Source organism: Gammaproteobacteria bacterium (assembly GCA_028817225.1).
Classification (GTDB): Bacteria; Pseudomonadota; Gammaproteobacteria; order Poriferisulfidales; family Oxydemutatoraceae; genus Oxydemutator.
On the sequence record JAPPQC010000035.1, the window covers coordinates 1 to 47823 of the forward strand.

General features: G+C 65.1%; 49 protein-coding genes and 1 other RNA gene. 11 read left to right on the forward strand and 39 right to left on the reverse strand.

Annotated elements, in window-relative coordinates:
- From OXU50_04765 to OXU50_04810, 10 genes are all read right to left on the reverse strand, one after another.
- A partial coding sequence (locus OXU50_04765; GenBank protein MDD9869184.1) for a hypothetical protein occupies positions 1–300 on the reverse strand: 300 nt, incomplete at its 3' end.
- Positions 300–1289: a VWA domain-containing protein gene (locus tag OXU50_04770; GenBank protein ID MDD9869185.1), complete on the reverse strand. Its 990-nt coding sequence runs from the start codon at positions 1287–1289 to the stop codon at positions 300–302. The genes OXU50_04770 and OXU50_04765, both read right to left, overlap by 1 nt.
- A complete protein-coding gene (locus tag OXU50_04775; GenBank protein ID MDD9869186.1) occupies positions 1286–1867 on the reverse strand; it encodes a DUF4381 domain-containing protein in 582 nt (193 codons plus the stop codon). Before OXU50_04775 ends, OXU50_04770 begins: the two co-directional genes overlap by 4 nt.
- 72 nt (positions 1868–1939) lie before the next feature.
- Positions 1940–7417 (reverse strand): leucine-rich repeat protein, encoded by a 5478-nt coding sequence (locus OXU50_04780; protein ID MDD9869187.1) that lies wholly within the window; start codon positions 7415–7417, stop codon positions 1940–1942.
- A 199-nt stretch (positions 7418–7616) separates the two neighbouring features.
- Positions 7617–8696 (reverse strand): DUF58 domain-containing protein, encoded by a 1080-nt coding sequence (locus OXU50_04785; protein MDD9869188.1) that lies wholly within the window; start codon positions 8694–8696, stop codon positions 7617–7619.
- Positions 8697–8700: 4 nt separating this feature from the next.
- Positions 8701–9669 (reverse strand): MoxR family ATPase, encoded by a 969-nt coding sequence (locus OXU50_04790; GenBank protein ID MDD9869189.1) that lies wholly within the window; start codon positions 9667–9669, stop codon positions 8701–8703.
- A 71-nt stretch (positions 9670–9740) separates the two neighbouring features.
- Positions 9741–10733 carry a cupin-like domain-containing protein gene (locus OXU50_04795; GenBank protein ID MDD9869190.1) on the reverse strand — a complete coding sequence of 331 codons (993 nt, stop codon included), beginning with the start codon at positions 10731–10733 and terminating at the stop codon, positions 9741–9743.
- 140 nt (positions 10734–10873) lie between these two features.
- Positions 10874–12238, reverse strand: a complete 1365-nt coding sequence (locus OXU50_04800; protein ID MDD9869191.1) for an NAD(P)(+) transhydrogenase (Re/Si-specific) subunit beta — start codon at positions 12236–12238, stop codon at positions 10874–10876.
- Positions 12239–12252: 14 nt separating this feature from the next.
- A complete protein-coding gene (locus OXU50_04805) occupies positions 12253–12546 on the reverse strand; it encodes an NAD(P) transhydrogenase subunit alpha (protein MDD9869192.1) in 294 nt (97 codons plus the stop codon).
- Positions 12547–12710: 164 nt separating this feature from the next.
- Positions 12711–13832: an NAD(P) transhydrogenase subunit alpha gene (locus tag OXU50_04810; GenBank protein MDD9869193.1), complete on the reverse strand. Its 1122-nt coding sequence runs from the start codon at positions 13830–13832 to the stop codon at positions 12711–12713.
- Between the two features lie 243 nt (positions 13833–14075).
- Between OXU50_04810 and OXU50_04815 the strand changes: the two genes are divergently transcribed.
- The 7 genes from OXU50_04815 (at position 14076) to OXU50_04845 (ending at position 21049) form a co-directional block, all read left to right on the forward strand.
- Positions 14076–14423 carry a hypothetical protein gene (locus OXU50_04815; GenBank protein ID MDD9869194.1) on the forward strand — a complete coding sequence of 116 codons (348 nt, stop codon included), beginning with the start codon at positions 14076–14078 and terminating at the stop codon, positions 14421–14423.
- 6 nt (positions 14424–14429) lie between these two features.
- Positions 14430–15833, forward strand: coding sequence for a formylmethanofuran dehydrogenase subunit B (locus OXU50_04820; protein ID MDD9869195.1), 1404 nt, complete (start codon positions 14430–14432; stop codon positions 15831–15833).
- A gap of 119 nt (positions 15834–15952) precedes the next feature.
- Positions 15953–17608, forward strand: coding sequence for a formylmethanofuran dehydrogenase subunit A (locus OXU50_04825; GenBank protein MDD9869196.1), 1656 nt, complete (start codon positions 15953–15955; stop codon positions 17606–17608).
- Positions 17589–18494 (forward strand): formylmethanofuran--tetrahydromethanopterin N-formyltransferase, encoded by a 906-nt coding sequence (fhcD, locus tag OXU50_04830; GenBank protein MDD9869197.1) that lies wholly within the window; start codon positions 17589–17591, stop codon positions 18492–18494. Before OXU50_04825 ends, fhcD begins: the two co-directional genes overlap by 20 nt.
- Positions 18484–19293: a formylmethanofuran dehydrogenase subunit C gene (locus OXU50_04835; protein MDD9869198.1), complete on the forward strand. Its 810-nt coding sequence runs from the start codon at positions 18484–18486 to the stop codon at positions 19291–19293. Before fhcD ends, OXU50_04835 begins: the two co-directional genes overlap by 11 nt.
- A gap of 43 nt (positions 19294–19336) precedes the next feature.
- Positions 19337–19642: a ferredoxin family protein gene (locus tag OXU50_04840; GenBank protein ID MDD9869199.1), complete on the forward strand. Its 306-nt coding sequence runs from the start codon at positions 19337–19339 to the stop codon at positions 19640–19642.
- A 9-nt stretch (positions 19643–19651) separates the two neighbouring features.
- Complete coding sequence (locus tag OXU50_04845) at positions 19652–21049, forward strand: NADP oxidoreductase (protein ID MDD9869200.1); 1398 nt, start codon at positions 19652–19654, stop codon at positions 21047–21049.
- A 66-nt stretch (positions 21050–21115) separates the two neighbouring features.
- Here the strand turns inward: OXU50_04845 and OXU50_04850 are convergent, their stop codons facing one another.
- The 23 genes from OXU50_04850 to OXU50_04960 all read right to left on the reverse strand — a co-directional run bounded on the left by OXU50_04850 (position 21116) and on the right by OXU50_04960 (position 36075).
- Entirely contained in the window at positions 21116–21457 is a 342-nt protein-coding gene (locus OXU50_04850; GenBank protein MDD9869201.1) for a hypothetical protein, read from the reverse strand.
- A 29-nt stretch (positions 21458–21486) separates the two neighbouring features.
- Positions 21487–21873, reverse strand: coding sequence for a hypothetical protein (locus OXU50_04855; GenBank protein MDD9869202.1), 387 nt, complete (start codon positions 21871–21873; stop codon positions 21487–21489).
- A 1-nt stretch (position 21874) separates the two neighbouring features.
- Positions 21875–22276, reverse strand: a complete 402-nt coding sequence (locus OXU50_04860; GenBank protein ID MDD9869203.1) for a hypothetical protein — start codon at positions 22274–22276, stop codon at positions 21875–21877.
- Positions 22277–22315: 39 nt separating this feature from the next.
- The gene (locus tag OXU50_04865) at positions 22316–22678 is read right to left on the reverse strand and encodes a hypothetical protein (GenBank protein MDD9869204.1); all 363 of its coding nucleotides are present in this window, start codon (positions 22676–22678) and stop codon (positions 22316–22318) included.
- A 99-nt stretch (positions 22679–22777) separates the two neighbouring features.
- Entirely contained in the window at positions 22778–23149 is a 372-nt protein-coding gene (locus tag OXU50_04870; GenBank protein MDD9869205.1) for a hypothetical protein, read from the reverse strand.
- 56 nt (positions 23150–23205) lie between these two features.
- Positions 23206–23553 carry a hypothetical protein gene (locus OXU50_04875; GenBank protein ID MDD9869206.1) on the reverse strand — a complete coding sequence of 116 codons (348 nt, stop codon included), beginning with the start codon at positions 23551–23553 and terminating at the stop codon, positions 23206–23208.
- Positions 23554–23700: 147 nt separating this feature from the next.
- A complete protein-coding gene (locus OXU50_04880) occupies positions 23701–25095 on the reverse strand; it encodes a hypothetical protein (protein MDD9869207.1) in 1395 nt (464 codons plus the stop codon).
- Between the two features lie 220 nt (positions 25096–25315).
- Positions 25316–26500 carry a porin gene (locus OXU50_04885; protein MDD9869208.1) on the reverse strand — a complete coding sequence of 395 codons (1185 nt, stop codon included), beginning with the start codon at positions 26498–26500 and terminating at the stop codon, positions 25316–25318.
- A 156-nt stretch (positions 26501–26656) separates the two neighbouring features.
- On the reverse strand, positions 26657–27700 hold the full coding sequence (locus tag OXU50_04890; GenBank protein ID MDD9869209.1) for a thioredoxin fold domain-containing protein: 1044 nt from the start codon (positions 27698–27700) through the stop codon (positions 26657–26659).
- Complete coding sequence (locus OXU50_04895) at positions 27700–28194, reverse strand: heme-binding protein (GenBank protein ID MDD9869210.1); 495 nt, start codon at positions 28192–28194, stop codon at positions 27700–27702. Before OXU50_04895 ends, OXU50_04890 begins: the two co-directional genes overlap by 1 nt.
- A gap of 113 nt (positions 28195–28307) precedes the next feature.
- Complete coding sequence (soxB, locus tag OXU50_04900; GenBank protein MDD9869211.1) at positions 28308–30041, reverse strand: thiosulfohydrolase SoxB; 1734 nt, start codon at positions 30039–30041, stop codon at positions 28308–28310.
- A gap of 11 nt (positions 30042–30052) precedes the next feature.
- On the reverse strand, positions 30053–30439 hold the full coding sequence (locus tag OXU50_04905) for a SoxXA-binding protein (protein MDD9869212.1): 387 nt from the start codon (positions 30437–30439) through the stop codon (positions 30053–30055).
- A gap of 13 nt (positions 30440–30452) precedes the next feature.
- On the reverse strand, positions 30453–31292 hold the full coding sequence (soxA, locus tag OXU50_04910) for a sulfur oxidation c-type cytochrome SoxA (GenBank protein MDD9869213.1): 840 nt from the start codon (positions 31290–31292) through the stop codon (positions 30453–30455).
- Positions 31293–31309: 17 nt separating this feature from the next.
- On the reverse strand, positions 31310–31621 hold the full coding sequence (gene soxZ, locus OXU50_04915; protein MDD9869214.1) for a thiosulfate oxidation carrier complex protein SoxZ: 312 nt from the start codon (positions 31619–31621) through the stop codon (positions 31310–31312).
- A gap of 9 nt (positions 31622–31630) precedes the next feature.
- The gene (soxY, locus tag OXU50_04920) at positions 31631–32083 is read right to left on the reverse strand and encodes a thiosulfate oxidation carrier protein SoxY (protein MDD9869215.1); all 453 of its coding nucleotides are present in this window, start codon (positions 32081–32083) and stop codon (positions 31631–31633) included.
- A gap of 20 nt (positions 32084–32103) precedes the next feature.
- Positions 32104–32526 carry a sulfur oxidation c-type cytochrome SoxX gene (soxX, locus tag OXU50_04925; GenBank protein ID MDD9869216.1) on the reverse strand — a complete coding sequence of 141 codons (423 nt, stop codon included), beginning with the start codon at positions 32524–32526 and terminating at the stop codon, positions 32104–32106.
- Between the two features lie 248 nt (positions 32527–32774).
- Positions 32775–33122 carry a Nif11 family protein gene (locus OXU50_04930; protein MDD9869217.1) on the reverse strand — a complete coding sequence of 116 codons (348 nt, stop codon included), beginning with the start codon at positions 33120–33122 and terminating at the stop codon, positions 32775–32777.
- On the reverse strand, positions 33122–33451 hold the full coding sequence (locus tag OXU50_04935) for a Nif11-like leader peptide family natural product precursor (GenBank protein ID MDD9869218.1): 330 nt from the start codon (positions 33449–33451) through the stop codon (positions 33122–33124). Before OXU50_04935 ends, OXU50_04930 begins: the two co-directional genes overlap by 1 nt.
- Before the next feature lie 212 nt (positions 33452–33663).
- Complete coding sequence (locus tag OXU50_04940; protein MDD9869219.1) at positions 33664–33993, reverse strand: Nif11-like leader peptide family natural product precursor; 330 nt, start codon at positions 33991–33993, stop codon at positions 33664–33666.
- A 97-nt stretch (positions 33994–34090) separates the two neighbouring features.
- Complete coding sequence (locus OXU50_04945; GenBank protein MDD9869220.1) at positions 34091–34438, reverse strand: Nif11-like leader peptide family natural product precursor; 348 nt, start codon at positions 34436–34438, stop codon at positions 34091–34093.
- A 13-nt stretch (positions 34439–34451) separates the two neighbouring features.
- Positions 34452–34790 (reverse strand): hypothetical protein, encoded by a 339-nt coding sequence (locus OXU50_04950; protein MDD9869221.1) that lies wholly within the window; start codon positions 34788–34790, stop codon positions 34452–34454.
- A 5-nt stretch (positions 34791–34795) separates the two neighbouring features.
- Positions 34796–35101, reverse strand: a complete 306-nt coding sequence (locus tag OXU50_04955; GenBank protein ID MDD9869222.1) for a Nif11-like leader peptide family natural product precursor — start codon at positions 35099–35101, stop codon at positions 34796–34798.
- A gap of 167 nt (positions 35102–35268) precedes the next feature.
- A complete protein-coding gene (locus OXU50_04960) occupies positions 35269–36075 on the reverse strand; it encodes an outer membrane beta-barrel protein (protein ID MDD9869223.1) in 807 nt (268 codons plus the stop codon).
- Between the two features lie 88 nt (positions 36076–36163).
- Here OXU50_04960 and tpx point away from each other — a divergent pair, with 88 nt between their 5' ends.
- Entirely contained in the window at positions 36164–36670 is a 507-nt protein-coding gene (tpx, locus tag OXU50_04965) for a thiol peroxidase (GenBank protein ID MDD9869224.1), read from the forward strand.
- 12 nt (positions 36671–36682) lie between these two features.
- Here tpx and OXU50_04970 read toward each other — a convergent pair whose 3' ends face one another.
- The 3 genes from OXU50_04970 to OXU50_04980 are packed head-to-tail and all read right to left on the reverse strand — an operon-like array spanning position 36683 to position 40512.
- Positions 36683–37912: an FAD-dependent monooxygenase gene (locus tag OXU50_04970; GenBank protein MDD9869225.1), complete on the reverse strand. Its 1230-nt coding sequence runs from the start codon at positions 37910–37912 to the stop codon at positions 36683–36685.
- Positions 37866–39137, reverse strand: a complete 1272-nt coding sequence (locus OXU50_04975) for an FAD-dependent oxidoreductase (GenBank protein ID MDD9869226.1) — start codon at positions 39135–39137, stop codon at positions 37866–37868. Before OXU50_04975 ends, OXU50_04970 begins: the two co-directional genes overlap by 47 nt.
- 58 nt (positions 39138–39195) lie before the next feature.
- The gene (locus OXU50_04980; protein ID MDD9869227.1) at positions 39196–40512 is read right to left on the reverse strand and encodes an aminopeptidase P N-terminal domain-containing protein; all 1317 of its coding nucleotides are present in this window, start codon (positions 40510–40512) and stop codon (positions 39196–39198) included.
- A gap of 223 nt (positions 40513–40735) precedes the next feature.
- On the opposite strand from OXU50_04980, the gene OXU50_04985 reads away from it, so the two are divergent.
- The 3 genes from OXU50_04985 to ssrS all read left to right on the forward strand — a co-directional run bounded on the left by OXU50_04985 (position 40736) and on the right by ssrS (position 41474).
- Positions 40736–40981 carry a TIGR02449 family protein gene (locus tag OXU50_04985; protein ID MDD9869228.1) on the forward strand — a complete coding sequence of 82 codons (246 nt, stop codon included), beginning with the start codon at positions 40736–40738 and terminating at the stop codon, positions 40979–40981.
- Positions 40978–41301, forward strand: coding sequence for a cell division protein ZapA (locus tag OXU50_04990; protein ID MDD9869229.1), 324 nt, complete (start codon positions 40978–40980; stop codon positions 41299–41301). Before OXU50_04985 ends, OXU50_04990 begins: the two co-directional genes overlap by 4 nt.
- A non-coding RNA gene (gene ssrS, locus OXU50_04995) (6S RNA) lies at positions 41290–41474 on the forward strand. Before OXU50_04990 ends, ssrS begins: the two co-directional genes overlap by 12 nt.
- Positions 41475–41481: 7 nt before the next feature.
- Here ssrS and OXU50_05000 read toward each other — a convergent pair.
- The 3 genes from OXU50_05000 to OXU50_05010 form a co-directional block, all read right to left on the reverse strand.
- Positions 41482–41931 carry a hypothetical protein gene (locus OXU50_05000; GenBank protein MDD9869230.1) on the reverse strand — a complete coding sequence of 150 codons (450 nt, stop codon included), beginning with the start codon at positions 41929–41931 and terminating at the stop codon, positions 41482–41484.
- 145 nt (positions 41932–42076) lie between these two features.
- Positions 42077–42691, reverse strand: coding sequence for a rhombosortase (gene rrtA / locus OXU50_05005; protein ID MDD9869231.1), 615 nt, complete (start codon positions 42689–42691; stop codon positions 42077–42079).
- The coding region (locus OXU50_05010) for a hypothetical protein (GenBank protein ID MDD9869232.1) at positions 42684–47823 on the reverse strand (5140 nt) is incomplete at its 5' end. The genes rrtA and OXU50_05010, both read right to left, overlap by 8 nt.

The window sequence follows — 47823 nt, forward strand, 5'->3', positions numbered from 1 at the left end:
GTCAAGCGCGATGACAAACGCCGACTGGTCGCGGAACACCGGCTGCGGCAGGCGCTCCCACGCAGGCCCGGCCAGCGCCGTCAGCGCCAGCACGCCGGCGGCGGCAATCAGCGCCAGCGAGCGGCGGCGGCCCGCGACCGCGCGCCCCATCAGGATGAATGGCAGCAGGTGGCGGTCGCACACCGCCTCCCAGTTGCTGCGGGCGAGGCCGCCGCGCGCCAGCAGCACCAGCAGCAGCGCCAGCGGCAGCAGCGCGATGAACCACGCCGGGCGCAGGAAATGAAAGTCGGCGGGCAGCATCAGGCAACGCCCCGCGGGCGGAACACGCGCGCCATCGCCAGCAGCACAAAGCCCGCAATCAGCGCCGCCGCGGCCAGCGGCCACGGGTAAAGCACGCGGCGGGTGCGGAAGGTGGCGGCGTCCTGCTCAACCGCTTCAATGCGGTCGAGCAGGCGGTAGATTTCGGCCAACTCCGGCGTGTTGCGCGCGCGAAAGTAGCGCCCGCCGGTGGCGCCGGCGATGGCTTTCAGCGTTTCCTCGTCCAGTTCGGAGCCGCGCCGGAACATGTCAAACTGGGCGCGGTTGCCGATGTCGGCGCCGATGCCGATGGTGTAGATTTTCATGTTCTCGCGCGCCGCGAGGTCCGCCGCCACCTGCGGCGACAAACTGCCGGCGTTGTTGGCGCCGTCGGTCAGCAGAATCAGCACGCGGTCGCCTTCGCGGCGGCGCAGCCGTTTCAGCGCGAGGCCGATGGCGTCGCCGATGGCGGTTTCGCGCTCTTCGGCGAGGCCGATGAAGGTTTCGGCCAACATGCCGCTGACGGCCTTCAGGTCGAAACTCAGCGGCATTTGCAGATACGGGCGCCCGCCGAACACAATCAGGCCGATGCGGTCGCCTTCGCGGCGCACGATGAAGTCGGCGCCGACCGCCTTGGCGGCTTCAATGCGGCTGACGCGGCGCCCGCCGAGCGCGAAGTCGCTTTCCTTCATGCTGCCGGAGATGTCCACCGCGAGCATCAGGTCGCGCCCGCTGACCGGCGCCTGCGTGAGTTCGCCGAGCCACTGCGGGCGCGACAGCGCGGCAATCAGCAGCAGCCAGCCGAGCAGCGCCAGCAGCAGCGGCCAGCGCCTGAACGCCGCGCCGCCGCCGCGCCGCGGGCGTTCCAGGTCGGCCAGAAACGGCACGCGCAGCGCGGCCTGGTCGGCGCCGCGCGCGGGCTTCAGCAGGCGCCGCAGCAGCAGCGGCAGCGGCAGCAGCAGCCAGGCCCACCACCATTCAAAGTGCATCATCGGCGCGGCTCTTCATCTTGCGGCATTACATTGCGGCGGCGGGCGCGGCGCGGCGCAAGTGCGTTATCGGGCGGCTCTTCATCTTGCGACATCAGCGTCAGCCATTCCTCGCACGCGATCAGCACGGCGCGTGCGTCGGCGTCGGCGGAAGGGCGGTAGGGGGCGTTGGCGATGGCGCGCGCGGCGCCGCGGCTGAACAATTCGCGCCCGGCGCGCGCGTCAAGCCACGCAAGCCACGCATCGCCTGTCAGCGCCGCGGTTTCGGCGCGCGGCGACAAACTGATGGCGGTGCGCCGCAGCAGCACCGACAGGCCCGCCAGCAGGTCGCGGGCGTTTCCGCCGGCGAAAAACCGCCGCCGCAGCACGCCGAGTTCACGCAGCGCGAGGCGGCAGGCCGACAGCGTCGCGGCGCGTTCGCGCCGCCGCCGCAGCACGACGGCGGCGGCCACCGACAACGCCGCCGCAACCGCCAGCGCCGCCAGCGACCACCACCACAACGGCGCCGGCGGCCACCACGACACCGCGGCGGGCAGATGGATGTCGCGCAAACCGGCAAGCAATTCGCTGACTGGGTTCATCGGACATCGGATAGTAACACGGCGCCGCCGCGCACCCGTTCGCAGTCAGGGTGCGACGCGGGCCGGGGCCGGTCAGGGAATGACGGCGCCTTCGAGGAAGACGCGGATGCGCACCGGCACGCCGTCGTTGATTTCGATGGTCAGCGGCAGCGGGTTCGGCGTCATCGGCGTTCCGTCACCGCCCGTCCAGGTGGCGTGCACGAAAATGTCGAAACCTGCGGGCGCGAAGTTGATGGGCTCGCGCAGTGTGATAACGCCGGTCGCGCTGTTGATGTCAAACAAGCCGGCGTCACTGGGCAGACTCCACGCCGACGCGGTGCCAACCTGGTTGATGCCGTCAACCTGAAACACGATGTCGAGGCCGCGAACCCGGCCACCGGTGGTGTTGGACGCGATGTTTTCGGCGCTTGACTGATCCACGATTTGCAGGTCGTTGCGGATGTCCACGACGACGATGTCCACCCGGAGTTGAGCCGGAGCCAATTCCTCGTACAATGCCGTGATGAACAGCGTGTGCGAGGTTGAGGCCTCAAAGTCCAACTGGCCTTGAACGAAGATGTCGCCATTGCCACTGATGTGGAATTTTCCATCGCCGTCCGCAGTGTAAAACACTCCGCTGGTCAACAGGTTTCCGGCATCGTCCCTCGCCTGCACCCTGCCGACGACCGTACCCAGATTTGCGCCTTCGCCGATTTGGAACGGCGTCGGCCCGACCGCCTCAAGCGTCAGTCTTTCCACCGCGTTCAGCACCTGCACGGTGACTTGCGTCGTGGCGAATCCGCCCAGGTAATCCGCCTGCAGCGTCAGCGTGTGAACCGGCGTCGTCTCGTAGTCGAGAGCGCCCGTCAGTCGCAAAACCGCCACAGAACCGCTGATATCCGGCTCGAAAATATGCGAACCCGCGCCTGACAGCGACCAGACAACCCCGTCGGAGGACGACACGGGCACGCCGTCGTCCAGCAGCAACACGCCGATGCCGGACACCACCGTGCCCATGGCCGCCGTCTCCGAAATGGAGCCGGTGACGGTGCCGCTGAGCGACAATTCCGGCGCGTTGTCCACAAAGATGGTCGTTGCCAGGGGCCATTCGCCGCCGGAACCCTGCCCATGCACCCTGATTGTATGGGCGGTGGAGGTCTCGTAATCCAGTGTTCGCCCGGAAGCCAGCGACAGCGTGCCGCTGGTCGGATGAATCTGAAACAGGCCGCCGGCGTCCGACGACAGGCGGTAACGCACCTCTGTCTCGGTAACGCCGTCAACCACCAGTTGTGGTAACCAGCCCGACACCAAATCGCCCGGCGATGCCGCCTCGCTAATCCGGTTGTCGGCGGGGTCGGCGTCCACAAGCCCGCTGTCGTCGTTCACTATCACCAGCAGGCGCCGTGTCCGGATTTCGGTCGCCACAGACGACAGGTCGCCGGGAACCGCCCATGCCCATGACATCCAGGCGTGAGTGGTGCCTACCTCCTCGTCCACCGCCGCCGCCACCTCCACGACCGCCGTATCCGTATTGGAAAGCGGACTGAAGCGGACGGTCGTCGGCGTGACGGTGAACTGCCGGTCACCGTCCACCCGGAGAACCAGCGTTAATGTGCTGCGAACGCCGCCGGGCACCTCAAGCCGGACATTGCGGCTTTCCCCTTCCGGAAAACCCAACTGATTCCCCGGCGCCGAAGCGTATTGAAAGCCGCCGATGCGGAAATCGGGGATAACCGCGCGCTCAACCTCCAGATTGGCAAGGCCCAGTCCTTCCAGGTCGGCGGCGGCCTGCGCCGGCAATTTCAGATTGTCATTGAATTGCAAATCCAAAGTCTGCAAACGGCTTAAATCGCTGAAAATGTCCGGCGGCAACGACCCCAAATTATTCGCAGCCAACGACAACAAATTCACTGGCAAGTTGCTGAAAATGCCCGGCGGCAGCGATGTCAGACTGTTGTCGCTCAATGACAAACCGTCCAGAACGCGCAGGCCGCTGAAAATACCGGGCGGCAAACGCCGCAGGCCGAGAGAGCTCAGTTGCAAAACGATCAGCCCGGACAGCCCGGCGAAATCATGAGCCAGCAAGGTTTCCGCGGTCGTCGAGTATCGGGAAAAATCCAGCAGCCGGATGGACGCCATCCGGGTTGTCGGAACACTGCCGCAGCCATATTCAAGTCCCAGGCTCCGAACTGCGGCCTGGGTGTTGACGCGGTACAGAATCTCCCGCTGCACCACCGGCGTGCGGTCGCAGATATTAAAGTTGTCTTCAGCGTGAACGCTGATGGTCAGCGGCAATTCCGCCGGTGCGCCCCGGTATGTCGCCGTCAGCGTAACCGGATGAGCACCGGCGCCGCCCAGCGCGCCCGCCGAAGAAATCATCCCCGACGCCGTCGCGACCGTGAACAAACCGGAACCGGTCAGCGTGTAAAAAACGCCGTCCGCGACGGCGGCGCCGTCAACCAGCAGCACCGGCCGCACTCCCGACACCGGCGTGCCCTGCGGCGCCGTCGCGGCGATGACATTGAGCGCCGGGTCGGCGTCGTCAAGCGCGAGCGTGAAGACTTCAATGGTCGCCGCCAGCGACCCCGTCACGCCGGAATCCGTCACTTGCGCGATGACCGTGACCGGATAGGTGGGGGTTGTCGCGTGATTCAGCATCCGCCCCGGCGCCAGCGACAGCGCGCCGCTCGCGGTGTCAATCTGAAACAGGCCGCCGGCGTCCGACGACAGGCTGTAACGCACATTCGTCGCGACAACATTTCGCACCAGAACCCGCGGCGACCAGCCCGACACCGCCACACCCGCAGGCGCGGTTTCGCCAATCCGGTTGGGCGCGGGGTCGGCGTCGTCAAACCGGTGCGTGTCACGCACGGTTATCCGCAAATCCGGCGCCGGGAGTTCGGTCAGTCCCCTGCCGGAAAAACTCGCCCACACCCATGACACCGGGCCGCTTCTGTCGCCGGCGTTCAAATCCGGCGGCGCCGCCAGCGCCACAGCCGCCGTGCTGCGGGACGCGGTGAGCCGGATGACCGGCGGCGTGGCCGTGAAACGCGATTCGGCGCTTGTCCGGAACACCAGCGTCAAGGTGCTGCGAACGCCGCCGACGACCTCAACCTGAAGACTGCGGCTGTCTCCTTCATTCAGTGTCAGCGCCGTGGTTGTCACGCCGTCCAGGCGGTAGCGGATGCCGCCGATGCGGCGGCTGGTTTCGATGCCGTTGAAACGACGATTGGCTTCACTGTCAAGCCCGAGAAAGACGGGGGGGGAGATTTTCTCCAGATCGGCCAGCAGCGGCGCCGGCAGTTCCGTCAAGTCGTTGCTCAACGACAACTGCAGGTGTTGCAGCATGCCGAGATTCCTCAGGAGGCCCGGCGGCAGCGATGCCAATCTGCTTTCTAACATACTCAACCTGCGCAGATTCGGCAAACCGCTGAAAACAACCTCCGGCAGGCCGGTCGTGGCAAGGCCGGTCAGATTCAGTTCTGTCAGTTGGCCCAGATTCATGAAAATGCCCGGCGGCAACGATGCCAATCTGTTTTCCGCCAGATTCAGCACGCGCAAATTGGTTGTGTCCCTGAAAATGCCCTCCGGCAGGCCGGTCAAATCGAGACGCTCCAGACGCAGGTATTCCAGTGCCGGCATCCCGGAAAAATCATGCGCCAGCAGCGTCACAACGCGCTGACGCGGAATCGTCAGCGTGGCGATGGACGCCAGAACAGCCGGCGGCACGGCATCACAACCGTGCGCCGCGCCCGCGGAGCGGCTGTTGATGATGCGCAGGATTTCATCGCGCACCCCGGCGGTGCGGTCGCAGATGGAAACGCCGGAACGAACCTCAATGTCCAGCGGCAGACGCGCCATGCCCAAGGTGTGCGAAGCCGTCAGCGTAACCGGATATGCGCGGGCGCGGACATCGCTTTCCTCCAGTTGGCGCGCCGCGAAAATCACGCCCGACGCCGTGTTGACCGCGAACAAATCAGCAAGCCCGCCGTCCAGCGAATACATCACGCCATCCGTCTGAACAACGCCCCGAATACGCGCCACCGGCGTGATGCCCCCCACCGGCGTGCCCGTCACCGCGCTCGCGGCAATGATGTTGGTTGACGGGTCGGCGTCCTCAAGGCTGACCGGTTCAAACACATCCAGACGCAGGCTTTGTGTCCGGATTTCGACTGCGCCCCCGTCGAGAGACATCGTCCATGCCCACGACACCGAACCGGTGCTGCGGCCAAAATTATTGCGGTCCGCCCGGGCCGTCAACTCCACGACCGCCGTGTCGGTGCCGGGAGGCGGGCCGAACCGGATTGTCGCCGGCGTTACGGCGAGCGGCGGCGCGCCGTCTATCCGCGCAACCAGCGTCAATGTGCTGCCGATGCCGCCGTCCACCCTGACCTGAAGATTGCGGCTTTCCCCCTCATGCAGCGCCAACTGCGTGACGACCCCGCCATCCAGGCGGTATTGAATGCCGCCGATGCGAGCACTGCGGTCCATCTGCACTTCAATAAGGGGCTGCCTTGCCAGGTCGGCGACGACCCGCGCCGGCAATACCAGATTGTCGTTGCCCACCAACTCCAGAGCCTGCAGATTAATCAAACCGCTGAAAATATCCTGCGGCAGCGATGTCAGGCGGTTGCCGATTAATGACAAAGCACCCAAAAGGGGCTGATTCCCGAAAAGATTCGGCGGCAGCGATGCCAGATTATTGGTACTCAGATCCAAATCAAACAGAAGGGGCAAATCGCTGAAAATGCCCGGCGGCAAACTCCGCAGTCCGAGAGAATCCATGTACAAAAGGCTCAGCCTGGACAGCCCTCTGAAAAGATCCGGCGGCAGTGGTGCCAGATTATTGTTACTCAAAATCAGGCTTTGCAGATTGGCCAGACCGCCGAACACCGCCGGCGGCAAGCGCCGCAGCCCGAGAGAGTTCAGATTCAAGGAGGTCAACCCGGACAGCCCCTCGAAATCGTGAACCAGCAAGGTCTCCACGGTCGTCGAGTATCCGGAAAAATTCAGCGTTTGGACGGACGCCATATAGATTGCCGGAATGTTGGCACAGCGATACGGGGTTCCAAGGGCGCGAACTTCGTCCTGGGTATTGACCCGGTACAGGATTTCTTCCTGCACCACCGGCGTGCGGTCGCAAATATCAAAGCCGCCTGCAGGGTGGACGCCGATGACCAGCGGCAAACTGCTCTCGCCGCCCCTGTACGACGCCGTCAGCGTAACCGGATGCCGCCCGCGGTTGGCGTCCGTCAAAAGGCTTGTCGAGAAAATCGCACCCGATGTTGAATGAACCGCGAACAAGGCGCTGCCGGTCAGCGTGTAGGCCACGCCGGTTGTGACGACAACGGCGCCGACCCGCACCGTCGGCGCCACCCCCGCGACATTCGTGCCCGCCGTTGCGGTCGCGGCGATGGTGTTGGGTGCCGGGTCGGCGTCTTCAAGATAAAAGGACTGCGCCTGTGCACCCGCACCCGCACACACAAGCACCGCCGCCGCAACAAAATTGGCCGCGCCCGAAAACCGCCGCCACCTTTCCGCAATCGTTGTTCTGATGATGTTCATTTCCATAGCCTTCGCGCCGCCTTCCCGCAAAACCGGCGCCGGTTTGCCCCGAACTGTCCCGCGCCCTTCGGCGATGTCTGTATTATATCGCCGAAAGGCCGAGGCCCGGCCAAAAACCCCCGAAAAGCCCGCCTCACCGCGCCCGCCGCGCGCCGCGCGCCGCCGCCGGCCGCCGCCGCCGCCGCCCCGCATCCCCACTCCCGCCTCACCGCGCGCGCGTGCCGAAATGCCGCTGCAACACGGCCAGCGGGTCGTCGCTGGTGCGGCATTGCAGAAAGCCGACGCCCAACTTGCGCGCCAGCGCCCGCAGGCGCGCGGCGCGGCGTTTGAAGCGCGCCGCGTAGTCGGCGGCGAACTGCGCGTCGCCGGTGTCCAGATGAAAGTCGCGCGCGCCGTCGCCAACGCGGTAATGTCCGGGCGGCGGCAAACGCTCTTCCAGCGCGTCGCAGACAAACACCAGCACCGTCTCGCTGTGCGCGGCGAGTTGCGCCAGCCGGGTTTCGGCGCGCTCGTCAAAGTTGCGAAAATCGCTGATGAAAAAAATCAGACTGCCCGGACGCGCGATGTGCGACAGCCGCAGCAGCGCGCCTGCGGGGCCGCCGCTGGACACCGCGCCATTGCCGCCGTTGCCGCCAGCGCCGCCGTTGCCGCCGCCGCCGCCGTTGCCGCCATCACCGCCGTTGCCGCCACCGCCGCCAGGCATTGCACCACCGAACGCCGCGCCACCACTGCCACGCGCCGCACCGCCGCCGTGCGCCGCGCCATCATCGCCAACCGCCGCACCCCCAACACCCGCCAATTCCCGAAACAACCGCAGTGCGCCGGTCTTGCCGCGCTGCGGCTTGATTTCGCGGTGCGTGCCCTCGGTGAAGAGCACGCTGCCGATGCGGTCGCCGTCGTGCACCGCGCTCCACGCCAGCAGCGCCGCCAGTTGCGCCGCGGCGACCGACTTGTAGCGCCCGCGCGTCGCAAAGAACATCGGCGCGCGGCAGTCCACCCACAGAAACACCGGGCGTTCGCGCTCCTCGCGAAACAGTTTGGTGTGCGGTTTGCCGGTGCGCGCGGTAACGCGCCAGTCAAGGTGGCGCACATCGTCGCCGGGCTGGTAAAGGCGCGATTCGTCGTATTCCATGCCGCGCCCCTTGAACAGCGAACGCCGCACATCGCTGCGCCTTGCGCGCACATCGCCGCGGTGCAGCGACAGGCCCCGCGCCGCGTGCGCCAGCCCGATCAGCGACGCGACCGAAACCCGCACCGCCGCGGCGCCCGCCGCCTCCGCGCCCATCAACTCAGGGAACCGCGATGCGGGCGAGCAGTTCGGCCACGACCTTGTCCGGTGTCACGCCCTCGGCCTCGGCCTCGTAGTTCAGAATCAGGCGGTGGCGCAGCACATCGGCGGCCACGGCCTGCACATCGTCGGGCGTGACATAATCGCGCCCGTCCAGCCAGGCGTGGGCGCGCGCGCAGCGGTCGGTGGCGATGGTCGCGCGCGGGCTGCCGCCGTATTGCAGCCAGCCGGCCAGGTCGTCGCCGTAGGCGCCGGGGTTGCGCGTCGCCAGCACCAGTTGCAGCAGGTAGTCCTCCAGTTCCGGCGACATGTACAGGCCCAGTATCTCGTCGCGCGCCTCGAAAATCGCGCGCTGCGCGACCGCTTCGGCGTCGGCGCCGGGTGCGGTGGCGTCGCTGAACTGCTCGCCGCGCACCAGTTGCAGGATGGCCTGCTCGTGTTCGGCTTCGGGGTAGTCAATCCGCACATGCATCAGAAAGCGGTCGAGTTGCGCCTCGGGCAGGCCGTAGGTGCCTTCCTGCTCAATCGGGTTCTGCGTCGCCATCACCAGAAACAGCCGCGGCAGCGGGTAGGTGCGGTCGCCCACCGTCACCTGGCGCTCGGCCATCGCCTCAAGCAGCGCCGACTGCACCTTGGCCGGCGCGCGGTTGATTTCGTCGGCGAGTATCAGGTTGTGAAACAGCGGGCCGTGGCGAAACTTGAAGACGCCCTCCTGCGGGCGGTAAATCTCGGTGCCGGTGAGGTCGGCGGGCAGCAGGTCGGGGGTGAACTGGATGCGCTGAAAATCGCCCTCAACGGCGTCGCCCAGCACCTTGACGGCGCGCGTCTTGGCCAGCCCCGGCGCGCCTTCAACCAGCAGGTGGCCGTCGGCAAGCAGCGCAATCAGCAGGCGTTTGACGAGCGCCGCCTGGCCGATAATCTGGCGTTCAAGGCGGCCCTGAAGGCCGCCGATTTCGGAGCGGGCGGACACGGTGCGAAGGGGTAAGGCGGGCAATTTTAGCACGCCCGCAGCGTGTGCACGGGGGACGCGCGGCGGCGGTTTCAGACGTCGCGCTTCGGCTCTCTTTTGAACATCTGGTCGGGCGGAGTCTGCGACAGAAGTTCAAACGCCCGGCACAGGTTCGCCACCTCAATGCGCGACACCAGATTCTTGAAAAGATCAAGGCGCTCGGCCAGCAGCGATTCCAGTTCGTCCGACAGTTTGCCGTCCTTCACCTGCGCCGCGTCCATGCCGCCGATGCGCTCGACCAGCACCTGGAATTCGGGCGCCGGCAGGCTGTGCTGCACCACGGCAATCAGCATGTCAAACGCGCTGATTTGCGCCGCCGCCAGCGTCAGCCCCAGCGAGTAGTCTTCGGCGCGCGCCTGGTGCCAGGTCGCGGCGGGCATGTAGATGACATCGCCCGGCTCCAGCATCACCGACCAGAACTCGTCCGGGTCTTCCACATCGGGCTTTTGCAGCGTAATCCACGGCAGTTTCAGCACATCGCGGTCGGGCGGGAAGACGATGTTGAACTGCGGGTTTTTCAGCACCGGCTTGCGGCTGATGTACCAGTGCTTGCAGCCCTCAACCTGCATCAGCCACGCCGGGTAGGTGTCGAAGTGCAGGCAGTAGCCCTTGGTGTGCGGCGAGTAGTACGAACTGAAATGCACCGGCGCCATCGGAAACACCTCGGCGCGAAACGCCTCAAGAAACTTTTTGCGCGGCCCCGTCTCGGGCAGGTCGAGCGCGGCGATGGTCATGCCGGCCTCGTAGAATTTGGCGGCCTGGTCGGGGAGAATGTCCACTTCCGACGCCCAGCCGTTCGGGTCGTCGTAGTTGGCGCGGATGCGGTCGCAGTGGTGCACCTCTTCCTTGATGAACTGTTCCCTGTTGATCAGGTCCGAAAAACGGCCCGGGTCGTTGTGCTTCAGCACAAGGCTGCGCTTTTCCCAGTGCTCGTCAAAGAATTTGCCGCGGTCGAAATCGCCCAGCAGCAAATCAAGCGCCGACATCTCCGGCGGCTTTTGTATTTCAACTCCGAATACGGACATCGTTCACCTCCCCCCGGCAGCGCAAACTGCGGGGGCTTCATTATAGTAAAAACGGCGGGCGCCCGACAAGTTCAGACACTTGCGGCACTGCGGGCGGGCGCGCCGCCCGTGCGGCGGCGGCGCGGCGGCGCGGCGGGCATTCAGCCCAGTTGCTTGATGCCCTGCACCAGATTGGCGCAGACCTGCTGGCCGTCGCCGTAGAGCATCTTGGTGTTGTCGGCGAAAAACAGTTTGTTCTGAATGCCGGAAAAGCCCTTGCCCTGTCCGCGCTTGATGACGATGCAGGTGGCGGCACGGTCGGCGTCCAGTATCGGCATGCCGTAAATCGGGCTGGCCTTGTTGGTGCGGGCGTCGGGGTTGACAACATCGTTGGCGCCGATGACGAGCGCGACATCGCTTTGCGGGAAGTCTGAATTGACTTCCTCCAGGTCAAATATCTTGTCGTACGGAACGCCGGCCTCGGCCAGCAGCACATTCATGTGCCCCGGCATGCGCCCGGCCACCGGGTGGATTGCGAAGCGCACCTCCACGCCCCTTTCCTCCAGCAACTGCACAAACTCCCATATCTTGTGCTGCGCCTGCGCCACCGCCATGCCGTAGCCCGGCACGATGATGACCTTCTGCGAATACGCCATCATCACCGCCGCGTCGTTGGCCTCGATCGGCTTCATCTGCCCCTCGACATCGTCGCCCGTCTCCTGCTGCGCGCCGAAGCCGGAGAACAGCACATTGGCGAGCGAGCGGTTCATCGCCTTCGCCATCAACTGCGTCAGCATCGTGCCCGCCGCGCCGACCACGGTGCCGGCGATGATCATCGCCGCGTTGTTCAGCACAAAGCCCTCAAAGCCGACGGCGAGGCCGGTCAGCGCGTTGTACAGCGAGATGACAACCGGCATGTCGGCGCCGCCGATGGGCAGCGTCATCAGCACGCCGAGCAGCAGCACGATGACAAAAAACGCAATCAGCAGGTGGCCCGGCACATCGCCCCACGCGAACCACACGCCGAGAAACACCGCCACCCCCATCAGCGCGGCGTTGATGAAGTGCTGGCCGCTGTAAATAAACGACTTGTTGATCAGCCCCTGCAACTTGGCGAACGCTATCAGCGAGCCGGAAAAAGACACCGAGCCGATCAGCCCGCCGGCGGCGGCCAGCGCCAGCACCACATGGCCGTGCTGTTCGGCGTGCAGCAGTTCCAGCGCGCCGATGCAGGCCGCGGCGCCGCCGCCCATGCCGTTGTAGAGCGCGATCATCTGCGGCATGCCGGTCATCTGCACGCGCTTGCCGGTGAACCACGCGAGAATGCCGCCGATGAAGATGGCCGCCGTCATCAGCGTGTAGTTGCCGAGGTCCGGCCAGCCGAAGGTGACCAGCGTCGCCACCAGCATGCCGATGCCGGCCCAGACGATGCCGCGCCCGGCGGACACCGGCGAACTCATCTGGCGCAGGCCGATGATGAACAGAAACGCCGCCACAAAATAGGCGATCTGTATGGCGGGCTGGATGAGGTTGTCTGAAATCATTTGGCGTCGTTGCTCTGCTTGAACATGCCGAGCATGCGCTCGGTGACGACATAGCCGCCGACGGCGTTGCCGGCGGCCAGCACGACGCCGATGAAGCCGACGACGAGGCTGGTCAGGTCGTCCGGGTCGGCGCGCCCGAGCACGACCATCGCGCCCACCAGCACGATGCCGTGGACGAAGTTTGAACCCGACATCAGCGGCGTGTGCAAAATCGAGGGCACACGGCTGATGACCTCGTAGCCGGTGAAGGCCGACAGCATGAAGATATACAGTGCGATGATTCCGACAATTTCCGCTTCCGCGCTCATGGTGACTCCTGGTGTGGTTGGTGTTGGGTGTTGGGTGGTTGGTGTTTGCCTGGTTGGCGTTCGTCTGGTTGGCGTTCGTCTGGTTGGCGTTCGTTTGGTTGGTGCTTGTCCGGTTGCAATGGCTTGTTGGCGCGGGCCGCCGCGCGTCAGCCGCCCCGCTTGTTCGCGCCTTCGCCGGTCAGGCAGGCGCCTTGCAGGATGTCGTCGTCCCAGTCGAACGACAGGTTGCCGTCGTCATCAAGCATCAGTTTCAGCAGGTTGTGCAGGTTGCGCGAATACATCACGCTGGAATGGGTCGGCAGGCGGCTCGGCACATTCAGCGGCGCGTGCACCGTAACGCCGTGGTGGGTTTCGGTGGCGCCGGGGGTGCCGAGTTCGCAGTTGCCGCCGCCGTCCGCCGCCGCGTCCACGATGACCGAACCGGGCTTCATCGAGCGCACCATGTCGGCGCTGATGATCTTCGGCGCCGGGCGCCCCGGAATCAGCGCCGTGGTGACGACGATGTCGGCGTCGGCGATGCTTTTGGCCAGCAACTCGCGCTGCTTTTTCTTTTCATCGTCGGTCAGTTCGCGCGCGTAGCCGCCCTCGTCGTCGGCTTCAATGTCGGGAAACACAAAACGCGCGCCGAGCGACTCGACCTGCTCCTTCGCCACCGCGCGCACATCCGTCGCCATGACAATCGCGCCGAGGCGCTTTGCCGTCGCAATCGCCTGCAAGCCGGCGACGCCGGTGCCGATGACAAACGCGCTGGCCGGGCGGATGGTGCCCGCCGGCGTCGTCAGCATCGGGATAAAACGCGGCAGATGGCCGGCGCCCATCAGCACCGCCACATAGCCGATGACCGAGCGCTGCGACGACAGCGCGTCCATCGCCTGCGCCCGCGTCGTGCGCGGCAGCAGTTCCAGCGCGAAACTGGTGATGCCCTTGCGCTTGAAAACCTCCGCCGTCTGCGGCTGGCCGTGCGGGTCGAGAAAACCGGCGACGATGCAGCCGTCGGCCAGGCGGTCGGCGGCGTCGGGCGAAAACGGCGTGACGCACAGCACAATGCCGGCCTGTTTCAGCACCGCGTCGTTGTCCGACAGCGACGCGCCGGCCTCTGTGTAGAGTTCGTCGGCAAACCCCGCCGCCGCGCCGGCGCCGCGCGCCACCGCCACCGTGAGGCCCGCGTCCACCAGCGCGCGCGCCGTTTCCGGCGCCAGTGCGACGCGCTTCTCAAGTTCGGTCGTCTCCGACAAGACGCCAACGCACGGCTGGCTTGATTGGCTCACTGTGTTCTCCTGGATAAGGTCGGTTCAGGCGGCTCCGGGCGGTTTCCGCCCCCCGCAAGGCGGCGGAGTATAGCAGACAACCGGCCCGCCGGGGTCAATTCGGCGCATATTATAGGGGAATTTTATACTTGACGCCACCGCCTGCGGTGGAATAATTGCGGTATTCTTTGCACCCGCGCGCCGCAAGCGCGCCGGGCGGCGGGCCATTATTTTGCAAGTACTGCGAGGAACCCCTTGAAAACAATGACATTGATTCCCGGCAGGACCAGCAAGCAGGGCACTTCGCTGAACGCCGGCAAACTGAAGGCCGAATACCTTGAGGTCACCTCGACGGTGGAGATGAACGAAAACGACATGAAGAAAATGAAACTGAAAGACGGCGACCGCGTGCGCCTGCGTTCGCCGGAGGGCGAGGTGGTTGTTACCTGCCGGCCAAAGAAGGCGTCGGACTTGCCGTCTGGTATAATTTTCATGGCCTACGGCCCGTCATCGAGCGAGTTGATGGGCAGCGACACGGCGGGCAGCGGCATGCCGCTGTCGAAACAGATTGAAGTCCGGGTCGAGGCCGCCGGCGCCGGCAAAAGCGGCTGAATTGTGATGAGCGACAAAGACAACGGGGCGAACACCGAGGCAAACACCGGGCCGAACAGCGGGCCGGGAAGCGGTGACAACATCAAGATCGTCAAAAACGCGACCTGCACCTTCTGCGGCTGCGTCTGCGACGACATGGATTTGACCGTTGACCTGAAGGAAAAACGAATCACCAAGGCGAAAAACGCCTGCGTGCTGGGGCGCGCGTGGTTCGCCGAACACACCATTGAAGACCGCCCGGCGGCGCTGATAGACGGGCGCGAGGCGAGCGTTGAGGAGGCCGTCGAGGAGGCGGCGCGCATCCTGATTGAGGCGCGCTACCCGATCACCTACGGGCTTAGCGATTCCACCTGCGAGGCGCAGCGCGTCGCCGTCGCCATCAGCGACATTGTGAAGGGCAGCGTGGACACGACCACCTCGGTCTGCCACGGCCCTTCCGGCATCGCGTTTCAGGGCGTCGGCGAGACCACCTCGACGCTCGGCGAGGTGAAAAACCGCGCCGACCTCGTCATCTACTGGGGCGGCAACCCCGCCGAGTCGCACCCGCGCCACTTCACGCGCTACGCGGTGACGCCGAAGGGCATGCACATTCCGAACGGCAAGAAAGACCGCACCGTGGTGCTGGTGGATGTGCGAAGGACGCCGAGCGCGCCGGTGTCGGACATTTTCATCCAGGTCAAGCCCGGCAGGGACTTTGAACTGCTGTGGACGTTGCGCGCGCTGGTGAACGGCAAAAAAATCACCGCCGATGTCGAGAAACTCACCGGGGTTTCGCGCGAGACGCTGGACGATCTCGTCGCGCGCATGAAGAGTTGCAGTTACGGCGTGCTGTTCTTCGGCATGGGGCTGACGATGACGCGCGGGCGGCATTTCAACTCGGGTGCGGTGCTGGCGCTGGCGGCGGATTTGAACCAGTACGCGCCATTCGTCGCCAAGCCGGTGCGCGGCCACGGCAATGTGACCGGCGCCGACAATGTCGTGTCGTGGCAGACGGGCTACCCGTTCGGCGTTAATTTCAACCGCGGCTTTCCGCGCTTCAACCCCGGCGAATTCACGACGGTGGATGTGCTCGCGCGCGGCGAGGCCGACGCGGCGCTGGTCATCGCCACCGACCCCGCCTCCAACTTCCCGAAAAAGGCCATTGAGACGCTGCGCCGCATCCCGGTCATCTCGCTCGACACCAAGCCGACCGAGACCAGCCGCCTCGCCAGGGTCGCCTTCACCGTCGCCACCTACGGCATCAACACCGGCGGCACCGTGTACCGCATGGACGATGTGCCCATCACACTGCGCCCGGCGTTTGAGTCGCCGTACCCCGGCGACGAGGAAATCCTGACCGCCATCCGCGACAAAATCCTCGCCCTGCGCCCGCGCCGCGACGCCGCCGCGGCGCAACGCGCGGCGCCGTAACCGCGCGCCCCGCCGAACACGACACCGCGACGCCACAAGGCCAAACCGCCGCAAGGCAAAACAAGACCACCCACCCGAACGCCGCAGGCGCCCGCAGCAAGCCCGGATGACCACCAGCCGTGTCTGAATTACGCATTATCAACGGACGTGTTTATGATCCGGCGAACGGCGTGGACGGCGAGGTCGCGACGATTTGCATTCGCGACAGGAAGATTGTCGAGTCGGTTTCGGATTCGGCGCGGACGATAGACGCGCACGGCATGGTGGTGATGCCGGGCGGCGTGGACATTCACTGCCACATCGCCGGGCCGAAGGTCAATCTGGCGCGCAAGTTGCAGCCCGAAGACCACCGCCTGGATGTGCAGCCCGGCACCGATGTCATGCGCTCGGGCACCGGCGGCGTCGTGCCCTCGACCTTCACCACCGGCTACCGCTACGCGACGATGGGCTACACCACGGCGATGGAGGCCGCGGTGCCGCCGATTTTCGCGCGCCATGTGATTGAGGAACTGGCCGACACGCCGGTCATAGACAAGGGCTTTTATGTGCTGCTCGGCAACAATGTGCTGCTCTACCGGCTGCTGAAAGAGGGCAGAAAGCGCGACTTCAGGGAGGCCATCGCCTGGTGGATCAACGCGGCCAAGGGCTACACGGTGAAACTGGTGAACCCGGGCAGCGACGAAGTGTGGAAGAAGCGGCGCGAAAACATCAGCGACATTGAGCAGAAGGTGGATTATTTCGACCTGACGCCGTTGCAGGTCATCCACTCGTTCATCGAGGCGGTGAACGAACTGGGGTTCCCGCACCCGCCGCACATTCACTGCAACAACCTCGGCCACAGCGGCAACTTCAACACCACGCTGCAAACGATGAAGGCGGCGGAAGGGCGGCGCGTGCACATCGCGCACATCCAGTTCCACAGTTACGGCGGCGAGCCGGGCGCCAACCCGCGGTCGGCGGCGCAGCAGATTATTGACTACATCAACGCCAACCCGAATGTCACCGCCGATGTCGGCCAGGTCATGTTCGGCAACGCCATCACGATGACCGCCGACGCGCCGCTGGCGTGGATGCTGCGCGGCTTCAAGAAGGGCAAGTGGGTCAACGCCGACACCGAGTGCGAAAGCGGCTGCGGCATCATCCCGTTCGCCTACCAGGAGCATGTCTTCACGCACGCGCTGCAATGGGCCATCGGCCTGGAGTTGTTCCTGCTGTCGGAGGATCCGTGGCGCCTCGTGCTGTCCACCGACCACCCCAACGGCGGCTCTTTCATGCAGTACCCGCGCCTGATCAAACTGCTGATGGACAGCGGCTTCCGGCGCGAGGAAATCAAGCGCCTCAACCAGAAGGCGATTGCGACGACCAGCCTGGCGAGCATTGAGCGGGAATACACGATGCGCGAAATCGCCATCATCACCCGCGCCGGGCCGGCGCGTGCGCTCGGGCTGGCCAACAAGGGGCAGTTGGGCGTCGGCGCCGACGCCGATGTGACGATTTACACCGAAGACGCCGACCGGGAGAAAATGTTCAACTCGCCGCGCTATGTCATCAAGGACGGCGTCGCCGTCGTTGACGACCACGAATTCAGGGTCTCGCACGACGGGCGCCTGCTGCACATCGCGCCCGGCCACGACAACGCGATTGAAGACGCCATCCGCCCGTTCTTCGACGACTACTACACCGTCCGCTTTGATAACTACGCCATCCGCGACGACTTCCTGCACTTGCACGAGGTCATCCCGACCCGCACCGACGGTGAAGATAAAAAAGACTGAAATCGTCCCGACCTACGCCGAGGCGTTTGCGATGTGGGGCGGGCGCGCCATCATCACCGCCGACGGCAGGCGCTGGGCGCTGACCGCGGCGCGCTCGATGACCGGGTTTGCGACCTCGGTCATCGGCTGTCCGTGCGAGGCCGCCATCGAGCGCGAAGTGCCCGCCGCGCAAACGCCCGACGGCAGGCCCGGCGTCAGCGTGCTGCTGTTCACGGTGCGCGAGAAAGACATCAGAAAACGCCTGATGGAGCGCATCGGGCAGTGCGTGATGACCTGCCCGACGACCGCCTGTTTCAACGGCCTTGAATCGGAACAGACCGTCTCCGTCGGCGGCGCGCTGCGCTATTTCGGCGACGGCCACCAGGTCTCGAAGGTGCTGAACGGGCGGCGCCTGTGGCGCATTCCGGTGCTCGACGGCGAATTCCTCGTGGACGACCTGTTCGGCGTGCGCGAAACCGTCGGCGGCGGCAACCTCTTCATCATGGGCGCCTCGGCGGCGGCGACGCTGCGCGCGGCGCTGGCGGCGTGCGATGCGATGGCCGAAGTCGGCGATGTGTTTCTGCCGTTTCCCGGCGGCACCCGCTCGGGCAGCAAGATCGGCTCAAAATACAAGGGGCTGGTGGCCTCGACCAACGACGCCTACTGCCCGAGTCTGCGCGGCGCCGGCGTTGAGACGCAACTGCCGGAGAGCATCAACGCCGTCTATGAAATCGTCATCAACGGGCTGACCGAGGCGGCGGTGCGCGAGGCGATGCGCGTCGGCATGGTGGCGGCGGCGGAGAAAGGCGCGCTGATCATCTCGGCGGGAAACTACGGCGGCAATCTGGGCCGCTACAAACTGGACCTCGAGGACATCCTCGGCGGCGCGGGCGAAGATGGCGCTTGAACTGACGCTGCACACGCAGCCCGAAGTGCCGCTGGAGGCGGAATGCATCACGCCGCACCGCGTCGCCGGGCTGGCGGCGGACAAGGTCGAGCGCCTTGACGCGATGCACGGCAACCGCCGCGTCAAATTAGGCGACTTTTTCAGCGCCGCGGGCAAGGGCGCGGATGACATCGTGGTGGGCGGCGACTTGTCGCTGGTCAAACTAATCGGCGCGCAGATGGCGCAGGGCAGCATTGTCGTTGAAGGCGCCGTCGGCATGCATGTCGGCTGGGGCATGAGCGGCGGCGTCATCACCGTGCGCGGCGACGCCCACGACTGGGTCGGACCGGAAATGAGCGGCGGGCGCATCATCGTGCACGGCGACGCCGGGCACATGGTCGGCAGCGCCTACCGCGGCCAGGCCGCCGGCATCCGCGGCGGCGAAATCCTCGTCCACGGCAGCGTCCGCAACGAGGCCGGCGGCGCGATGCGGCGCGGCCTGATTGCGGTCGGCGGCGACGCCGGCGACTTCACCGGCGTCAACATGATTGCCGGCACCATCGTCGTGCTGGGCAGCCTCGGCATCCGTTCCGGCGCCGGCATGAAGCGCGGCAGCATCGTCTCGATGAACCCGGCGCCGCTGCTGCCGACCTACGAATACGCATGCAGTTACCGCCCGCTGTTCCTGAAACTCTGCCTTGAACACCTGCGCGGCCTCGGCTTTGCCGTCGAGGAGCGCCACATCAACGGGCGCTGGCGGCGCTGGAGCGGCGACAGCCTGGAACTGAACCGGGGCGAAATTTTGTTGTTCCACCGTTAGACTGCTACAATTCACCGCTTATTTTTCTACGGAGGACAACGCCATGACCACCATTGTTACCGACAACTGCAAGGGCTGCCGCTTCACCGACTGCGTGTCGGTCTGCCCCGTCGCCTGCTTTCACTTCGACGACGACATGCTCTACATTGACCCCGATGTCTGCATTGATTGCAGCGCCTGCATACCGGAATGCCCGGTCGAGGCGATTTACGAGGAAGACGACCTGCCCGAAGACAAGAAGGAGTGGATCGCCATCAACGCCGAGCGCGCCCCCGGCCTGCCGGTGATTGAGGAGAAGATGGATCCGCTGCCGGGCGCGGAGGAGCGCAAGCAGGACCTCGGCTTCTGACGCGCCGCCGTGGCTGAACCCGAAACCGCAAAAAACCCGCTGCAAGTGGCGGTCGTCGGCGCCGGCCCGAGCGGCTTCTACGCGACCGAGGCGCTGATCAAGTCGGGCCGCGCCGTGCGCATTGACATGATCGAGCGCCTGCCGGCGCCGTTCGGGCTGGTGCGAAACGGCGTCGCCCCCGACCACCCGAAGTTGAAGCAGGCCATCGGCGTCTATCAGAAGATCGCGCAAAACCCGGAATTCAACTTCATCGGCAATGTCACCGTCGGGCGCGATGTGACGGCGGCGGAACTGCGCGGCACGCACGACGCCGTGATTTACACCTGCGGCTCGGAGACCGACAGAAAACTCGGCGTTGCCGGCGAGGACCTGCCCGGCAGCCACACCGCGACCGAACTGGTCGGGTGGTACAACGGCCACCCCGACTACCGCGACCGCTCGTTTGATTTCTCGCACGAGACCGCCGTCATCATCGGCCAGGGCAATGTCGCCGCCGACGCCGCGCGCATCCTGGCCAAGTCGCCGGACGAGTTGAAAAACACCGACATCGCCGCGCACGCGCTTGAGGCGCTGGCCGAAAGCCGCATCCGCGAGATTCATGTCGTCGGGCGGCGCGGGCCGGCGCAGGCCAAATTCACATCCAAGGAACTGCGCGAATTCCTGTCCATCGGCAACTGCGACGCCGTCGTGGATGCCGCCGAACTCGAACTCAACCCGCAAAGCGAGCGCGAAATCGCCGACAAGGCCGGCGCCATGGGCAAAAAGAACCTGGAACTGTTCCGGCAGATGACCGCCGGCGGCGGCAAGCCGCGCGTGTGCCGCTTCACCTTCCTGAAAAGCCCGCTGCATCTGGAGGGCGCGGCGCGGCTTGAGCGCGTCGTGTTCGCCGAAAACAGCCTGTCAGGCGATGCGTTTGAACAGGCCGCGCGCCCGACGGGCGAGACCTTCGCGCTGGAATGCGGGCTGCTGTTTCGCAGCATCGGCTACCGCGGCGTCGCGATAGAGGGCGTGCCCTTTGATGAAAAGCGCGGCGTGTTTCCGAACGACGCCGGCAGGATGATTGAAAACGCCGGAAGCGCTGAAAAGGGCGGCGTGGTGCGCGGCGTCTATACCGCCGGCTGGATCAAGCGCGGCCCTTCCGGCATCATCGGCACCAACCGCGCGTGCGCGGTCGAAACCGTCGGCGCGCTGCTGGACGATTGGCCGGATTTGCGGGCGCCGGACGCCGCACCGAAGCCGGGCGCGGCAAAACTCTACGAGATGCTCGACGGGCGCGGCGTGCGCCACATCAACTACGCCCAGTGGCAGGCGATAGACGCCGCTGAAATCAAGCGCGGCGAACCGAAGCAGAAGCCGCGCGAAAAGTTCACGCGCGTTGAGGAAATGCTGGCCGCCGCCGGCGCCTGAAACCGGCGGCGGTATGGTAGCGCCGCGCCAGGCTTTTCATCTCGCGGATGATTTCGCGGTGGCCCTTCACGGGCGGGATCGCTCAAACGACACGGTGCTGATGGCGCAGCCGCCGCTGGCGTACATCGAGCACGCGCCGCCGGCGATGCCGCCCAGGCCCTGGTCGTTCAGGCGGACGGCGCCGGCGTCCTTCGGAAACACGATGTGCATCGTGCTTTCATCATCCACATGCAGGCGCACCGAGGCGCTCTGCGGCGCCTGCGCCACATCCGGCAGCACCTTGTCAAAGCCTTCGCGCTGAAGAACGGCGAGCGGATCGCTGTCCATCTCGGCCTTGAAACCGGCGTCGGAATGATACCGGCGCACCAGTTGCTGCACATGGTCTATCAGGTTGCGTACTGCCGTCATTTCAGTCTCTTCCATCGGGCCAAGCCGGTTTACGGCCTTGGCCTCGGTTTGACCGACGGCCAGCTCCAATCCAGGCGGTAACTGGTGCTGACGCGCCAGGCGCCGGCGTTGGGCGAACTGCCGGAGTAGCCGCCGCCGTAGTCGCCGCCGGAAATCTGCGCCAGCGCCTCGTCATCCGCCGGTTGCAGGCACGAGACGGGCGGAAGCACGACATGCATCGTGTTCTCGTCGTCAATGTGAAGGCGCACCGAGGCGCCCGCCGGAATCAGCGCCGTGTCCGGCAGCGTGTCGCCGAAACCCTCGCGCTTCAGCACGCCAATCGGGTCGCCGTCCATCTCGGCCTTGAAACCGGCGTCGGCATGATACCGGCGAACCAGTGCGTGCACATTGTCCCTCCATTCTCTTACTGCTGTCATTTCAACCTCCTCCGAAGTATCTGTTAAGGAACGCGCGACTCGCGGGACTCATCTGGTCCATCTGCGAGTGGCTCAAAGTGTAAGGCTGCGCGCGGTCGTTTGCGTTGTGCGAATAGTAGCCGTGGCCGCTTTGGTAGTATTGGCAAGACCCTCCGGCCATCGCCTCCAGTTCCTCGTCGTCCGCGGCCTCGAAACGCACCATCGGCGGAAACACGACATGCATCGTCTTTTCATCGTCGAGATGAAGACTCACCGAAGCGCCTTCCGGCAGCAGGCCGCCGCAGCCTTCGCTGCGAAACGCAGCGACGGGGTCGGCGTCCACTTTCGCCCGGAACTCGCTGTCCGAGCGGTAGCGGCGCGCCAGACCCTTCAATTTCTCAATGACTTCATTGGAAACTTCCATTGGTTTTAACCCTCCGGTTTCGGCTCATCCTGCCGGCAATTACGCCGTCGAGCAGGTGGAGTTGCCTCTGCACCCCTGCGGGTACCAGTGGCTGGGGGGACGGTACGAGTGCTGGGAATGCCGTCCGCAGATGCCACCGGCCACCTCGTCCAGCGCCTCGTCGCCCATCGCGCCCTTGAAAACACTCGGAGCGGGCGGAAACACGACATGCAGGGTTTTGGCGTCGTTCAGGTGAAGATTCACCTCAAAGCCTTTCGGCACAATGCCGGCGCAGCCTTCGCTGCGAAGCGCGGCGGCGGGGTCGGCGTCCACTTTGGCCCTGAACGCGCTGTCCGAACGGTAGCGCTTCGCAAGGCTTTTGATGCCCTTGTTGATCTCATTGTGATCATAGGTGGTTTTCATGGTTTTCACTCCTTATGTTTGGATTTTGGGTTCATTCCCTCTGGTTTGGCAAATGCCTGATTCTGTCTCCGGTTTTGGCCTGGTTCACAAACGACGGGCTTACCCCATGCAACTGCCGGGGCCGCCGATTTTCGGGCCGCCTGCCGGAACGGGTCCGTTTCCGCCTTTTCGGGCGTAGTAATCCGGCCCGTATTCTATATAGCCTCCCCATCTGCCGCCGGCAACCGTGTTCAAATCCTCGTCACTCGTGGACTTTATCGCGCCCGGAAACACGATGTGCATCGTCTTTTCATCGTTGAGATGAAGCTTCACCGAATAGCCTTCCGGCGCCAAATCGCCGCAGCCTTCGCTGCGAAGCGCGGCGGCGGGGTCGGCGTCCACTTTGGCCTTGAACGCGCTGTCCGAACGGTAGCGCTTCGCAAGGCTTTTGATGCTTTTGTTGATTTCATTGTAATCACAGGTGGTTTTCATGGTTTTCACTCCTTATGTCTGGGTTGCGTGTTTTGGCCTGGTTCACCCTGCGGCAACTACGCCGTCGAGCAGGTGGAGTTGCCTCTGCATCCTTGCGGGTACCAGTGGCTGGGGGGACGGTACGAGTAGCGGTCATGGCGTCCGCAGATGCCTCCGGCAACCTCGTTCAGCGCCTCGTCTTTTGCAAACCGCATGCCCGAAGCGGGCGGAAACACGACATGCAGCGTCTTTGCATCGTTGAGGTGAAGATTCACCGAAACGCCTTCCGGCACGATGGCGGCGCAGCCTTCGCTGCGAAGCGCGGCGGCGGGGTCGGCGTCCACTTTGGCCTTGAACGCGCTGTCCGAACGGTAGCGCTTCGCAAGGCTTTTGATGCTTTTGTTAATCTGGTTGTGGTCGTACATGGTCTTCACTCCATCATGTTGTATGCGCCCGTCCGCCACCGGCGGACAGCGCGGGTTCTTTTCCCCCCGCCCCAAAGGGGGAGCTGTCCCAGTGCAAAGATACCAGATTTCAGCCGGGGTGGCCGTTCAGATACCTTTGGCACCCTCTCATCTGGCGAGATTTTCGGCCTCGCGCAGAATCAGGCGTTTGCGGGCGGAAACGGCCCTGCGAAGGGCTTTCAGGCGCTTTGCGGACGCCACCTGGCGCCAAATCTGGCGCTGCCCGGCGCCGGAGAAGGCGCCGCCGCCGAGCGCCTTGCCGCCAGCCGCCGAGGCGCCGAAATCGGCCAGTTCCGCGAGGTCGCGGGCGCTGAGGCCCTGGCGGCGGTAAAGCGCGACAACCCGGTTTTTCAGCGCCGGCCAGCGAAAGTGCTCGGCAACCCACCGCCGGCAGACATCGCGGTACAGGTCCGGGTGGCCGGCGCCGCCCAAAACGCGGTTTTGCACATAATCAAGCGCGTAGCGGTTGAACGCCGCCTCCATGTCCAGCGCGATGAAGAGTTGCCGCGCGGCGGCTTCGTAGTCGCCGCCGGCGGTGCTGCGGGTGTGGCGGGCGCTGTCCGCAGCGGCGTTGCTGTCGGCGTGGCGCTGTGCGTCATCGGCGCCGTGACGCCGTGTGTCGCTGTCGGCGTGGCGGCGCGCGCCATTGTCGGCGTACGACGGCTGGCGGCCTGCGCGGTCGCCGCCGGGCGGCATGAATTCAACGCCGACCAACTCAACCTCGATGGCGTCGCCGTCGTCCTCTTCATGCGGCGGCGCCACGCTGGCGCGCGCGGCCAGGCCGGCGTCGGCCAGCGCCTGCGCCGTGTTGGCCGCGAGCAGTTGCCGCGTCATCGCGCGCAGCGCGCGGCGCGCCGGCGGCGGCAGTTTGTTCAGCCCGGCGCTCCAGAATTTGCGCTCCACCGTCGTGTGCGCGGCGACCCTGGCCTGCGCCTTTATCTCCAGCGTGCGCGTATCCACCGCGAGCACCCTGAAAAAGGCGTAGAGATAACTGCGGTCGAGGATGAAGTCGTGCCGGTACAGCCCGTAGCCGCCGAGTTCGGTGGAAGACTCCTCAATGGGGTCGGTGACGCGGTCGGCGAGCACCAGTATCAGCGTGTCGGCGCCGTGCCTTGAACGCAGCGCGCGGACGGCGCCGCGGATTTTTTTCAGGTCGTAGTTGCTGTCATCAAACAGGCGGAATTCGTCGGTGTACACCTGCATCCACGCCTTGCGGTCGGGGCGGAAATCCACCGGGCGCAGGCGGCCCTCGCGGCGGATAACCGCGGTGACGACATCGCGGACATGGTCGTCAAGACGCCACGGCGCGACCCGCGTCCGGTGGCGTTTCTTCGACATCGCCGTCGAGCCGAGATAAATGGACGGGAAAACATCCCCCAGCAGCGAAACCACGGCAACCCGCGCCGCGCCGCGCTCGGCGGCGGGCGCCGCCGACACCGCCAGCGCCGCGGCCAGCACCGCAACGGCGGCGCGTCTGAAAAAGCGCCTGGTCAAGGTGGTCATGGCGGCCATCATACCAGCATAAAAGAACGGCGGGCGGCGCCTTGAAACGGACGGCGGGAAACCGGGCGGCGGGCCATCATACCAGCACAAAAAAACGGCAGGCGGCGCCCTTTGCAGCGGGGCCGGCCTGCCGTTTCCGCGGGTGCGGGTTCAGCAGTGCGGCGGCGGCAAAACGCTGCGCGAATGCCGCCGCACGCACGGCTTTGCCGTCGGTGCGGGGTCAGAAGTACAGTTGCAACTGGCCAAGAACGGCGTCAAAGCGGTTGTCGCTGCCGCCGGCCTCGCCGACATAGTCTTCCTCGTCACCGCCGACGCTGACATAGTTCAACTGAAGGCGGCCCGTGCGCTCGGTGGGGCCGAGGAAGAAGTTCAGGCCCGCCTCAAAACGGTCGAGGTCCTGGTCGTGGTTCGGAACGCCGTCGCAGTTGTCGCATTCCGCGTCCTGGTAGCGCACCACGCCCTCGACGATGTCGTTGAAGCGGTAGGCGGCCATCACATACCACGATTGCTCGTCGTATTCGTCCCTGCCGTCCACATTCTCGCCGTCAATATACTCGGCGCGCAGGTGAATCGGCCCGTTCTTGTAGATCATGCCGACATCCCAGACTTCGTAGTCTTCGCTGTCGAGCACCTGAGCCGCCGCCGTGCAGCCGACCTGCGACGGCTGAAAACCGGTGGTCATGTCGTCGGCATCCGCGCAGGTCTCTCCAGCCAGCCCTCCGGCACTTTCAATCTCGCCGTAAGACCCCTGCAGATGAAACATCTTGCCGTGGTCGTACATCACGCGAAAGGCGTAGCTGTGGTCCTCGCCTTTCTGATTCCGGTCAATCATGCCCGCCGGCGAACGGTCGGCGCTGTTGAAGACGCCGATGTCATAGCCGAAACCGCCGGTTTCCTTGCTGCCGCCGATGTGGCGCCCGCTCATCATCGCGCCGATGGTGCGGTCGAGCACCAGGCGGCTCGCCATTGTCCGCTTGACCAACGGCAGTCTGGTGCCGCTGATGTTGAAGCCCATGCCAATTGGCGTCTTGTACTGGCCGACCTTGATTTGCGCGGCATCGCTGAATTTGTAGCGAATAAACGCATCGCGTATCTTGCGGTCGAGCGAAGTCCTGCCGCTGGTGTCGGAACGGTTTGTGTTGCCGTCGAAATGCAGGGCGCCGTCCCATGCGCCCCACTTCGCCTTGGTGCCGAAACGAACGCGGTCGGTGTCAAACTCAAGGTTGTCGCGCGAACTGTTCGGTCTGTCGTACTGCTCAAAGCCGAGTTGGGCGAAGCCGAAAATATCAAGCGTCGGCCCGTCCTTGACCTTGAACTTGGCGGCGGACGCCGTCATCGGTGCAACCGACAGGCACAGCGGCAAAAACACCGCCGCGGCAAGCCGGGTTCTGGAAATCAACATCATCAGTTCTCCTTTCTAATGGTTTGCAAGTAAATAATGGACGGTTCACGGGGCGGGCGGCCCGCCTGTGGCATTGAAACACCGGCCACGATGCCGCCATTATGCCAGAATTGTGGCAATGCGGCCACCGCCGGGCCTGCCCCGCAATCCGCTCAACCCCTAATTCAGGATATCCACCTCAATGCCCCGCGCCTTGAAGCGCGCCGTGCGCTCGCGCAGAAACGCCTGAAAGTCCGGCTGCGCGGCGTGCGCGCCGAGGGCGACATATTCCATCGCCGACTGGATATGAAACGATTTCACATAGCCCTCCAGCCGGAACGCCTCGTTCGCGCCGGTGTCGAAAAACAGCAGTGTCGGCACATAACGGATGTTCAGCGACTCCAGCCACGCCGGCACCTCGAGCGTGGCGCCTTCGGGCGTCACCACCTCGCCGCCGCCGCGAATATCCACCTGGGCGGTGCGGAAAAGGCGCAGCAATTCGGCGCTCTCCTCGCGGCGCAGGATGTCGCCGTGCAGTTCGTCGCAGGTCAGGCACTGTTTCTGCTCAAACAGCACCAGCAGCGGCTTGCCGCTGTCGTCAATCAGTCGCCGCACATCAAAGGGCGGCTTTGCGGCGCCTTCCAGGCTGTGCAGCACGCCGCTCGCCTCGCGCGCCGGGCGCTGTTTCAGGTAGTCTATGTACTTCATCTCGTAGTACTGCTTTTCGGCGACATATTGCAGCACATCGAAAAACTTGCCGGGCGGGTAATAGCCGTTCATCCGGAAGGCGATGTTGCCCTTCATGTCGAAGAAGATCATCGTCGGCGTCGCCTGCACCCGGTGGCGCTTCAGAAACGCCTTCTCGCTGATGACGGCGCCGTCCAGGCCGGTGACCTCGCGCGAGCCGAACATGTCCAGCGCGACCAGGTCGAAATGGCGCTGCGTGTAGTCGGCAATCTCAAACTGGCCGAAGTTGTCCTCAATCAGTTTCTTGCAGTACGGGCAGCCGTCCTGGTAGAAATACAGCACATAGTGCTTGCCGGCGTCGCGCGCCTCGGCGATGTCTTCGGCGATGTCGAGAAACGACACCTTGAACCACGCCGGATGCTCGATGTGCCCCGGGTTCTCCATGCCGCCGCCGCGGTTGGCGTCGTCGGCGGCCAGCGCGGGCGCAGCGGCCCACGCCAGGCACAGGCACAAGACAACCGCGTTGCGAAACGCCATTACTCGCCGAACTCCAGTTCCTCGGCGACCGCCTCAACGCCGGCCTGCGCGCAGACCTCGTCGTCTTCGCTGGTCGCGCCCGACACGCCGATGCCGCCGTAGAAATAACCGCCGACCGAAATCGGCACGCCGCCGCGCATCGTCGTCATGCGCCGCATGAAATTGAGTTGTTCAATATCGGCGACGCTGTGCGTCGGCACGCGCGCGACCGCCGCCGTGTAGGCCTTTTTGCGGCTGATGGTGATGGTGTGCGGGCCGGCCAGCGGGTGGCGCGCGAAATGCGACAGATGGCCCTCGCGCGACACCACGGCGACGGCCACCTGCCAGCCTTTTTCAGTGCACGCGGCCAGCGCCTGGTTGGCCGCGCGCGCCGACAGTTCCGCCGACAGCATGCGCGTTTCCAGGTACGGCCTTGCCTTGTCGTCCGCCGCGAACGCGGCGCCGCACAACAGCGCGAACACCGCGGCAGCGGCGGGCAAGCGCCCTGTCGTCATGGCGCTTGTCCGGCGACAGAGCGCCGCGAATACCGCGACGGCGGCGGACAGATGCCGCGCCGTCCGGCGTTGGTCAGTTGGATGATTCCTCATTGCAGCCTCCCGGCGAACATTCAGGCTCCGGCGCCCTGGTTGCCCGCCACATTCAGTAATTTCGGGCGGCGTCCGGACGGCGCCACCGTCTTGCGGTCGCGCAAATACGCCGCCACCACATCCCACACCGGCTCGCCGGCGGAGCGCGAGCGAACCGTCGCCCAGCCCGCCACCTTGTAGCGTTTGCCCGGATCAATCAGCGCGCCGTCGTCCAGGCGCATGCCGGAAATGCGCCGCCCGGCGCCGGCCAGCGGGTCGCAGGTGTAGTGCAGTCCGCCGGCGCGCACCATGTCGCCGCCCTGCTGCCGGTACGGGTCCGGGTTGAACAGATTGTCGCACACATCCTCAAACACGAGTTTCAACTGCTCGCCGGTCATCTCGGTTACATAAGTCTCCGGATAGGTCATGCAGGTCTGGTCGAGCACATTCTCCATGCGAATCATCTCGCCCGGCAGGATGCTCGTTCCCCACCGGAACCCCGGCGACAGCGCAATCTGCGCGTCCAGCCTTTCGCGCAGCGCGTCGCAAATCAGGCGGTCGAAGGTGCCCTCAAAATTGTCGCGCCGGTAAAGCAGCGTCTCGCTGCGCGCGAGCGGCTCGTCCAGGCGCTTGCGGTACGGCTTTCTGACTTCGGCGATGTAGTCGCTCATCGCCGCGTCCGCCTTGATCAGGTTGGAGAACACCGGCAGCAGGCGGTAGCGGTAGCCGGCCACGCGGCGGCGGCGGATGTCCAGGTCCATCACGCCGAGGAACTTGCCGTTGCAGCCGGCGTTGGTCACCAGCGTCATGCCGCCGGCGTTGGAGACTTCAATGGCGCCGGGCACGCCGTCGTGCGTGTGGCCGCCGAGTATCGCGTCAAGGCCGGCGACCCGCGCCGCCAGTTTCAGGTCCACATCCATGCCGTTGTGCGACAGCAGCACGACGGCGTCGGGTTTTTCCTTGTCGCGCACGCGCCGCACCAGTTTTTGCAGCGCCGCCTCGCGGATGCCGAAAGTCCAGTACGGAATAAAGCGCGACGGGTTTGCTATCGGCGTGTACGGAAACGCCTGGCCGATGACGGCGACGCGGGCATCGCCGGCGCGCTTGACCGTGTAGGGTTTGAAAACATGGCCGCCGGCGGCGTCGTGGGCGGGCTGGTCTTCAAACAGGCCCTCTTCGGTCAGGCTGACATTGTGGGCGATGAAATCGCCGTTGAAGCGCCCGATGTTGTCGAGCACCTCGCGGTCGTGGTAGGTGAATTCCCAGTGGCCGGTCATCACATCAACGCCGAGCAGGTTGGCGGCGCCGATCATGTCGCGGCCCCGCGTCCAGTAGGCGGTGCCCGAACCCTGCCAGGTGTCGCCGCCGTCAAGCAGCAGACTGGCGCCGCCGGCGTCGGCGCGCAGGCGCTTGACCAGCGTCGCCAGGTGGGCGAAGCCGCCGACCTTGCCGTATTTGCGCGCGGCGCGCTCGAAGTCAAGGTGGGTCAGCGCGTGGGCGAAGCGCGCGTCGGTGATGTCAAAACGGCGCAGCAGATTGCCGCCGACCAGGTGCGGCGCGCGGTTGGCGGCGCCGCCGACGCCGAGATTGACGCCCGGCTCGCGAAACCACGACGGCAGCAGTTGCGCGTGGCAGTCGGTGAAATGCAGCAGCCGCAGGTTGCCGTAGCGGGAAAGGCCGGCGGCGTCCGCCGACAGCGCCGGCGCGCGCCCGACGACGCCGGCGATGACGCCGTTTCCGAGTACCGTCAGGAACTGGCGCCGGGAAAGATGCAAAGCCCCCTCCGCTACTTCAAGTAGGAAGGAACCTGCACGTTGCCTTTCTGTGAACTCGCCTGGCGGTAGCCCAACTCGCCTTCTTCCTTCGCCTTGCGCGCCAGTTTCATCGCGTCGCCGAGTTTGCCGGCGTCGGCGGCGGCCTTGGCCTGCTTCAGGAATTTGGCGGTGTCGCGCCATTCGCCGCCGATGGAGTCGGCCTTCTGCCGCGCCTTCTCGGCCTCGCCGTGCAGGCGGTCAAACGCCGCCCGGTCGCCCTTGCCGGCGCCCGTCAACACCACCACCGAAAACAGCGCCACCCCCACAAGAAGGCTCGCCGTGAGCCGCCGCGACCAGGCGGCGGCGGGCTGCCGCTCTGTGAGCCGCCGCGATTGAGCGGCGTCGGATTGTCTTGTCATGCCGAACCTCGCCTCACTTGCGCGCCGACGGGCCGTTCAGCGCCAGGCCGTTGCTCATGTGCGTATGGAAGTACTCGAGATTGCGGTACTGCTCGGACTCGCGCTTGAACGGCTTGGCGCGCACCTGCTTGTTGCACCCGGTGTAGCGGCGGTGCAAGGTGCCCGCGGTGCCCCACTTTGAGCGGTACACCGGCCACCCGGTGGTCTGGCCGACGGCGGTGCTGAGGATGTCGGTGCGCAGCGACATGCCCGAGTTCTTGAAATGGCAGTGCGCGCACGAGAAATTCAACTGGCCGCGCCGCGTGAAATAAAAATCCTTGCCCTTCTGATAGGCCGCGAGCGCGCGCGGGTCGTCTTTCGGCACCACGACATTGATCTTCTTGCCGCGGCTCTGGTAGGCGACATACGACAGCAAATCCACCAGCGGGCTGCCCTTGTATTTCATCTTCTTCTCGCCGTGCGTCTCGCGGCACTGGTTCAGCGCCAGCGACAGCGTGACGACCTGGCCCTGCTCCTTGTCCCAGCGCGGGAACTTGTGCTGCATCGCCGGCCCTTCGGGGAAGCAGTCGCGGTAACCCTTGCCGTTCGCAAACGGCGTGCCCCACAGTTTTTCGCCGCTGTCAACGAAAGGCCCGTACGGCGGGAATTCCTCGATGGCCTCCCAGTTCTGGCGCATCTGCTCGTTCAGCGCGTAGGCGCCGTCGGCAAACTGCATGAACGGGATGTCGGGGTATTTCTGCTTGAAGAAGCGCTGGTAGATTTCCAGGTCGCTTTGCGGGTCGGCGTGCAGCATCGCCGGCGCCAGCGCAAAACACGCCGCGCCGAGCACGCCCGCGAGTATTTTTCCGGTCATTTTTCGGCCTCTCGTCGTCATTTGATTTTCACCGTGGTGGTGTCGGATTCGCCGGTGTTGTCCACCCACGCGATTTCAAGGTCGTCGCCGGCGCCGGCGCCCTTGAAGCGGAACGACAAATACGGGTTCCTGGCGATGCCGGTGCCCCAGTGCGCCCGGAACACCACCTTGCCGCCGGCCTTGAACACCACTTCCTTGATGAAATGCGCCGGCACCAGTTTGCCGTCCGAGCCTTTGCGAAGGCCGGTCTCCATCGGGTGCGTAATCAGCGTCTTGACGACGGTGTAGCCGCCTTCCTGCTTGGTCCGCACTTTCAGTTTCTTTGCCATGATTGCCCCTCAGCCGCCGCAGCCGCCGATGGTCACCTTGACATTCTTGCTGGCGCTGTAGTATTTGCCGTCGGCCTTGACCAGCGCGATGACATCGGATGTCTTCAGCATCTTGATGCGGGTCGAGACTTCCGGCGAAGACGCGCCCTGCAATTCATAACTGGATGTCAGCGGCAGCGGGTTGTTGTCCACCAGAATCGCGATGGTCTGCACATTGTCCATGTCGGCGCTGACGCCGACCGGAACCACCGCGCCGTTCTCGGCGATTTCCGGCGCCTTGATGGCGATGCGCCCGTCCTCGCTGACGGCGGCGCCGCCGGTCAGACTGCTGATGGTGTCGGCGATTTTCTTCGACTCGAAGGCCTTCTGCGGCCACACCGCGGCCCACAGCGATTGCGGCAGCAGCGCCGCGGCTGCGGCGGCGAGGCCGCCGCGAATAATTTGTCTGCGTTTGAGATTCATGTCACACCTTCCTCACTTTGCTACAAAGTGTAAATGTATTCGGTTATTTTGGTGATTTCGTCTTCGGACAGGATTTTGTGCCTGCCGAAGGGCGGCATCATGGCCTCGGGGGCGAACTCCGTCACATCCCAGATGCGGGCGCGCAGGTCCTCCTTCTTCGGATAACGCGCCTTCATGCCGGCCAGCGCCGGCCCGATGTTGCCGGGCGACACCGCGCCGGCGATGTAGTGGCAGGCCAGGCAGTTGCCTTTCTTGCGGTCGAAGGTCAGCGCCTTGCCTTCCTCGACGGCGCCGTGGCCGTCGGCCAGCGATGCGGTCGCGGCCAGCAGCAGCGCCGCAAACGCCGCCGCAAGCAGTTGGCCGTTGGTGCCGCCTGTGGTTTGGCCCGTTGTCCGGCCCGTTGTTTGGCTCGTTGTCTGGCTCGTTGTTTTTCTCAGTATCAAGATTTGCCCCCCTGTCTATGAATTATGGGCTATGATGGCAGGATTGTGGTATAACTGCAAAGAGCCTGTCAAGGGGGGCGCAAGGGACGGGCAAAAAAAACGCCCGGCGGCCAAAACCGCCAGGCGTCCTGAAAAAAGCGGAAAACGGCCCCATTCAAGGCCGTTTCCCGCAGGCTACCGAGGAACTGCGTCGGGACAAACCAGCCCTCAGTAATCGTTAAACCCCGGGATTGCGCCTTGCCGCCGGCTTATCCGCCGCGGCCCCGGCCCCGGGGGCGCTCGCCTTCGTCCGGGTAACCCCTCCAGTAGTCGTCCCACTGCGAGGTGCCCCAGTAGCGCATCGGATCCACGGTGTAGTCCACCCCGGCGCCGCCGGAAATGCCGCTCATCGCGGTATCGTCCAGCGCGCCTTCGTCGTCTCCGCCGCGCTTGCTTCTGGCGGCGTCGGCGATGTCGGAAAGGCCGAAGTCGTAGCCATACTGCTTTGCGACTTCAATCACACCGCTGCCGTCTCCCGCATCCGCCAAAGCGGCGCGCAAATCGGCGTTGGTTTTGGCTTCCTCAAAGAAGTTGAGAACGGTTTCCTGCTTGCTCATCAGCCCCGTCCCCGTCCGCTGTATCGGTCGCCTTCGTCCGGGTAGCCCCTCCAGTAGTCGTCCCACCGCGAGGTTCCCCAGTAGCGCATCGGATCCACGGTGTAGTCCACCCCGGCGCCGCCGGCAATGCCGCTCATCGCGGTGTCGTCCACCGCGCCGTATTTTTCCTCTTTGGCTGCGGTGACATCGGCGCTGGTGAAGTCGTATCCGAATTTCTTCGCCACTTCAATGACATCGTCTTCGCTTCCCGTCTCCATCAGGGCCGCGCGCAGGTACGCGTTGGTCCTGGTTTCATCGAAAAACTTCGAAACTGCTTCATATTTGCTCATCGTGTACCTCCGTTTTTGGTTCGGTATTGAACGGTTGTCATTATAGCCACTTCCGCCGCGCCGGTGCGCTCAGAAACTTGTGGCAGTGCCGCAGGCCTTGTGGCAGCGCCGCAGGCGGCGGCGGGCGGCGGATAAAAAAACGCCCGGCGACAAGCGCCGGGCGTCTGGCACGGGAGGAGACGGCGCGGGGCCGCCTCCCGGTGCGGCGCTCCTCAGAGACCGCCGCCCGTCTTGCCCGTGGTCGGACGATGCCAGTACTGGTGGTACCGGTCCGTCCCCCAGTAGCGCAGCGGGTCCGCGGTGTAGTCTATCTCACCGCAGTCAACGATACCGCCGGCGACACCGCCCATGGCGGCGTCATCCACCGCGCCGTACTTCTGCGCCTTGGCGGCGGCGACATCCGAACGGGTAAAGTCATAACCGAACTTCTTCGCCACCTCAATCACATCATCTTCGTTTTTCGTCTTCGTCAAAGCCGCACGCAAACTTTCGTTCGTCTTTGTTTCCTCGAAAAACTTTGTCACTGCTTCATATTTGCTCATTGGAACCTCCTTTGCTTCAGGTTGTTGTCCTTGCAAACGACCGGCATGTTACTCTGTTTTGCCGGCCCTGTGCGCTCAGAAACCTCTGACAGCGCGCTCAGCCGCCGGGCCGTTTGACTTCAACGACGGTCACATTCGACGAGCCGGTGAAGTCTTCCTCGTAGGCGCCGCCGGCATAGCCGCGCCAGAAGCCCGCCCACTCGGGCGTGCCGATGCCCATGCCCAGCGGCAGGGCATCCACCGGACGGGCAAGCCCGCCGGAGACGCCGTGCGTCGAGGCGTCTTCAAGCGCCTCGAGGCTGCGGCTCCAGCCGGCCTGGATGTCGCCGACATCCAGTTCGTAGCCGTGCTGCTTCGCCACCTCGGCGACATCGCTTTCGCTGTTGGCCTTCGCCAGCGCCGCGCTCAGGTGCGCGTCGGTTCTGGCGTCCTCAAAGAACTTCACTGCTGCTTGCTGGTTACTCTTCATAGTCTCCTCCGAAGTCACCCCCGCCGTGGCCTGCGGAGTATCCGTTCCAGAAACTCCTCCAGCCGGCCGAGCCGACGCGCAAAGTCGGCAGCGGGTCTATGTCACTGACGCCGCCGGCGACTTGCGCCGCCGCGGTGTCGTCTATTGCCTCAGGGCTGCCGTTCCAGCACGCCTTGATGTCGGCGGCGCTCAGCTCGTAGCCGTGCCGCTTCGCCACCCCGGCGATGTCGCTTTCGCTGCCCGCTTCCGCCAGCGCCGCGCTCAAACGCGCATTGGCCCTGGCATCCTCAAAAAACTTGAGGACTGAACTGCGATGAACTCCGGCCACTGCCATCAACCTCCGCCATCGGGGTAGTTGGCCCAATAGCGCCGGTAATCCGGCGTGCCCCAATAGGCCATCGGATCCTTGGTGTAGTCAATCTGCGTTCCGCCGACGATGTCCTCGATCATCGCATCGTCCATCGCGTAGATTTCCACATCCATCGTTGCCAGGATGTCCTCGCCGGTGAAGTGGTAACCGAAACGCCTGGCCACTTCGGCGGCCTCGTCTTCGTTCCGGGTCTCTTTCAGGGCGACGAGAATCTGTTCGTCGTTCTTCGCGGCCTCGAAAAACCGGATAACTTCGGTTTGCTTGTCCATTTTTTTACCTCCTTGCGGTTGCATGAAATCGGGTAGTTTTCAGATAGTAGCAGACATTTCCGGCGGTATCCGTTCAGAAACATGTTGCAGTGCGGAAAAGCCCGCCACACAAGGCTTTCAGCCCGCTCACCGGGCCGGAAACCGCCGTTTTCGCGCCCCCGGCGCCGTCACAGGCCGAAGGGCCTGACATAGCGCAGATAAACGCCCCATTCCTCGACATCCACATCGTGGTCGGTGCGCGGGTCGCCGGCGGCGCCGGTGCCGGAGCCGCTCCATGAAAAGTCGTATTCGGTGCGCCGCACCTCAAGGCCGGCGCGCCCGGCGGCGATGTCCGACTCAACGCCGACGCCGACGCTCCACGGCTGCACATCCTTGCCGTAGCGGGAAACGCCGACCACCTCGGGGGTGCCCGGCGGCGGCGGGCGGTTGTCAAAGCCCGCCTGCGCCGTCAGGTCGAGCCAGCCGACGCCGGCCAGCAGGTAGAGGGCGGTGTTGGTTCCGTAGGACACGCCGACGGCATCGGCGCGGATTCCGAAGCGGGCCGTCAGCGACGCGCTGCGGTTTTTCTCCAGCGTCCAGTCGCCCGGAAAGACATTGTTGGTGGCGCGGCTGGTGCCGGTGCCCGCCAGACGGCCGCTGACGCGCGTGTTGGAATAAACGCCGGCATCCACCTCGCCGTCCACAAAGCAGAACGAATCAAACCAGTGGCGGTAGCCGAACAGCGCGCGGGCGGCGTGGAGGGCGTCGGTCTCGCTGTCGTCGTCGGCCTCGTAGGAGGGCGGGCTGTTCAGGCCGACGCCCTTCTCGTAGTCGGTGTCGGCGAATTCCGCGCCGATGGAAAAGCCGCCGTAAAAGCCGCCTGCGGGCCGCTCCTGCGCCGCCGCCGGGGCCAGCGCCGCGAGCAGCACCGCCGCCGACAGGCGCCGCAGCAGCGCTGTGGCGGCGCCAAAAAAGGGGGGAATGCCGTTGTTCATTGTTTGTTTCATCCTCCTCGTTGGTTTGAATGCGGTTTCAGTATAATACGGCCCCCTTTCCCACGACACAACTTTATGGAGCAACCAGATGGCGACTATCACCCTGCAGGGCAACCCGATTCACACCAGCGGCGACCTGCCCGCGGTCGGCGCGGACGCGCCCGATTTCAAACTGGCCAACAAGGACCTTCAGGACATGATGCTGAAAGACTTCGCGGGCAGAAAGAAACTGATCAGCATTGTGCCGAGCCTCGACACGCCGGTGTGCGCGACCTCCACCAGAAAATTCAACGAGGCGGCGGCGAAACTCGACAATGTCGCGGTCATCGTCGTCTCCGCCGACCTGCCCTTCGCGATGGACCGCTTCTGCAGCACCGAGGGGCTTGGCAACATCGTCGTGCTGTCCATGATGCGCTCGCGCGAGTTCGCGCGCGACTACGGCGTGCTGATTGAGGAAGGCCCGCTGGCCGGCATCACGGCGCGCGCGATTGTGCTGCTGGACGAGGAAAACAAGGTGCTGCACAACGAACTGGTCGGCGAAATCAGCGACGAGCCGGATTACGACGCGGCGCTGGCCGCGCTGCAACCGGCGTAGGCGGCCCGCACGCTAACGCGCGACGACGCCGGCGCGGCGCATAAAGAAATTCTTCAGCGGCGCAATGCGCCCGACACCGCTCAAACCGGCGCTGCGAACCGACACCAGCGCCGGCTGCGAACGCGAAAACAGCCATAGCAGCGCCTCCAGCCCGCCCTTCATCCATTGGTTGCGCGCCTTGACGGCGCGCTGGTAGCGGCGCAGCACCGGCCACGAGAAACCGCCGCCGCGGCTTTGCTCCAGCGCCGCGAACAGCGCGGCCAGGTCGGCGAAACCCAGATTGGCCCCCTGCCCGGCGAGCGGGTGGACGCTGTGCGCGGCGTCGCCGACCAGCGCAAAGCCCGGCTTTACATAGTCGTCCACGATGCCGCCGTGCAGCGGAAACGACGCGATGCCGGACAACAACTCAATCGCGCCGAGGCGTGCGCCGAACGCGCGCTCAAGTTGCGGCTCGAAAAAGGCGGCGCCGCTTTGCAGCAATTCCTGCGCGCGCTCGCGCGAACACGACCACACCACCGCGCAAACCCGCCCGGCCAGCGGCAGAAAAGCCACCACGCCGTCGTCCGAAAAACACTGCCAGCAGGTTGATTGGTGCGGCTGCGCGGTGCGCACGACCGCCGCAAGCGCCGTCTGCCGGTAATCGCGGCGCCGCCAGGCAACGCCCATCCAGTCGCGCACGCGCGAGTGAGCGCCGTCGGCGCCGATGACAAAGCCCGCCTCGCGTTCGCCGTCGCCGGTGAAGATGCGCCGCCGCCCGGTTTCCGGGTTGTTCTCGACCGCAAGCGGCGGCGCTTCCACGCGCTCGACCTGCGCCAGCGTGTCGAGGCGCGCAAACAGCGCCTGCACCAGCAGGCTGTGTTCAACAACAATGCCGAGATGCGAAACGCCGAACCCGGCGGCGCTGAAATGAATGTGGCCGCCGCCTTCGGCGTCCCACACTTCCAGCGCGCGAAAGCGGCAGTGGCGCGGCGGCGGCGCGCCGATGTCGTTGAGAAAAGCGCACGAGGCGGCGCTCAGGGCGTAGGTGCGCGGTTCATAGACATCGGCGGCGGCATTGTCCGGCGCACGCGGCGGGCGCGCGGCGAACAGCAGCACGCGGCGCCCGTCCAGCGCGAGGCGCGCGGCGCAGGCCAGACCGATGACGCCGCCGCCGACGACGGCGACCGGCGGTTGATGCTGCACGCCGCGCCGCATGTCACACCGGAAAGTCGCCGGCGAAGCGTTCGTCAGCCAGCGGTTCATCCGCCAGTGGTTCGCCCGCCAGCCGCGGCCACGGCGGCACCAGGCCCAGGCCGCGGCGTACGAGGCCGCGGCGTAGCGGCGGCAGCAAATCCAGCGCGGCGAGGCCCGCGCCGCGCGCGCATGCGGCGGGCTTGCCGGGCATCACGAACAACCGCGCAAGGGCGTCGGTGAAGCGCACGACACGCCGCACATCCGCGGTGCGGCGGCGGCGCCAGGCATTGAGCACGGCGGCGGCGCCGGGATCGCACGGGTCGCGCGGCGCGTCAAACACGCACTCGGACAAAAACGCGACATCGCGCAACGCCAGGTTGAAACCCTGCCCCGCCACCGGATGTACCCGGTGCGCGGCATCGCCCAGCAGCGCGACGCGCCCGCGCACCATGTCAAGCGAGCGGCTCAGCCCCAGCGGATAGACAAAGCGCGGCCCCGGGTTTTGCAGTTTGCCGAGACGCCAGCCCAGGTCGCGCTGCAAACGCGCGGTGAATTCATCGTCGGCCAGCGCGGCGACGGCGGCGGCGTCATCGCGGGCGTGCACCCACGCGACCACGCGCCGCCGGCCTCCGGCGGGCAGCACCGCCAGCGGGCCGTGCGCGGTGAAACGCTCAAAGGCGACATCGCCGTCGCCGTCGCCGCCGTCAATCGCGGCGACCACCGCCGACTGGCGGTAATCCGTCGTCCGGAAACGAAAGCCGAGGCGTTCGGAAAAACCCGACGCGCCGCCGTCGGCCAGCACCAGCAACTTCGCGCGCAGTTGTAACACGCCGCCTTCGCCGTCAACGCGGACGGTGACATCGTCGGAATGGCGCGCGACTTCCGCGGCGCGCGCGGGCGACAACAGCGACACCTGCGGCGACGCGCGCAGCAGGCGGTGCAGCGCCTGCGCCAGATCCGACGCGAGCACAACCTGCCCGAGCGCATCCAGCCCCTCTTCTTCGGCGCGAATGCGGGTTACGCCGAAAACGCCCTGCTCGGACACATGTATCCTGCGAACCGGCCAGGCGCGCCCGCGCAGCGCGTCCCACGCGCCGAGGTGCTGCAAGATGCGTTTGCTGACATCGGACAGCGCAATCGCGCGCAGCGGCCCACGACAGGCAAGCGTTGCGGGCGCCGCCAAATCGTGTGTCTCAATAACGGTGATGCGCGCGCCGCTGCCGCGCAGCGCCAGCGCCAGCGCCGACCCGGCCAGACCGGCGCCGAGGATTGCAATGTCGCAGTCGGCGTTCATTGCACCGGCGCAAAACCGGCCAGGCCAACGCCGGGGATTGCAATGTCGCAGCCGGCGTTCATTGCGCCATTGCCGCTTCAATGTCGGCGGCTTCTTTCGGCAGCGCCGCGGTCAGCACGCGCGGCGCGCGCGATGTAACCAGCACATCGTCTTCAATGCGGATGCCGGTGTTCCACCAGCGCCGCGGCACATCGCGCGCGGCGCGCACATACAGCCCCGGCTCAATCGTCAGCACCATGCCCGGCTCAAAACGGCGCGCGCGGCCATCCTTCATGTAGGCGCCGGCGTCGTGCACATTCATGCCGAGCCAGTGGCCGGTGCCGTGCATGTAAAACCGCGAATAGGCGCGCTTGCGTATCAGCGACGGCACGCGCCCGCGCAGCAGCCCCGCCGCGACCAGCCCGCGTGTCAGCGCGGCGACCGCGGCGGCGTGGACATCCTCCCAGGTGTGGCCCGGAACAACCGCGGCAATGGCCTTTTCCTGCGCCTCCAGCACAATCTCGTAGAGTTCGCGCTGCGCCGGGCGGAAACGCCCGTTGACCGGTATCGTGCGCGTCACATCGCCGGCGTACAGGCACACCTCGGCGCCGGCGTCAATCAGCAGCAGGTCGCCGTCTTTCAGCGCGGAGCGGTTGTCGGTGTAATGCAGCACGCAGGCGTTGGCGCCGCCGCCGACAATCGGCGGGTAGGCCGACGCCGCGCCGTGGCGGTGAAACTCGTGCAGCAACTCGGCGGCGATTTCATGTTCGTGCAAACCCGGGCGGCACACGCGCCACGCGCGCCGGTGCGCGGCCACCGAGATTTCGGCGGCGCGGCGCATCAGCCGCAATTCCGACGGCGACTTTTTGATGCGCATCTCGTGCAGCACCAGGCCCATGTCGGCCAGTTCGCGCGGCGCCGCCGCGCCGCGCGCGGCGCGGCGCGCCTGCGCGCACGCCGCCGCCAGTTCGGCCAGGTGGGCGGTGTCGTCCAGATCGCAGTACAGCCGGCGGCGTCCGCCGAGCAGGCGCGGCAGCCATTCGGCGAAGTCTGCAACCGGCAGCGCCAGATCGGCGCCGTGTTCGCGGGCGGCGGCGCGCACGCCGACGCGGCGCCCTTCCCACAATGTTCTCGTGTCGTCGTTCGGCGTGCAGAACAGAATGTAGTTTCCGTGTTCGCAGCCGGGCGCGAAGACCGCGACCATCGCGTCTTCGTTCAGGCCGGTGAGGTACGCAAAATCGCTGCTCTGGCGGTAGGGATAATCCACATCCCCGGCGTAAATCCGGCGCGGCGCGGCGCGCACGCACAGCAGCGAATCGCGCCCGATTTCGCGCAAAACGCGGCGCCGGCGTTTTGCAAATTCCTGCGGCGAATGACCGGTGTTTTTGTTTTTCATGCCCATATTCGTCCACCTGCGCGTTCATGATAACCGCTTCTGCGGTGTTCAATATTTCTTTTTATTTCATACATTTAGAGACGGCTCCGATGGCGCGTTTCGCGGTGTTTTGCGGCGCCGGAAAGCGTCCGCGAATTTCTTCGCTCAAGTGTAGCGGATTTGGCCGAAAATTTTCTTGTTTTTTTTACTTGACCAATGAAAAAAATATCATACTATTCAGCACATGAGTCAGTCGGAAACTCTTATTGAAGGACTTCATCCGATTGAAGAGCTGGAGCGGCAAATTGAAAAACTGCTCGGCAGCCACGGCCGTCTCGCCGAAGAGAACAGAGTCCTGCGCGATGAACAACACAATCTTCTTTCGGAAAACAAAATGCTGATTGAAAGAAACCAGCAAGTGACAAAGAAGTTTGAGTCGCTTGTCAAACGCCTCCGTGCAATCAACGGCCAACACCCCGCCCCCCAATGAACCGCAATCTCTCCAACATTGAAATCAATATTCTCGGAAGACACTACCTCGTGGCGTGCGAGCCGGAAGAAGAGCAGAACCTGCACGAGGCGGCCAACCATCTCAACCAGCTGTTTGCCGGCATGAAGCAGGCCGCCGCCACCGCCGACAATGAAAAGGTCTCGGTCATCACCGCGCTCAACCTGACCGACCAGTTGCTGAAAACGCGGCGCATGCTGCGCGAAAAAGTCACCCACCTGATTCACCTGGTTGAAACCGGCTGCGAGTCCTCCGGCGCCGGCAACCAGAAAGATTCTGAAAGTCTTGAGATAACTCTGTGATACTCGTTAGTCCCCTGGATGATCCTTTGCCGTACTTCTTGAAAAGACGGGTCAACGCCGTCGCCGGTGTGCATGCTCATTGCGATGAGAAGCCTGATGGCGGCGGAAGCGGCCTGTTCTCTGAACCCAATGGTTCAAAGGAGGACGGGGACGACGACTTCTACGGAGTTATCTCACTTTTCAACCGAATTCAGCCCGCCAGGCCCGCCGTGGCGCGGCATTCCGGCTCCATCGCCAACAACCATGACAGGAGGTACTGATGGCCATTAAAAGACGCACTAAAAAGCGACTTGTAAAGAGGAAGTCTGCGGCAAAACGCAGAACGACCAAACGGCGCACCACCAAGCGGGCGGCTCCCAAGAAGAGACGCACCGTCAAAAGGCGGCGCACCGTCAAAAGAAAGGCTGCCACCAAAAAGAAGCGCACCGTCAAAAAGAGGCGCACGGTCAAAAAGCGGCGCACCGTCAAGAAACGGCGCACCGTCAAGAAGCGGAGAACCGTCAAGAAACGGCGCACCGTCAAGAAACGGCGCACCGTCAAGAAACGGCGCACCGTCAAAAAGCGGCGCACCGTGAAGAAGCGGCGCACTGTCAAGAAACGGCGTACCGTCAAAAAGCGGAGAACCGTCAAGAAACGGCGCACCACCAAGAGAAGGTAAGCCAGACGGCGGGGGGGTTCTCCGGAAGCCCCCTTTCTTCGCAACAAACCCGGCAGCGTTTCGGCGCTGCCGGGTTTTTTTACGGGTGCATGCAGGGGGCGGGGCGGGGCGGCGGCGTTATTGCGCCCGTATTCGCTGTGTTCCCTTTCTGAGCCGGTCGGCCAGCAGCAGCAGCGGGAAAAGCGCGATGCCGCCGAGCGCGCCGTAGAGATGGGTCTGGGCGGCGACCGGCACGCCAATCAGTTCCGAAGTACCCGGCGTTCCGCCGTAGCGGCCTTCATACAGCAGTTTAAGCGTCACCAGCAGCAGCAGCAGCCAGCCGAGGCGGTCGCCCGCGCGCAGTTGTTTCAGCGCCATCAGCGCGAACAGGCCGTGCAGCGCGCCGGACAGGCCGCCGAAAACGCCGATTTCCGGCGAGAACCAGTACAAACCGGCGGACACCGCCAGGCAGCAGACGACGAGGCTGACTATCCAGTCGGCAACGCTCAGCCACGCGCGCCCCAGCAGGAAGATGAGTATCCAGGCGACCAGGTCGAGCAGCAGGTGGCGCAGGTTCAGGTGGGCGAAATTGCCCGTCAGCAAACGCCACCATTCGCCGGCCTCAATCAGGCCGCGGTTGTAGAGGGAAAAAGCCTGGAGTGTTTCCAGCGTGGTCACCGCCGCCGCCGCCGCAACGGCAACGGCCAGCAGTATTTCAGGAAGCAGGCTCCGCAGAAGCCCGCTGTCAGGCATTCACGCGCCGCCGCCGTGTGCGCAGCAGCGCCGCCGCAACAAAGAGCAATATCGCAAAGAGTCCGAACGGGCCGAAAGCGCCGCCACCGCCGCCGCCGCCGCCACCGCCGGCCACACCGCCCGCCCTGACGCCGATGGGATCGTCAATCACGCCGTTGATGCTGCCGTCGTTGTCATATTCGCCGCCGTCCCTGATTCTGACGACCAGGCAGGCGTCTCCCGCGCGCTTGGCGGAAGTCGCCGGCACCTCGTTGACAACCGGGCAGACGCCGTTTTGCAGCGGCATGAAGCCCCATTCAAAGTCGCCGCTGCGGGCGGCAACCGCCTGCCACGCATTGTCGGCGCTGAGGAATTTGTAGATGCCCACGCTCGTGTCATCGTGCAGGTCCTGCGGCAGCGGAATGATGACCACCGCGCGGCCCCCGGTGATGGCCGCCGTCGTGTCCGTCGCACTTCTGGGCGCGGTGTCGTAGTCCACGCCGCAAACGCCGAAGTTGTAAGCCGAGCGCAGCGCCTGCGGCGGGCGCGGCACGCCCACTGTCTCCAGTTCATCAACCGAGAACGACGCCGCCCAGTCGTCATAACTGTCAAACGGATTGTCCACCGTGGCGGCGTAGCGCAGCGTCAGGCCGCCGACGCACATTCTGTGCTGCGGCAGCCCGGTGCGAATGTGGTGCCACGACGCGCGGCCCGCGACTTCCCTGCCGCCGGCGGCCACCGCGACAGGCAGCGCGCCGTCGCCGACAAAGAGGTCGGCGCCGATGTTGTCCGGAATGCCGTCCGCATCGGTGTCGGAAGTGACGCCCGCCAGCACATTGCCGGGCGGCACCAGCGGCCAGGTAACCAGCAGCGACGATTCGGACGGCCCCGCGCCGGGAACCGTGATGCGCAGGCTGACCGAGGTTCTCGTCGCGGTTCTGGCGCCCGCAGGCACCGTGAACGACACGCTGACTTCGTCCGCGCCGGCGCTGAACGCGGCGGGCGTGATGGCGGTCAGCACCGGCGCGCCTGTCTCGTCGGCTGCCGTCGGCGCAGCGGTGGCGTCCCGCGCCTCCAGTGCAACCGTGAAGCTTCCCTCGGTCAGGCCAAGCCTTTCATTGCCGCTGCTGTCCGTCAGCGTCGGCTGCCCCAGCGACGGCGGCAGGAAATCATCGCCCAACCGGACAACCTGCGTCCGCGACGACAGGCCCAGTGAATAACTCGACGCCGCCAGCGCGCCGATGCCATCGCCAACGCGCCACAGCACATTGCCGCCGCCGCTCATCAGGCCGGTGATTGTGTAAGTCTGCGAGGTGCCGCTGATGTCGCTCTTCGCAACCACACCGGACAGGCCGGAGATGGTCAGCGCCGGGCTGGTAACCAGCGTCAGCGCATCCGCCGTCGGCGCGTCCAGCGCCGCGGCGACGGCGAGCGTGCTCGCGTTCGCATCGCTTGCCAGGAAGAACAGGCGCTCGTTCGCCATGTTCAGTTCGCGCACGCGGTGTATCGTTTGCGCCACCGTAACCGGGTAGCCATTCTCGTTGGTGGCGACCCACGCAATCCGGTGGTCCGCCGCCGCCGGGATGTTGCCGAAGTCCACCAGCGTGCAGGCGCCGCCCAGCAGTTGCTCGGTGGCGCAGTTGTCCGAATAATAAGCCAGCGTGCGCGTGCGCGCGCCGGTCGTTACCGACACGCCGAGGTGATCCAGAACGCCGTCGGCGCGGATGCCGGCGTAGGCGATGTGGGCGGTGCCCGCGCCTCGCGTCAGCGCCAGTTCAGGCAGGTTTTGCGCCCGCGGGTCGTTGTCGGCGGTCGCCCACGGGTTGGCGCCGATCTGCGCCTCGACCGAATCCGGCACGCCGTCGTTGTCCGAATCATGGGCCGCATCCAGCTGCAACATCTGCGGCCCCAGCGTCGCGACAACGCGATTCGGCACATCGTTCAAACCGCGCGCCGGCGCGTCGTCGTGAATGACCAGCCCCGACGACGGCGGCTGATAGGTCACATACACCGTTGTCATGGTAACCGCGCGGGCGAGTTGCAGTTCAACGGAGCCGTTCGATTCGTTGGTCTGCACCGCCCTCCTGTAAAGCGCCGCACTCACCGCAACCTCGTCGCCTTGCGGCGTCCGCAGGTTCACCGTGAAGCCCTGCAGCGACGACCCATCGGAACCGCCGGGAACCGAAATCGGCTCGTTGAAGGTCACCCACAGGCGGTCCTGGCCGCTGCCGTATCTTGCCTGGTCGCCGGCAAACTTCGGCGGCACCGTGTCGGAAACATCGGCGGACGCCGACAAACAGCCGCTGGCGGCGCCGTCTCTCCACGAGCAATCCTCCAGCGTCCGGCTCGCCGCATCAACCGCCTCCGAGGCATTCAGAAACGCGACATAACCGCGCACATTCATCATCGGGCGCTGGATTCCCTCGTAAGTAACCAGATACCTCGCTCCCGTCCTCGTGGTCTCAAACCCGACGGGCATCGCCGTGATGCGAACCGGCGAGGAAAGCCCGCTCTGCACGCTCGTGTCGCCTCCGGGCGCGGGCCGAATCCGCGTCGCCGCCCTGTCCGCGACCTGATACAGCACAAAGGCGGTGGCCGTGGTCGCAATGGTGACCGGCTCGGTGAATTCCGCCAGATAGCGGATGTTGAACAGGCCGTCGTCGCTGCCGGGATTGGTCTCTTCCGAGTAAACCACGCTGAAGCCCGTGACCTCCGGCGCGCCGGTTTCCGGCACCGTGATGGTGAACGGCGTCGGCATCGTCGTCGGGTTTTGGCGGATGGAATTGTCCACCACAAGCCCCGCCGGGATTGTGAATCTGAATTGCTCAACGCCGACCGCCGATTCATGCCCGTCCAGCGTGCCGCCCAGATTGGCGGTGAACTCCAGTCGGTTGCTCGACAGGGAAACACCGGTCAGCCGCGCGCTCTCAACCGTCGCGTAGTCGGCGTCCGGATTCTGCAACACGCCGTTCGCGTATTGTCCGAGACTGTTCTGCAGCGCCGTAACGCTTCCCGGCAGCAACGCCTCGTTGAATTCAACCGTGATGCTGATTTGCCCGGCGGTCGTGGTCGTGGTTGCCTGTGCCATGCGCACCACCGGCGGCACCCGGTCGTCCACCGATGTAATCGGGCTAAGGAACCGATCGCCGCCCAGCGACCTGCCGTCGTCATCCTGCACGGTGTTGGCGCTGTCCATCACCACGAGGATGTAACGCTCCGGGCTGCCCGAAGGGCCGGCATCCACATTGGTCTCCACGGTATAGGTTTCGGCGTAGGCGCCGCCCATGGTTGTAACCGAGCCACCGGCCGTCGTCGCGGTGAATCCGCGCCCGGACAGGCTGTATGCGGCGCTGGTAACCGACGGCAGTTCGCCCGTCACCCGGAGCAGCCCGAAATTGTCGGTGCCAACGCCGCGCACCGTCTCGGTAAAGACGACCGTCCAGGTCATGGTCGCGGTGCGGCTCGCACCGGCCACAATCACATCGCTGGATTGCCCGCTGACCCTCGCCACTTGCGGCGCCGCGTTTTCATTCAGCGTGAAGTCCACATTGCGGGTGGGGTTGGCGTTGCCGTGTTCGTCGCTGACGGCGCCCTGCCCAAGCGTCAGCCTGATTCCCTCGCCGCCATCCGGCGACAGGCCGTTCAGCGGCGCCGGCCCGGAAGTGACAACCGTCACAGTCAATGTGGCGGCGTCAATGGTGGCGCCGGACACGGAAACTCCGGTAATCCATTCACTCTGCGGGGCGGCAAGCGCGGCACTGATTCTGCCTTCATCCACCGCGCCAAGCGTTTCACTGAAAGGCACCATCAGGCGGGCCGTGGAATCGGGGTTGGCGATGGACTGTCCGGCCTGCACCAGCGGCCCGACGGTGTCGGCGGCGCGGTGTGCGGGGGCCGTGTGCGGCAATCCCGTCGGCGCCCTGCCGGCGCCGAGCCGTTCGACAATGCCCGGCGTGTCGTCAACCCTCAGCCGGTACCAGGTCGGGCCAACCTGCTGCGCCAAATCGCGCGCCACGACGGTGTAGGTGCGAAAGTCGCTGCCGCCCTCGGCAGTCGCCGAATTCACGGCGTTGGTCAGCACGGTGCCGGCGCTGCAAGCATCGGTGGCGGCGGCCACCATGCAAACCGAAAAACTGCCGGCGACCACGCCGCTCACCGGCTCCGAGAAACGCACGCGCCATTCGGCGTCGTACAGGTTGTCGGCGGCATCAAGCGTAATTGAGGTCGTGGTGGCCTCGGCGACGGTCGGCTGCGCCGCGTCCATCAGGGTGAACCTGTGGGCCACGCCGTCATAGCCGTCGCTGCCCCCTCCGGCAGGCAGGTCCACAATCCGGTCGTTCGGAAGGGTCACTTGCAGATAATCGGGCGCCGGAATCGTAACCGTGCCGTCAATGTTCACCGTCAGAATCACTTGCGCCCCGCTGACGGAGGCGGCGGTAATCGAGAAGTCGTTGATCGCCTGCTGCAAGACGCGAACCCGGTTCACACCGTTCAGGTCTGTCAAACCCTGGGTGTTTCTTGCCACGGCGACCAGGCCGGCAAAATCGCCCGGCGTGCCGGCAAATTGCACGCCTTCATTGAAGGTGTAGGTAATCTCGCCGTTGTCGTCCGACAAGACCGGCGCGCCCACCAGCACCGGCGGCGACAAATCTTGCAGCGTTGCGACGAAAGTGTCTTCCGCAGGCGCCCTTAGCCCCGCCGCAGGCACCGCCCTGAGGGTGCCGGGACCGGCAGCCGCGCTGATGTTGTTGCCATCGGCCAGCGACACCGTGTAATGCGCATCCTCGCCGACCGGTTCGGGGATGGTAACCGTCAGTGTGTAAGTGTCCTCGCTCCCGCTGACACTGCCCGGCGACAAAGTGCCAATGGCGGGCGAGCCTGCTTCCGTTGAAAAATCCGGGGGCCGGTTGCCTGAAGGCAGCCTGTAAATCCGGAAGTCGCCCACCGAATCGGCCCCGCTCACCGGCTCGGTGAAAACCACTCTCCAGCCGACCGCCGTCGGTGTGCCCCGAACTTGCGAGAAGGCAATTTGCTGCACACTTTCCAGGCGCGGCGCGGCGTTGTCGTTGAATACAAAGGTGTAGGAATTGGTGCTGCCGTCCGCCAGGGTGTTGTTGGCATTGTCATCAACGCTTGCGCGGTTGACGACAATG

Bases quoted from the DNA above. Each gene is read 5' to 3' on its own strand.
- OXU50_04770 (MDD9869185.1), bottom strand. From the start codon at position 1,289: ATGATGCACTTTGAATGGTGGTGGGCCTGGCTGCTGCTGCCGCTGCCG.
- OXU50_04775 (MDD9869186.1), bottom strand. From the start codon at position 1,867: ATGAACCCAGTCAGCGAATTGCTTGCCGGTTTGCGCGACATCCATCTG.
- OXU50_04780 (MDD9869187.1), bottom strand. From the start codon at position 7,417: ATGGAAATGAACATCATCAGAACAACGATTGCGGAAAGGTGGCGGCGG.
- OXU50_04785 (MDD9869188.1), bottom strand. From the start codon at position 8,696: ATGGGCGCGGAGGCGGCGGGCGCCGCGGCGGTGCGGGTTTCGGTCGCG.
- OXU50_04795 (MDD9869190.1), bottom strand. From the start codon at position 10,733: ATGTCCGTATTCGGAGTTGAAATACAAAAGCCGCCGGAGATGTCGGCG.
- OXU50_04815 (MDD9869194.1), top strand. From the start codon at position 14,076: ATGACATTGATTCCCGGCAGGACCAGCAAGCAGGGCACTTCGCTGAAC.
- OXU50_04820 (MDD9869195.1), top strand. From the start codon at position 14,430: ATGAGCGACAAAGACAACGGGGCGAACACCGAGGCAAACACCGGGCCG.
- OXU50_04835 (MDD9869198.1), top strand. From the start codon at position 18,484: ATGGCGCTTGAACTGACGCTGCACACGCAGCCCGAAGTGCCGCTGGAG.
- OXU50_04840 (MDD9869199.1), top strand. From the start codon at position 19,337: ATGACCACCATTGTTACCGACAACTGCAAGGGCTGCCGCTTCACCGAC.
- OXU50_04850 (MDD9869201.1), bottom strand. From the start codon at position 21,457: ATGACGGCAGTACGCAACCTGATAGACCATGTGCAGCAACTGGTGCGC.
- OXU50_04855 (MDD9869202.1), bottom strand. From the start codon at position 21,873: ATGACAGCAGTAAGAGAATGGAGGGACAATGTGCACGCACTGGTTCGC.
- OXU50_04860 (MDD9869203.1), bottom strand. From the start codon at position 22,276: ATGGAAGTTTCCAATGAAGTCATTGAGAAATTGAAGGGTCTGGCGCGC.
- OXU50_04865 (MDD9869204.1), bottom strand. From the start codon at position 22,678: ATGAAAACCACCTATGATCACAATGAGATCAACAAGGGCATCAAAAGC.
- OXU50_04870 (MDD9869205.1), bottom strand. From the start codon at position 23,149: ATGAAAACCACCTGTGATTACAATGAAATCAACAAAAGCATCAAAAGC.
- OXU50_04875 (MDD9869206.1), bottom strand. From the start codon at position 23,553: ATGTACGACCACAACCAGATTAACAAAAGCATCAAAAGCCTTGCGAAG.
- OXU50_04880 (MDD9869207.1), bottom strand. From the start codon at position 25,095: ATGACCACCTTGACCAGGCGCTTTTTCAGACGCGCCGCCGTTGCGGTG.
- OXU50_04885 (MDD9869208.1), bottom strand. From the start codon at position 26,500: ATGATGTTGATTTCCAGAACCCGGCTTGCCGCGGCGGTGTTTTTGCCG.
- OXU50_04890 (MDD9869209.1), bottom strand. From the start codon at position 27,700: ATGGCGTTTCGCAACGCGGTTGTCTTGTGCCTGTGCCTGGCGTGGGCC.
- OXU50_04895 (MDD9869210.1), bottom strand. From the start codon at position 28,194: ATGACGACAGGGCGCTTGCCCGCCGCTGCCGCGGTGTTCGCGCTGTTG.
- OXU50_04905 (MDD9869212.1), bottom strand. From the start codon at position 30,439: ATGACAAGACAATCCGACGCCGCTCAATCGCGGCGGCTCACAGAGCGG.
- soxA (MDD9869213.1), bottom strand. From the start codon at position 31,292: ATGACCGGAAAAATACTCGCGGGCGTGCTCGGCGCGGCGTGTTTTGCG.
- soxZ (MDD9869214.1), bottom strand. From the start codon at position 31,621: ATGGCAAAGAAACTGAAAGTGCGGACCAAGCAGGAAGGCGGCTACACC.
- soxY (MDD9869215.1), bottom strand. From the start codon at position 32,083: ATGAATCTCAAACGCAGACAAATTATTCGCGGCGGCCTCGCCGCCGCA.
- OXU50_04930 (MDD9869217.1), bottom strand. From the start codon at position 33,122: ATGAGCAAGCAGGAAACCGTTCTCAACTTCTTTGAGGAAGCCAAAACC.
- OXU50_04935 (MDD9869218.1), bottom strand. From the start codon at position 33,451: ATGAGCAAATATGAAGCAGTTTCGAAGTTTTTCGATGAAACCAGGACC.
- OXU50_04940 (MDD9869219.1), bottom strand. From the start codon at position 33,993: ATGAGCAAATATGAAGCAGTGACAAAGTTTTTCGAGGAAACAAAGACG.
- OXU50_04955 (MDD9869222.1), bottom strand. From the start codon at position 35,101: ATGGACAAGCAAACCGAAGTTATCCGGTTTTTCGAGGCCGCGAAGAAC.
- OXU50_04960 (MDD9869223.1), bottom strand. From the start codon at position 36,075: ATGAACAACGGCATTCCCCCCTTTTTTGGCGCCGCCACAGCGCTGCTG.
- tpx (MDD9869224.1), top strand. From the start codon at position 36,164: ATGGCGACTATCACCCTGCAGGGCAACCCGATTCACACCAGCGGCGAC.
- OXU50_04970 (MDD9869225.1), bottom strand. From the start codon at position 37,912: ATGAACCGCTGGCTGACGAACGCTTCGCCGGCGACTTTCCGGTGTGAC.
- OXU50_04975 (MDD9869226.1), bottom strand. From the start codon at position 39,137: ATGAACGCCGACTGCGACATTGCAATCCTCGGCGCCGGTCTGGCCGGG.
- OXU50_04980 (MDD9869227.1), bottom strand. From the start codon at position 40,512: ATGAAAAACAAAAACACCGGTCATTCGCCGCAGGAATTTGCAAAACGC.
- OXU50_04985 (MDD9869228.1), top strand. From the start codon at position 40,736: ATGAGTCAGTCGGAAACTCTTATTGAAGGACTTCATCCGATTGAAGAG.
- OXU50_04990 (MDD9869229.1), top strand. From the start codon at position 40,978: ATGAACCGCAATCTCTCCAACATTGAAATCAATATTCTCGGAAGACAC.
- rrtA (MDD9869231.1), bottom strand. From the start codon at position 42,691: ATGCCTGACAGCGGGCTTCTGCGGAGCCTGCTTCCTGAAATACTGCTG.